Source organism: Nocardia sp. NPDC041819, assembly GCF_055590505.1.
Genome location: NZ_JBVJAP010000002.1, coordinates 726,188 through 782,938 on the forward strand (window position 1 = coordinate 726,188; position 56,751 = coordinate 782,938).

Consider the following 56,751-nt stretch of genomic DNA (forward strand, 5'->3'; position numbering starts at 1 on the left):
GTGCGGCAGGAAACGCGGGCGCGGGCTTGGAGAACGGTCTGTCCACCGGCCTCGGCGCGGCAGGAAACGTGGGCGGGGGCCTGTCGAGCGGTCTCGAGGGCGCGTCGAGTGCGGGTGCGCACGTCGGTTCGAGCCTGGACAGCGGTATAGGCTCGCACGCGTCCTCGGGCCTCGACGCCACGGCTGGTCTCGGCGGTACCGCGCAGTCGGCCGTCGGCGGCGCGGCAGACGCGGGCGCCGGAATGGCGGGTTCGGCGAGCGGGGCGGCGCACGGCGCGGTGGACACCGGCGCGGGTCTCGGCGGCAGTGTCGGCTCGACCGCGCACACCTGGTCCTCGCTGGATGTGTCGAGCGCCTTCGGGTCGGGCCTGGACAGCAGCGGCGACACCGACGCGGGCCTGTTCGGAGAGAGCCACGCGAGCACGGAGTTCAGTGGATCGGCGGGCGCCGACCTGGGTGGCGATACATTCCTGCACTGACAGTTGCCCGGTAATACGAAAAGAGGTCCATACCGCGATGGGGACGCCCGCGCCGAACGCCACTCCACCGGCGGTACCGCTGCTCTCGGTACTCGGTGAAACCATCGCGGCGGCCCGTGCCGCGGGCCGCAACGATCTGGTCGGCCGCCTGGAAGTGGCGGCCGACCGGGTTCGTGACCCGCGCAGGCGCATCGTCGTCGCCGGACAGCTGGACCAGGGCAAGAGCCGTTTCGTCAACGCGCTGCTGAACCTGGACCTCTGCCCGGTGGGCGACGACGCCACCACCACGGTGCCGATGCTGCTCGCGCACGGCGCTGAGCCGCGCGCGGAGCTGGTGCTCGCGGCGCACGGCGATTCCAGCGGCGCGGAGACCAGGGTGGCGGTGCCGATCGCGGAGATCGGCGCGATCGATCAGCGCTCACCGCTCGCGCAGGGGCGGCGGATCGTGCGCCTCGAGGTCCAGATACCCAACGCGCTGCTGGCCGACGGGATCGTGCTGATCGACACCCCGGGCGTCGGCGGACACGGCAACGCCCACGCGGCCGGCGTGCTCGGAATGGTGCCCGCCGCGGACGCGGTGCTGGTGCTGTCGGACGCGTCGACCGAACTCACCGAGCCCGAACTGGCATTCCTGCGGCAGGTGCGGGAGCTGTGCCCGACGGTCGCGCTGTTGCTCACCAAGACCGACCTGTACCCGCATTGGCGGCAGGTGCACGAAGCCGATCTGCACCATCTCGCACGGGCCCGCCTCGACGTGCCGATGATCCCGGTGTCGTCGCTGCTGCGCAGCCACGCGATGCGATTGCAGGACCAGCAGCTCGGCGTCGAATCCGGCTTCGGCGTGCTCTACACGTTTCTGCGCGACCAGGTCGTGGCGCGCGACCAGCTGGCTACCCGGGCCGCCGTGGCCCGCGATATCCGTTCCGCGGCGGAGCATCTCGCGCTGGCGCTGGGCAGCGAGCTGGTCGCGATCCGCGATCCGGCGCAGGGCGCGGCGGCGGTGCGCGAGCTGCAATCCGCCCGCGCCTCGGCCGAGGAACTGCACCGCAGGACCGCCGCATGGCAGCAGACGCTCGCGGATGGCATCACCGACCTGGCCGGGGACGTCGACCACGATCTGCGCGACCGTCTGCGCAACCTCGCCCGCACCACCGAGGAATGGATCGACGAGCACGACCCGGGCAGGCACTGGGACCGCATCGCCGAACACCTCACCGGCACCGTCGACACGGCTCTCGGTGACAACCTGCTGTGGACCCATTCCCGGGCTGTTCAACTCGCCGAGCGCGTCGCCGAACATTTCTCCGAACTCGGCGCCGTCGACCTGCCGGACGTGCGCCCCGGCGCCGGAGCCGACTCCGGCCGCGCCCTCTCCGGCACGCTCGCAGATCTGGAACCCGACATCGGTTTCGGCAGCAAGCTGCTCGTCGGCATGCGCGGCTCCTATGGCGGCGTGCTCATGGTCGGGCTGGCCAGCACCTTCGCCGGACTGGCCATGCTCAACCCGATCTCCATCGGCGCGGGACTGATCGTGGGCGGCAAGGCTTTCCGGGACGACAAGCAGGCCAGGCTGGCCAAGCGGCGCAACGAGGCGAAGGCGGCGGTGCGCCGCTTCGTGGACGACGTGGCGTTCCAGGCGGGCAAGGAGTCGAAGGACCGGCTGCACCGCATCCACCGCGCGTTGCGCGACCACTACGCCGGCGTCGCCGAACGCAGTCTGCGCTCGATCGACGAGTCGCTGCGGGCCGCGCAGGAGGCGGCGTCCATGGTCGCCACCAGCCGCGCCGAACGCGGTGCGCAACTGGAACAGCAGCTGCGCGTGGTCGCGGAACTGCGCCGATACGCCGATGCCATGCAGACCGCACTACCGATGGGACCCGCCGGTACGGTAGCCCCGTGAGACGTGATGGTGGCCCGGTGCCGGGAATCGTCGCCGAGGCCCATCGGCTGGTCGGCGCGGCGCAGGCGGCGCTGGCGGGCGAGCCGCGCCCGCGTGCCCTGCTGGCCGATTGTGCCCGCCGATTGGACCAGCCGTTGCGCGTCGCGCTGGCCGGTTCGATCAAGGCGGGCAAATCCACCTTGCTGAATTCGCTTGTCGGACAGGATATCGCGCCCACCGACGCGACCGAGTGCACCAGGGTGGTCACCTGGTATCGGTACGGATCGACGCCCAGCGTGACGGCCTACGCCCCCGATGGCGCCCGCGCGCACGTCGTGGTCCGGCGCGGCAGCGGAACGCACGGGCTGACCTTCGACCTGGACCGGCTCAACTGGAACGCACCGGCCCCGCGCGAGGTCGACCATCTCGAGGTCGAGTGGCCCGCCGCGGCGCTCACGCAGACCACGATCATCGACACCCCCGGCACGTCCTCGCTGTCGCGCGAGGTGTCGCGGCGCACCGCGCGTCTGCTGACGCCGGGCGCGGACGACGAGCGGACCGAGCAGGGCATCGCCATCCCGGGCGCCGACGCGGTCGTATACCTGCTGCGCAGGCTGGACGCGACGGACGTGCAGTTCCTCGAGCGCGTGGGCGCGGGAACCGCCGTGGCCAACGGCGGGCCGGGGGCGCCCGGTCCGCTCGGCATCGTCGGCGTGGTGTCGCGGGCCGACGAGATCGGGGCGGGCCGGATCGACGCGCTGCACTCGGCACGGGATGTGGCAACGCGTTTCGCCGGGGAGCTGGAACGGACGGGCCTGTGCCAGGCCGTGATCCCGGTCGCCGGGCTGCTCGCGTTCGCCGCGGCGACGCTGCGTCAGCAGGAGTTCGCGGCGTTCGAGACGCTGGCGCGGGTGCCGGTCGACGAACTGAGCGCCGCGTTGCTCTCCGCCGATCGTTTCGCGCGCGCCGACATGCCGCTCCCGGTGCCGCCGGAGCTGCGTGCGCAGCTTGCCGAGCGGTTCGGGTTGTTCGGCATTCGCATGGCGGTCACGCTGATCCGGCTCGGCGTGCGCGATTCGGCCACGCTGGCCGAGGAATTGACCAGCCGCAGCGGAGTGGACGAACTGCGCTCGGTGCTCGACGTGCAGTTCGGTCAGCGCGCCGACCAGCTCAAAGCGCATTCCGCGCTCACCGCGCTGGCCCGGGTGCTGACCGCCTACCGTGGCACCTCGGCCGATCGCCTGCTGCCCAGGGTGCGCACCTTGCTCGCGGACGTGCACGGTTTCGCCGAGCTGCGTCTGCTCGGCCGCCTGCGCACCGACGAATTGGCGCTGCCCGCCGACGATCTCGCCGAACTGCATCGCCTCATCGGCGGCTCGGGAATCGCACCCCACCTGCGTCTGGGCCTCCCGTCCGACGCGCCGTTCCCCGCCCAGCGCGCACAAGCGGTGGCCGCGGTCCGGAAATGGCGCGCCCGGGCGCGCCACCCCCTGGCCGACCAGTTCACCGCCACGGCCTGCCTGACCGCCGCCCGCAGTGCGGAAGGCACCTTGAGCGTGCTGCCGGAATGAGCCGCTGACCGCCGCCCTCCGAAGCGCCGTGACCTGCGGGGACGGGCGCATTCCGCCGCCGGTGAGCGGTGTAGTCGCCGCGGGTCCGGGTATGCGCCTTGGTAGCGAGAGGAGGTAACGATGAGCCAAGAGGACGTCGTACACGAATTGCTCGTCCGCGCGGGCACGGGATATGCCGAGGAAGCGGGTATCACGCTCGATGACAAACCGGCCGCGCTCTTCCAGTTGCTCATGCTTTCCCAACTGCTCAGCACCCGCATTTCCGCCGATATCGCCATCGGGGCCACGCGAGAGCTGATCAGCAGCGGCTACCGGACGCCGCACCGGGTGGCCGACGCGGAGTGGCAGGAACTGGTCGACGCCCTGGGGCGGGCGAACTATCGCCGCTACGACGAGAGCACCGCCACCAGGCTGCACCACAACGCCACGCGCTTGCTCGACCGCTACCAAGGTGACCTGCGGGAACTGGCGAAGAAGGCGGACAACGACCCCGAGCGAGCCGCGGATCTGCTCCAAGAGTTCGACGGCATCGGCCCGACCGGGGCGCATATCTTCCTGCGCGAGATCCAGGACATCTGGACCTGGGTCCGGCCGCATTTCGACGAACGGGCCTTGCGCGGCGCCAAGCGCGTGCAGTTGCCGGAGGATCCCGACCGGCTGGCGCGGCTGGCGCCGGATCATCACACGGCGGAACTCGCCGCCGCCTTGGTGCGGGTGACGCTGGACGAGAAGATCGCCGACGAAGTTCTCGCCGCCGCGCCCTGAGCGCGTCCTCAGATCAGGGCGGCGCCGGAAGCGCGCGGATCGATCAGGATCTTCGCGTGCCGCTCCGGGTTGCCGAGGGCGGTGAAAGCATCGGCCACGCCTTCCAGCCCGACGGTCCCGGTGATCAGCGGGCCGGGGTCGACCTTGCCCTCGGCGAGCATGTGCAAGGTGTCGCGGAACTCGCCGGGGTCGTAGCCGAGCACGAAGCGCAGCTCGATCTCCTTGTTGATCGCCATCGCGGGATGGAAGCGGTCGGTTTCCATGCACACCCCGACCACCACCACGCGTGACAGCGGCGGTGCGGCCGCCAGGATCTGGTCGATGATGCCGGGCACGCCGACGCACTCGAAGATCACCGGCCCGGTCGGCCCTTTGTTCAGCGTGTGGGCCAGCCGGAAGACGTACCACCACGGCAGGTTGGGGACCCGCCGCAAGCGGTCCATGGCGTCGAAGCCGAGAGCGAGTATGTCGGTGACGCCGTTGATCCGGCCCTTCTTCGGAGCGGCCGTCCAGGGCGATTCCGTCGCCGGGTCCACCACCACATCGGCGCCGCAGGCTGTGGCGAGTTCTCGCCGGCGTGGCGAGAAGTCGCTGGCGACCACGGTGCGCACGCCCGCGGCCTTCAGCATGCTGATCACCGCGAGGCCGATCGGCCCGCAGCCGATCACGAAGGCCGTCTGCCCCTTCCCGACGCGGCCTCTGCGCACCGCGTGCCAGGCCACCGCCATGGGTTCGGTCAGCGCGGCGTGTTCCGCGGACAAGCCGTTGGGCACGGGCATGGTCATCGATTCCTGGACCACCACCTGCTCGGCGTAGCCGCCCGGCGCCGCGGTCGACAGCCCTACCAGGTGAGGCTGCCCGCCGTGCCGGACGATCGGAAGCGCCACCACCGGTGTCCCCGTCCGCCATCTCCTGCGGCAGTCCGGGCCGTAATCGACAACCGTCCCGCTGAATTCGTGGCCGAGCACCACGCTCTGATCCGAACGCATGAAGTGCTCGTATCCCGTGGCCACGGCCAAGTCGGACAGTTCGTCGGCGTGGGTGCGGGCATGCAGGTCCGAGCCGCAGATGCCGCAGCGCGACACGTCGATCAGCAGTTGACCGGCGCCCGGTCGGGGCGTGGGCAGCTCCGCGACCTCGAACTCGGCGGCGGTGACGACGGCGGCCCTCATGGCGGCTCCTCGGATCGACGGCGCACGGCGGCCGACCCGGCCACCCGCCGTCACCCTACTGCGCGCGGGCGCGCCGTGACTGTGCTCGGTGCACGGCGGTGGAGGGCCTCGCGGACCGAAGACAGCGAATGCCTCGATGACCCCTGCTGTGCGGCAGGTCACACACTGCGGTGGTCGTCCGGGAATTAATTCCCGGAGCCGCCCGTTGAGCTTTTCGACAAGATTGAGTGTGCATGGCTCAAGTTTCGGTTGACTCCGGAACTCCGGCGAGGCAGGATTGAGCCGACCACGCTCAGTGTTGCTGGGGCCGTGCTCCGTGAGGTGCTAGGGGCGAGGTCTCGCGGCGTCCTTCATCGGACGTCGCAGGGCGGTTTTCGCCCGGCACCGACACACATTGGTACGTCAACTAGGAGGAACCACAATGGCTCGTGCGGTCGGAATCGACCTCGGGACCACGAACTCGGTCGTCGCCGTTCTCGAAGGCGGCGAACCGGTCGTCGTCGCCAACTCGGAAGGATCGCGCACCACCCCGTCGATCGTCGCGTTCGCGAAGAACGGCGAGGTGCTGGTCGGCCAGCCGGCCAAGAACCAGGCCGTCACCAACGTCGACCGCACCATTCGCTCCGTCAAGCGGCACATCGGCACCGACTGGACCGTCGAGATCGATGGCAAGAAGTACACGCCGCAGGAGATCAGCGCGCGCACGCTGATGAAGCTGAAGCGCGACGCGGAGTCCTACCTCGGTGAGGAGATCACCGACGCGGTCATCACCGTGCCCGCCTACTTCGAGGACGCCCAGCGGCAGGCCACGAAGGAAGCGGGCCAGATCGCGGGCCTGAACGTCCTGCGCATCGTCAACGAGCCCACCGCGGCGGCGCTGGCCTACGGCCTGGACAAGGGCGACAAGGAGCAGACCATCCTGGTCTTCGACCTCGGTGGCGGCACCTTCGACGTCTCGCTGCTGGAAATCGGCGAGGGCGTCGTCGAGGTCCGCGCCACCTCCGGCGACAACCACCTCGGTGGTGACGACTGGGACGAGCGGGTCGTGCAGTGGCTGGTCGACAAGTTCAAGGCCAGCTCGGGCATCGACCTGACCAAGGACAAGATGGCCATGCAGCGGCTGCGTGAGGCCGCCGAGAAGGCCAAGATCGAACTGAGCTCCTCGCAGAGCACCTCGATCAACCTGCCCTACATCACCGTCGACGCGGACAAGAACCCGCTGTTCCTCGACGAGCAGCTGACCCGCGCCGAGTTCCAGAAGATCACCTCGGACCTGCTCGACCGCACCCGCGCGCCGTTCCAGTCCGTGATCAAGGACGCGGGCATCAAGGTGTCCGACATCGACCACGTGGTGCTCGTCGGCGGCTCCACCCGTATGCCCGCCGTCTCCGATCTGGTCAAGGAACTGACCGGCGGCAAGGAGCCCAACAAGGGCGTGAACCCGGACGAGGTCGTCGCCGTCGGCGCCGCCCTGCAGGCCGGTGTGCTCAAGGGTGAGGTCAAGGACGTCCTGCTGCTCGACGTGACCCCGCTGTCGCTGGGCATCGAGACCAAGGGCGGCGTGATGACGAAGCTCATCGAGCGCAACACCACCATCCCCACCAAGCGCTCGGAGACCTTCACCACCGCCGACGACAACCAGCCGTCGGTGCAGATCCAGGTGTTCCAGGGTGAGCGCGAGATCGCCTCGCACAACAAGCTGCTCGGCTCCTTCGAGCTGACCGGCATCCCGCCGGCCCCGCGCGGCGTGCCGCAGATCGAGGTCACCTTCGATATCGACGCCAACGGCATCGTGCACGTCACCGCGAAGGACAAGGGCACCGGCAAGGAGAACACGATCAAGATCCAGGACGGCTCCGGCTTGTCCAAGGAGGAGATCGACCGGATGGTCAAGGACGCCGAGGCGCACGCTGCCGAGGACAAGGCCCGCCGCGAGGAGGCCGAGACCCGCAACCAGGCCGAGTCGCTGGTGCACCAGACCGAGAAGTTCATCAAGGAGAACGAGGACAAGGTCCCCGCGGACGTCAAGTCCAAGGTCGAGGCGGCCATCGCCGAGGCGAACGAGGCCCTCAAGGGCACCGACATCGCGGCGGTCAAGGCGGCCGTCGAGAAGCTGGCGACCGAGTCGCAGGCCCTCGGCCAGGCCATCTACGAGGCCTCCGCCGCGGACGCCGCGGCGCAGGGCAACGGCGCGTCGAGCAGCGCGCAGGACGATGACCAGGTCGTGGATGCCGAGGTCGTGGACGAGCCGGTCGACACGGAGAAGAAGTGACCGAGGGCAACTCTGAGAAGGAGCCGATCACCTTCGTCGACAACCGGAAGATCGATCCGGAGACCGGTGAGATCAGGCAGCCGGCCGCGGACAACGGCGCCGCGGCCGCGCAGGCCCCGGAGGCGGGCAACGGTGCGGAGAACGGCAACGGCGGCGACGCGCTGGCCGACGCCATCAGCGGTGAGCTCGCCGAGCGCACCGCCGACCTGCAGCGGCTGACCGCGGAGTACGCCAACTATCGGCGCCGGGTCGAGCGCGACCGCAAGGCCACGATCGATTCCGCCAAGGCGTCGGTGGTGACCGAACTGCTCGGCGTGCTCGACGATCTCGATCGCGCGCGGGCGCACGGCGACCTCGATTCCGGTCCGCTGAAGTCGGTGGCCGACAAGCTGTCGACCGCGCTGCACAAGCAGGGTCTCGAGGAGTTCGGTTCGGAGGGTGAGCCCTTCGATCCGACCCTGCACGAGGCCGTGCAGCACGAGGGCTCCGGCCACGATCCGGTGATCGGCATTGTGATGCGCAAAGGCTATCGCTTCGGCGATAGGGTGCTTCGGCACGCACTCGTCGGGGTAACCGACGGCGTGGCCGATCTGACGGAAAACGCCGAACAGCCGACCGAAGAGGCATCGGATGATGATGCCGGCGCGAACGACCAATGATGCGAGAGGAGGAGATGCTCGGTGAGCCAACGGGAGTGGATCGAAAAGGACTTCTACAAGGAGCTGGGTGTTTCCTCCAGCGCCTCGCAGGACGAGATCAAGAAGGCCTATCGCAAGCTCGCGCGTGACTTGCATCCGGACGCCAACCCCGGTGACAACAAAGCCGAGGAGCGGTTCAAGGCCGTCAGCGAGGCGCACGCGGTGCTGTCGGATCCGGCCAAGCGCAAGGAGTACGACGACACTCGCAAGCTCTTCGCGGGTGGCGGCTACGGTCGCGGTGGGTTCGGATCCGCTGCGGGGGGCGGCTTCTCGCAGGAGTTCAACATCGGGGACATCTTCGGCGGCGGCGGCGCCGGCGACGGTGGCCTCGGTGACCTGCTCGGCGGTCTGTTCAACCGAGGCGGCGGCACGCGGACGTCATCGAGCCGCCCCCGGCGCGGCTCCGACGTGGAGACCGAGACGACGCTCGGTTTCCGGGAGGCGGCCCAGGGTGTCACGGTTCCACTGCGGATGACCAGCCCGTCGCCGTGCACCACGTGTCACGGCAGCGGCGCGAAACCGGGCACGAGCCCGCGGGTCTGCCCGATCTGCAACGGAACCGGCATCGTCAGCCGCAACCAGGGCGCGTTCGGCTTCAGCGAGCCGTGCGACGAGTGCCGGGGCAGCGGATCAATCATCGACGATCCATGCGTCGACTGCCACGGCAGCGGCATCCAGAACCGCACGCGCACGATCACGGTGCGGATTCCCCCTGGAGTCGGTGACGGGCAACGGATCCGGCTGGCCGGTCAAGGCGAGGCGGGACTGCGCGGGGCGCCCTCGGGCGACCTCTATGTCACCGTCCACGTCAACCAGGACAAGGTCTTCGGCCGCAACGGCGACGACCTGACCCTGGTGCTTCCGGTCAGTTACAGTGAATTGGTGCTCGGCACCACGGTTTCGGTGCCCACCCTGGACGGCCGGGTCGGCGTCAAGGTGCCTCCGGGTACCGCCGACGGCCGCACCCTGCGGGTACGCGGCCGCGGTGTGCCCAAGCGCGGCGGCGGCGCGGGTGACCTGCTGGTGACGGTGAAGGTCGCGGTCCCGCAAAAGCTGGACCGCGAAGCCGTCGAGGCGCTCGAGCGCTACCAGGAGGCGGAGCGGGCCGGTGGCTTCGATCCACGTGCGGGATGGGCAGGTGCGTGATGTCCTCGGAACCGAAGAACGCGTCCGGCGGGTCGCGGGCCGAGTTCTTCATGATCTCGGTGGCGGCCCAGCTGGCCGGCATGCACGCGCAGACACTGCGCACGTATGACCGTCTGGGACTGGTCACGCCGCAACGTACTTCGGGCGGCGGTCGGCGCTACTCGGCCCGGGACGTGGAGCTGCTGCGCGAGGTGCAGCGGTTGTCCCAGGACGAGGGCGTCAACCTCGCGGGCATCAAGCGCATCATCGAGCTGACCAATCAGGTGGAGGAGCTGCGGCAGCAGGTCGCGGAACTGTCGGCCGAGCTGGAGCGAACGCGGGCCGGATACCGTCCCGACCTCGCCCCGCAACGCAGTACCGCGCTGGTCGTCTGGCAGCCACGGCACCGTCGCGAGGACGGTCAGCGCAGACGATAACCGGCACGACGACGGCCCCGGCCTCGATCGCACATCGCGATCGGAGTCCGGGGCCGTCGTCGTTTCACCGCCGCTGCCGCCAATAATTTGCTGAGGGTAAACCAGGGCATGTTCGACGGAAGTCGTGCGGCGGAGTTCATTTCGTTGTCGAATCAACTGGGCGTTTCTACCATAGATATGTGTACGGAAACGGTGCGGTTTGCCCGGTTTGGTACTCGGCCGAGGGTCTTCATGTTGCCCCGATGTCGCTAGAACAGACCAATCGGGACGAAATCGACTAAGTGCCCCTTAACTTTTCAGTGTGCATATGACTGATTTCGCGTCAGATCTACGGTCTTGCAGTCGGTTTCTGTGGCGTGTCTCGCTGAATATCCTCGTTTCGACGAAATTACACGCGTGGTGTTCCTTCGAAAGATTCCGTTGCTGGCAAACCTCGCCTACACTCCTTTCCGTCGGCTGCTGTCGAGTGGCCCCGCAGCACCTCACTCGCCGGCAAGGTTCGTGAACGAGTGCGAAATGGGGTTGTGACATCAATGGATTCACGCGCTGTCGCTTTGATCAGAACAACTTTCAAGGCGGTTGCTGCGGAGGATGGGGGGCCGGAGAAACTGGCGAGATCGTTCTACGCGATCTTGTTCACCGACTACCCGCACGTCCGCGATTTCTTTCCCGCCGCGATGGACTCCCAGCGCGATCGCCTGGTCAAGGCGATCTCCTACGCGCTGGACCGATTGGAAGAGCCCGACAAGCTACTGCCCTTCCTGGCCCAACTCGGTAGGGATCACCGCAAATACGGCGTGCAGCCCGCGCACTACGCCGCCGTGTCCACCGCGCTGAAGACCGCCGTCAAGGTGTTCGCAGGGACCGAGATGTGGACCGACGAGGTCGACCGGGCCTGGGACGAGGGCCTGAAGATCATCGCCGACACCATGATCGGCGCGGCGGAGAAGGAGACCACGCCGTCGGCGTGGACCGGCACGGTGATCGAGCGCCGCGAGGTGCTGCGCAACCTCGTCGTCGTCCGGCTGCAACTGGACCAGCCGATGCGCTACGCCGCGGGTCAGTACCTGAGCGTGCAGATCCCCTCGCGGCCGCGCATGTGGCGCTATCTCTCGCCCGCCGTGCCCGCGAACACCAACGGTGAGATCGAGTTCCACGTCCGCAGTGTGCTGGGTGGCTGGGTCAGCTCGGCCATCGTCGGCCAGACCGTCGTCGGCGACCAGTGGCTGCTGGGCTCACCGCTCGGCGGCCTCGGCGTTCCGCGCAACACCAAACGCAAGATGCTGATGGTCGGCTGCGGCACCGGGATCGCGCCGCTGCGCGCCCAGCTGATGTCGATGGCGATGCGGCGGACCAATCCGAAGGTGCATCTGTTCGTCGGCGGGCACCACCCGTGCGACCTCTACGACCTGGAGACGTTGAGCAAGCTGGCGATGGCCAACCGCTGGCTCACCGTCACGCCGGTGAGCGAACACGACGAAAACCCGTGGTGGTACGCGGAACCCGACGAGCCGCGCACCACATGGCCCGGCCTGGAACCCCGCGTGACCGGCCAGATCGGCAAGGTCGTCGCGAGCTTCGGCGCCTGGTCCGACCGCGATGTTCAGATCGTCGGTTCACCGTCGATGGTGCAGACCACCAAGTTCCGCCTCATGGCAGCGGGAACCCTGGCGAAAAACATCCGCCACGACCCGCTGTACTGAGTTGATTGCCAGCGCCTGCGGCGCTGGGTGTTCGCGGCCCTGTGTTGGTTTTTCCAGCATGCTCGATCTCGCCTCGCTCGAAACCGGGAGTCGAGGTGCGCCGGGCGCGTGCGATGGTGATGGCACGACTTGGAGTTCTGTCGTTGCGGTGCCGCTTGGACTACTCGCGGTGTGCCCTGCGAATGGCCCAGCGACCGGTCAGAGGCCCTCGAATTGGATGCGCTCCGGGGGTGTTCCGGTTTCCAGGAGGCGGTCGACCGTGGTCTGGACCATGGCGGGGGAGCCGCAGACCAGCACTTGGTGCTCGCGGAAGGCGCCGTGCGAGCCGAGGACTTCGGCGAGCGTGCCGTAGAGCAGGTCGTCGGGTGAGAAGCCGATGTCGACCCGGGACTGCTCGTACCACTCGTCGACCCAGTGCGGGTCCTCCAGGCTTTCCACCACGGGGATGACGGTGAGCCAGGGCAATTCGGCGGCCAGCAGGAAGAGCATGTCCGAGGCGTACAGGTCGCGGGGGGAGCGCCCGCCGACGAAGAGGTAGGTCGGCGGCGGGGAAGGCTTGCGCGCCAGTTCCAGGATCTGGGCGCGCATCGGCGCCAATCCCGTGCCGCCGGCGATCATGACTACCTCGTCGCCGTCCGGGTCGACCCAGAACCCGCCTGCCGGAGCGCCGATTCGCCACTCGTCGCCCGGCTGCGTGTCGGCGACGATGGCGGCGCTGCACCAGCCGCCCGGCACCGTGCGCACGTGGAACTCCAGCTTGCCGTCCAGCGAGGGCGGCAGCGCGGGGGAGAACCTGCGGCGCACGCCGGGGTGCTGCGGAACTCGCACCTCGACCGATTGCCCGGCGGCGAACGGCACGAACTCGCCGATCAGGCGGATCACCGCGAGATCGTGCCGGAGCCGATGATGGCCGACCACGGTCGAGGTCCACTCCGGCGCTTCATGACCGTTACCGAGCATGCTCGGATCCCCCAACGGGGCCTCCTTCGTTACACAGGGTCGCAGCTGATGTTCTGCTCCGGCGTGCCGACCGCGATGAGCGCGCGCTGGGTATCCGCGATCATCCGGGCCGATCCGGCGATCTGGATCTGGCGGTCCGCCCACGCGCCGAAGCTCGCGACGACGGCGCCTAGATTACCGATCAGGCGCCGGTGCATGCCGTACGGTGCGTCCTGCGGCGGATGCGGGTACCACCACGGATTGGTCTTCTGTTCACACACCGGCACGATGGTCAGCCACGGGTTGCTCTGCGAGAGCTGCCACATGTTCTCCACGTCGTACAGATCGCAGGGATAGCGGCCCCCGATGAAGAAGTGCACGCGCGGATTGATGCCGCGCTGGCCCATCTCGATCAGCTGGGCGCGCAGCGGCGCGATGCCGGTGCCCGCGCCGATCATGAGCACGTCGCGGCCGCTGTCCCGGTCGACGCGCAATCCGCCGAGCGGGCCCGCGATCCGCCAGCGGTCGCCGACCCTGGTCTCGTTGACGATCGCGGGGCTCACCCAGCCGCCGCGGATCTTGCGCACGTGGAACTCGATCTCGCCGTACGGATTGGACGGGATGGCCGGGGAGAAATAGCGCCACATCTTGGGCCGCTGCGGGATCGTGACCGGCACGTACTGTCCGGCCTGGTAGGGCACCGGCCCGTCGGATTGCAGCCGCACGATGGCCAGGTCCTCCAGCACGCGGCGATGGCCGACCACGGTCGCCTCCCACACCGGCTGCGACTTGTCGGAGTTGGCGCCGATGGCCATGGACGCGGAGATCAGGATGGTGATGTCGCGCCAGCCCTCCTCCAGGCTCCGGTTCCAGGCCGCGCCGTTGTAGGCACGGAACGCCGCGAGCAGCGCACGGCCCGCCACGTCGTAGTGCGCGGCCTCGACGCCGTACTTGCGATGGTCGCGGGCGAGTTGCTCCAGGAATTTCTGTGCCCGGTCCCAGTCCTCCAGGTGATCGAGCACGTACTGGATGGCCGTGGCGATGCGCTTGGCCTGCATCTCCATGGCGGGCGGGAACAATTCGCGCAGCCGGGGATTCTCGGCGAACAAATGTCCGTAGAACGCACTGACCAACCGCTCGGGTCCATTCGGTGACTCGATCACCGAACGAAAATTGGCGCGGACCAGCGCAGCCGAACGCGCATCCACGACGTGGAGCTTCCTTTCCCTCAGTTCTGCCCGGGGACATACCCGTTACCGGCGGTCTCCCGCCGACAAGTATCCCCGAAAATGCCGTGGTCGTGTGGGTATAGGCATACCTTCGCCTTCGCTCCGGCCGGGCACGGGCTGGAGACGAACTACCTCCGGCCGCGACCGTCGGTGCCGTAGGACCCGGCCAAACGGTAATCGGTGGGCAAACGGTAGATGTTGCTGACCCTTCGGTAACCGGAGCCACGGACGGACGGCACCGCGGCTTCGCGGCCCGTCCCCGCCGAGCAGACGCCGGTCACGACCCGGCGCCGGCCCGAACCGCGGGCACGACCTGCTCGGTATAACGACGGATCTGCTCGACCGGTTCCCCCTCGGTCGGCCAGAAGACGAATCCGTCGATCCGCTGGTCACGGTGCAGAACCAGGAGATCGTCGACCCATCGCGCGGCAGGACCCTCCAGGAAGCCGCGGTCGGTTCCGTCCGCGGTGATGGTCCCGGACACGTTCAACACCCGCCGCACCGCCAGTGGGTCCCGGTCCGCCGCGGCGGCGGCGTCATCGATCCGCTTGCCCGCGTCGGCGAGGAACTCCGGCGGCGCCCACGCGGCCGACGGCACCCAGCCGTCGGCGGCGCGTCCGGTGAGCTCGAGCATGCGCGGGCCCCGCGCGCCGAGCCAGATGCCGGGATCGTGCCGCGGACGGGGACCGGGATGCGCGCCCGCGAGGGAGTAGAAGGATCCGGACACCCGGACCGATCGCGCGTCGCTCCACAGGGCGCGGATGACCGCGATCGCCTCGCCGAGGGCGCGCACCGCTTCGCCACCGGTTCTGCGCGGTCCGCCCATCCCGGCCACAGCGTCCCAGAACGCGCCCGCGCCGAGGCCGAGCTGGATCCGGCCGTCGCTGATGATGTCGAGCGAGGCCACCGATTTCGCGAGCAGCGCGGGGTGGCGCAGCGGCAGGTTCGCCACGTCCGGGAAGAAGGTGATCCGCTCGGTCCGCGCGACCAGAGTGGTGATCAGGGTCCAGGTGTCCAGGAAACGGCGCTGGTAGGGGTGGTCCTGGATGCCGATCAGGTCGAGCCCGGATACTTCGGCGTACACACTCAGCTCGGCGAGCCTGCGGAAGTCCTCGGCCTCCGGGATCAGGAACAGGCCGAATTGGGGCACTCGGGTGATCAGCGCACACCTCCGGGGGTCTCGCGGGCGGCCGGCCCAGCGGGCCGGTACGGCTCAGATGGCCAGCACGGTCTTGCCGCGTGCGCCGGGCGCTCCGATGACCGCGGGTCCCTCCGCGAGCGGGACGGTGGCGTCGATCGGCACGACCACGTCACCCGCGGCGACGCGCTGGATCAGCCTGGCCAGCTCCGGCGCTTTGCCCTGGGATTCGATATTGCCGCCGTTGATCGACCGCGCGCGCAACGCGTCCTCGTCGGCGGCGAAGGTGGTGGAGTAGACCGTGCCGCCGTCGCGGACCAGGGTGGTCAGTTCTGCGAGCGCCTCGGGCGGGCTCACCAGGTCGAACAGCACGTCGATGCCGTCCGGATGCGCGGCGGCGACCTGGTCGCGCACCGGGGCCGCGGTGTAGTCCACCGTCTCGGCCGCGCCCAGCCGGGTCATCTGATCGGCGGAACCGCCGCGCGCCGTCGCGATGACGTGCGCGCCCGCGATATTGGCCAGTTGCACCAGGAAGGAGCCGACGCCGCCGGTCGCGCCGACGATCAGCACGGTCTGGCCGGGCTTGATGTGCGTGGCGTCCACGAGATCCTGCGCGGTGACTCCGGCGGTCGGCAGCGCGGCGGCCGCGACGGTCGGCACGCCGGGCGGGATCGGCACCAGAGTGCCGCCCTCCGGGAGCACCGCGTACTCGGCGAAGCTGCCGTGGCCCACCGGCGGTGTGAGGAACTTGCCGACCACCCGGTCCCCGACGGCGAAGCGGCTGACGCCCGCGCCGATCGTGGCGACGGTGCCCGCCCCGTCCACCCCGAGGATCATCGGGAAGTCGTGGGGCAGTCTGCCGTCCAGGATCCCGGAGGCCACTTTTCGGTCGAAGGGGTTCACCCCGGCCGCCTGGAGTTGGACCCGCACGGCTCCGGGTCCGGGTTCGGGCATCGGCATCTCGGCCAGTTCCGGCGTCGCTCCGAACTTCCGTACCACGATCGCGCGCATCCATTCGCTCCTTGATTCGGGGTGAAGAGTGATGCAACAAGTGACGGCCGAGGTCATCGTAGGCATCCGAACCCCGCCGACGTGCGGAATCACCGCATCGGCGGTGTCGGCGGGGCGTCGCTTTCGCCGGTGTCGGGGCGTAGCGTTCGATCCGATCCCCGGTGACGGGCGGGCGCGCCGAAAAATTCGAACTTGAGCGGAACAGGCTCAACCTTTCCGACGTTGGACGGTAAGGAACGGCGGCGAGCCGGTAGACGAGCGGGCGAGACGAAGCGAGTGCTTCGGTCGCACCGGAATCGCGCTCGGCGTCGTGCGAATCGACTAGTAGGAAGGTGACTCGTGGACTCGTTCAATCCCACCACCAAGACTCAGGCGGCGCTCACCGCCGCCCTGCAGGCGGCCTCCGCCGCGGGCAACCCGGAGATCCGTCCGGCGCACTTGCTGGTGGCGTTGCTGGACCAGACCGACGGCATCGCCGCGCCCTTGCTGAAGGCCGTCGGAACGGATCCGGCGACCGTTCGACGCGAGGCACAGGACCTGGTGGACCGGCTGCCGCGGGCGACCGGCGCCACCACCACACCGCCGCTGGGCCGCGAGGCGCTCGCCGCGATCACCGCCGCGCAGCGCCTGGCCACCGAACTCGGCGACGAGTACGTCTCCACCGAGCACGTGATGGTCGGTCTCGCCGCGGGCGACTCCGACGTGACCATGCTGCTCACCAAGTACGGCGCCACCGCCGACGCGCTGCGTTCGGCGTTCACCGCGGTCCGCGGCAGCGCCCGGGTGACCAGCCCTGATCCGGAAGGCAGCTACCAAGCGCTGGAGAAGTACTCCACCGATCTCACCGAAGCCGCCCGCTCCGGCAAACTCGACCCGGTGATCGGCCGGGACACCGAGATCCGCCGGGTGGTGCAGGTCTTGAGCAGGCGCACCAAGAACAACCCGGTGCTGATCGGCGAGCCGGGCGTCGGCAAGACGGCGATCGTCGAGGGCCTTGCCCAGCGCATCGTGGCGGGCGATGTCCCGGAGTCGCTGCGCGGCAAGTCCGTGGTGGCGCTCGACCTCGGCGCGATGGTCGCGGGCGCGAAGTACCGCGGCGAATTCGAGGAGCGGCTCAAGGCCGTGCTGGAGGACATCAAGAACAGCGCGGGCCAGATCATCACGTTCATCGATGAGCTGCACACCATCGTCGGCGCGGGCGCGACCGGCGAATCGGCGATGGACGCGGGCAACATGATCAAGCCGATGCTGGCTCGCGGCGAGTTGCGGCTGGTCGGCGCGACGACGCTGGACGAATACCGCAAGCACATCGAGAAGGACGCGGCCCTGGAGCGGCGCTTCCAGCAGGTGCTGGTCGGGGAGCCGTCGGTGGAGGACACCATCGGCATCCTGCGCGGCATCAAGGATCGCTACGAAGTGCACCACGGCGTGCGCATCACCGACTCCGCCCTGGTCGCCGCCGCCACGCTGTCGGACCGCTACATCACCTCCCGGTTCCTGCCGGACAAGGCGATCGACCTGGTCGACGAGTCGGCCTCGCGGTTGCGCATGGAGATCGACTCCCGTCCGGTGGAGATCGATGAGGTGGAGCGCGCGGTGCGCAGGCTGGAGATCGAGGAGGTCGCCCTGGCCAAGGAGACCGACGAGGCATCCAAGCAGCGGCTGGAGAAACTGCGTGCCGAACTCGCCGACGACCGGGAGAAGCTCAACCAGCTGACCACCCGCTGGCAGAACGAGAAGAACGCGATCGACCAGGTGCGCACGCTCAAGGAGGAACTCGAAGCGCTGCGCGGCGAATCCGAGCGCGCCGAGCGCGACGGCGACCTGGGCAAGGCGGCCGAACTGCGCTACGGCCGCATCCCGGCGCTGGAGAAGCAACTCGACGAAGCCGAGAAGACCTCCGCCACAGCCGGAGACGGCGAGGTCATGCTCAAGGAGGAGGTCGGCCCGGACGACATCGCCGAGGTGGTGTCCTCGTGGACCGGCATCCCGGTGGGCCGGATGCTGGAAGGGGAGACGCAGAAGCTGCTGCGCATGGAGGAGGAGCTGGGCCGCCGCGTGGTCGGTCAGACCGAGGCGGTGCAGGCGGTGTCCGACGCGGTGCGCCGGGCCCGCGCGGGTGTCGCCGATCCGAACCGCCCGACCGGCTCGTTCATGTTCATCGGCCCGACCGGCGTCGGTAAGACCGAGCTGGCGAAGTCGTTGGCGGACTTCCTGTTCGACGACGAGCGCGCCATGGTCCGCATCGACATGAGCGAGTACAGCGAGAAGCACTCGGTGGCCCGGCTGGTCGGCGCCCCGCCCGGCTACGTCGGTTACGACCAGGGCGGTCAGCTCACCGAGGCGGTGCGGCGCAGGCCTTACACGGTGGTGCTGTTCGACGAGATCGAGAAGGCGCACCCGGACGTGTTCGACATCCTGCTTCAGGTGCTCGACGAGGGCAGGCTCACCGACGGCCAGGGCCGCACGGTGGACTTCCGCAACACCATCCTCATCCTGACCTCGAACCTGGGTTCGGGCGGTGATCGCGAGTTCGTCATGAACGCGGTGCGTTCGGCCTTCAAGCCGGAGTTCCTCAACCGCCTCGACGACGTCGTGATGTTCCACGCCCTCGACGAGGAGCAGCTCGAGCACATCGTCGACATCCAGCTCGAGCAGCTGCAGAAACGGCTGGCGCAGCGCAGGCTGAAGCTGGACGTCAGCGATTCGGCCCGGTTCTGGCTCGCCGTGCGCGGCTACGACCCCGCCTACGGCGCGCGTCCGCTGCGCAGGCTGATCCAGCAGGCCATCGGCGACTCCCTGGCCAAGGAACTGCTCGCGGGCGAGGTGGCCGACGGCGACAGCGTCAAGGTGAGCGTCAGCCCCGACGGGGACGGCCTGATCGTCGGACGGTGAGCGAGCGGCCTCGCTCCGGGCAGCGCTCGGGGCGAGGCCCGTTCGATGACCACTGCGCAACTCCGTTCGCGCACAGCATGTTTCATCGACCAGGCAGGGTCGCGACACCGGCCGGAGTAGATCGACGGCCGCCTCGCGGGCAAGGGATCGGGCTCCGGCGTGGGTCTTCCGGAGGGCACACCGGTTCAGCGGGTGCGGGCGCGAGTGCGCGAACAAAGCCTACGCTGGAACGCATGACCAACCCGAACGATCCCTGGGGACAGCGGCCGGAGGATGCGCCGACCGAACACCTGGGTCCGCCGGGCAAGTCCGGATACGGGGACCCCGCGCACACCACGGAGTACCTCGATGCGTACGGCACCGCCGCGCCGTCGGAATATCCCCCGACGGAGCATTACGGAGCGTGGGGGCCGCCGGGCACCAACGCGACGCGCGAGTTCCCCGCCTACGACGCCCAGTGGGCCGCCTATCCGGACAGCGGCGGCGATCGGTGGCCGGGCCCGGCGGGGCCGCCCGGTGGCGCGATGCCGCCCGGTGGCGGACCGCCGCCGGGGCCGCCGCAGCCGCCGCGGCGCAACACCGGCCTGTGGATCGCCCTCGGCCTCGGCGTGGTGTTGCTGATCGGAGCCATCGGGGTGGTCGCGGGCGTGCTGCTGGGCAGCGGCGATTCCGGTTCGGCCGACACAGCGGCGGCCACGACGGCGCGCGTCACGACGAAGCCGGCGCCGGGAACCAGGAGCGCGCAGCCGACCCCGCCGAGCGGGCTGCCCAGCGTGCCCGGCCTCGGCGACGTCGACGGACTCGGCGCGACGGTGGGCACCATCACCGCCAACGACGGGGGCACCCTGACGGTCAGTTCGGTGATGGGCAACACCATCACGGTGCGCACGGACGCGAGCACCCAGGTGATCGCGCTGTCGGGCACCGCGGTGTCCGATCTGGCCCCTGGTGAGCTCGTCATGATCCAGGGCGACAAGGGCCCGGACGGATCGATCCAGGCCAAGATCATCATCGGTACCTCGCTGCCCGGCGGCGGACGATGAACCGCCCCGGCCGCCTCCGGTGCGCGGCGCCGCGCGTGCACCCGCGGATCGGCGCCCGCTCCTCTTTCGCTCGGCCCGGCGCGGGGGTAATGACGGACCATGTCCGGCCGGGACTATTAGGCTAGGCGTCGATGACGGCAATGTGGTTCGGGTTGGCGGCGATCGCGCTCGTGGGCGCGATCGTGCTGCTGTATTTCGATCGGCTCCAGCGGCAGCGGACCGGTCACGCGCGACAGGTCTGGGCGAAGTCGCAGGGCTATACCTACGTGTCCGTGGAACCCGCGCTGCCATCCACGTGGCGCCGCGGCGCGCTGGCCAAATTGGGCTATCTCTCCGCGGTCGACGTGGTCTCCGGCATCCGCAAGGGCGAGAAGTTCGTGCTGTTCGATCTGGAGGATTCCGCGACGCTGGTCGCGGTGCGCCGCCAGATCGGCTCTGACATCGACGTGGACATGCGGTTGAAGACGGCCGCACCGCCCAAGGACCACGATCTGGAGCTGCTCGGCGCGATCGGCGACCGCGTGGTCTTCGCCACCAACCCCGAAATCGCCAGGCACGCCGTGGATCAGCGCATGGTCGCCTTCATCGAGAATCTGCCGGACACCGTGCAGATGCTCTGGAGCGAGGGCAACTGGACGCTGGGCATGCTGCTGGTGGGCACTACTCCGAAGGACTGGGAAAGCGCGATCGACGCGGTGCTGCGCCTGTCCGGCCTGCTGCACGTACTGCCGCCGGTCAGCGAGCCGCGCTTCGACGGCGGCGGACACGATCCGGGCCGTCCGCGCCCCCGTGAACGCCGGCGCGAGGACGACGCCGACGACCGGCCGCGCGCCGAGGCCGATGACGACGAGCTGTCGGACGACGACTCCTACGCCGACGAGCCCGCGGACGAGCCGGGGCAGGAACCGGCGCGCCGCCCCTCGCTCGCCGTCGTGCCGAATACCCGCGCCCGCGGGCGCGAGGACGAGAAGGCGCGGCCGCGCGAGGAGCGCGACGCCGAGGGCCGGACCGATCCCGAGTCGCGGCAGCGGCCCGCCGACCCGCCCGGCGGACCGTTCCATCCCGGATTCCGGCCCTACCAGGGACCTGTGCCGAAGTGACCGGCCACGCGCCCACATGACCGAGCATCCACACCCCAGGCTGCCCGGCGCCACCCGCCCGGTGGCCTTGATCACCGGACCGACCTCGGGTATCGGCCGCGGTTACGCGACCCGCCTGGCCTCGCTCGGTTACGACCTGGTGCTGGCAGCCCGGGACGAGGGGCGTCTCACGGCCCTCGCGACCGAGGTGGAGCACCGCTTCGGCACCCGATCGCAGCTCCTCGTCGTCGATCTGGCCAGGGCCGAGGACCGCGAACAGGTCGCGGCGCGGCTGACCGAGGGCGTCGAATTCCTGGTCAACAACGCCGGTTTCGCGCACTCCGGCGAGTTCTGGACGCTGCCGCCCGAGCAGTTGCAGGCGCAACTGGACGTCAACGTCACCGCCGTGGTGCTGCTCACCAGGGCCGCGCTGCCGTCGATGATCGCGGCGGCGAACGGTTGCGTCGTCAACGTGGCCAGCGTGGCGGGACTGATCCCCGGACGAGGGTCGACGTATTCGGCGTCGAAGGCCTACGTCGTATCCTTCACGGAAGGGTTGGCAGGGGGATTGGCCGGGACCGGAGTCCGGGTCCAAGCCCTGTGCCCGGGATTCGTCCGCACGGAATTCCATCAGCGAGCAGGCATCGAGATGTCCTCGCTGCCCGAAGCGTTGTGGCTGAGCGTCGAGCAGGTAGTCGCCGGCTCACTGCGTGATCTGGAGAAGGGCCGGGTGCTCAGCGTGCCCGGAATGCAGTACAAAGCGCTCACCACCCTCGCCGGAGCGATCCCGCGAACCCTGGGGGCCCGGCTCAATCGCGGGCTGTTCAACGCACGCGGAAGGACTTGAGATGATCGACGTGATTACCAACGACAGGGACAGGTTGGCCGCGCTGGTACGCGAACTCGCCGTGGTGCACGGCCGGGTGACCTTGTCCTCCGGCAAGGAGGCCGACTACTACGTCGACCTGCGCCGCGCGACCCTGCACCACGGCGCGGGCCCGCTGATCGGCAAGCTGCTACGCGAGCTCGTCGCGGACTGGGATTTCGACGCCGTCGGCGGCCTCACCATGGGCGCGGACCCGGTGGCGCTGGCCGTGATGCACGCGCCCGGTCGCCCGATCGATGCGTTCGTGGTGCGCAAGGCGGCGAAGTCGCACGGCATGCAGCGGCAGATCGAAGGCCCGGACATCGTGGGCAAGCGGGTGCTGGTCGTCGAGGACACCACCACGACCGGCAATTCGCCGCTGACCGCGGTGCGGGCGCTACGCGCGGCGGGCGCTACCGTGGTCGGAGTCGCCACCGTCGTCGACCGGGAAACCGGCGCTGACCAGGTGATCGCCGCGGAAGGACTGGAGTACCGGTCGATCCTCGGCCTCAAGGATCTCGCCCTGGGATAGCCTGGACGATGGTCTAAGTCTTCGAAGGTGAAGGGTCGTGTGAGTCCCCAGTGGTGAGCATTGCAGTCAACAAGAGTCGCGAAAACGTTGCGATGCTCGGAATCGGCGCTTACCGACCCAAGCGCCTGGTCAGCAACGCCGAAGTCTGCGAGGTCCTGGACTCCACCGCCGAGTGGATCTATGAGCGCACCGGTGTCCGCAACCGGCGCTGGATCAGCGGCGAGGAGACGCTCCGGTCGATCGCCGCGGCGGCGGGCGAGCGCGCGATCGTCAACAGCGGCGTCGATCGGTCGAAGATCGGCGCCGTGATCCTGGCCACCTCCAGCTGGCTGACCCTGACTCCGCACGGCGCGCCGCAGGTGGCCTACGACATCGGGATGAACGGTGTCGCCGCCTTCGACCTGACCTCCGGCTGCGGCGGCTTCGGCTACGGCCTCGGTGTGGCCGCCGACATGATCCGGTCCGGCTCCGCCGAGTACGTGCTGCTCATCGGCGCCGAGACGATGACCGTCGGGCTCGACCCCACCGACCGCGGCACCGCGATGATCTTCGGGGACGGCGCGGGCGCGGTGGTGGTCGGTCCGAGCGACGAGAACGGCATCTCGCCCACTGTCTGGGGCAGCGACGGCGAGAACGCGGCCGCGATCATGCAGGACATCGACTTCCTGGAGTACATGCACCGCGCCCAGGCCATGCAGGGTATGGACCCGGCCGTCGATCCGGTCGGCCGGATGTCGCTGCGGATGGAGGGACCGCGGGTCTTCCGCTGGGCGGCGGTCACCCTGCCGCGTGCTCTGTCCACCGCGCTCGAGATCTCCGGCGTGGCCAAGGAGGACATCGAGGTCTTCGTCCCGCATCAGGCCAACGCCCGGATCAACGAGCTGATGAAGAAGAACCTCGGACTGGCCGACGAGATCCCGATGGCCAACGACATCGAGAACACCGGCAATACCTCGGCCGCGTCCATTCCGCTCGCGATCGAGGAGATGCTGGTCACCGGCAAGGCGAAGGGCGGGCAGACGGCGTTGCTGCTCGGTTTCGGCGCCGGTCTGAGCTACGCGGGCCAGGTCGTCACGTTGCCGCCCGCGCCGGCCGAACCGAGCTTCTAGTCGTGCGCCCGTTCCGAGCCGGGTATCTCGTCGCGGCGGCGGTCACCGTCTACGGCGCCGTCAGCGGGCGCGAGAAGGCGCAGTGGATCGCGAAGCCGCTATTGATGCCGCTGCTCGCGGCCGATGTGGTGACCGAGGGCAGAGAGCTGCCGTCCACCGAGCGCACCATGCTGATCGGGGCGCTGGGGGCGGCGACCATCGGCGACATCCTGCTCATCGATCCGGATGACGACCGCAAGCTGATCGCGGGCGCGTCGTCGTTCGCGGTGATGCAGGCCGGATACGCCACCCTGTGGTGGCGGATGGGCGGAAGGCCCGCCGCCGGGGTTGCCGTGCCGCGGGTGGCCGCGTGGCTGGGCGCCGCCGGATTGCTGCGGAAGAAGGCGCCCTCGGTGGCCACACCACTGACGGCCTACGGCGTCACCCTGGGCGCCGCGGCCGTGCTGGCATCCGACCCGGCGCTCGCGCCCGCCGCGAAAAACGTTGCGGGCGTGAACGTTCCCGGCGCCGACCCGCGCAGCCGCCTCGGCCTCGGGGCACTGCTGTTCACCGTCTCCGATGGGCTCATCGTGCTGCGGCGATTGTTCGCCCGCGGTCAGCGAGCCCGCCGGGTGACCGAAGGCGTGATTCTGGCGACCTATACGGCCGCGCAGTATCTGCTCGCCGATCCGAAAGCACACGTCGAACCGGTGATCACAGCAGCAGAATGATGCGATCACGGTTCGCCGGGTCGACGCGGATGGACAGGATCTCGCCGACCGCGAGCCGCGGTTTGTCCGCCGGGGTGGCGTCGAAAACGACAGTGCCCCGGTAACTTTCCGAGCCCGGCACGGTCAGTTCGAGATCCAGCTCGGTGAGTTCGGTGTGATGATCGGTGCGTTCCAAGGGATGCACGCCCTCCACGGTCGCCCAGCCCTCCAAACCGTGCCGCCACAACTGGCGATCCGCCTTGGACGGCCGCGCGGCCAGCATCATCCCGATCCCGACGCACGAGCCGAACAGCCCGACCAGCGCCACGATCTGATAGGGCACGGTCCCCGGCGGCGTCCGATGCACCACCCATCCCAGCCACAGCGCCAGCAGGATCAGATACCCGGCGGTCACCCCGAGCACCGTGCGCAATATCCGCTCGTGATCCATACCAGCCTCCACCCCGAGTGCCAGACCTCCAGGATAGGCCCCGTACATCCGGTGGTGGAGGGCTATCAGGGTGCGCGACCGCTGGTCAGCGCGGCAAGATCGATCGTGATCGGGGTCCCGGCAACGTCGACCGTCACGGTGCCGGACTGTTCGGCGACGAGTTCGTAGTCACGGCCGATGAGGTGGTAAGCGGCAAGGCTTGTGGGCTTGTCGAGGTCGATCAGCCAGTAGTGCTCGATACCGGCGTCGGCGTACTCGAAGAATTTCGTCACCCGGTCGGTACGTCGTGAACCGGGCGAAAGAATTTCGACGGCGAGCAACACGTCGGCCGCTCGATAGCGGGGCAGGTTGGCCGCGATACCAGCTTCGGGCACCACGAGAATGTCCGGGACTCGGATGGTCGGCGGCGTGCCCGCGTCGATCACCACTTCAGTGTCGGTCAGCACGCCGTAGATGCCGGGCAGTTGCGGTTCCAACTGCGGCCCCAGCCGCAAAATAGCGCGCTGATGTTGCGACACCGGTTTCGGTGACACGACCAGAATCCCCTCGACGAGCTCGTAATTCCGGCTGCTGTCCTCCGGCAGCGCGATCCAGTCCGCCAGGGTCAGCAGATGATCAGGCCAGTTCACGTCGACGGTCATCGCTTCCTCCCCTCCCCACACGGATACCGCGTTGGGGCCAGTCTGGCACAGCAGGCCGGCAATACACAGCGTCGTCAGCCCTTGAGTCGCAATACCGCCAGCACGCGGCGGTGATGGGTCTCGGAGGGCGGTAGGTCGAGCTTGATGAAGATGTTGCCGATATGCTTTTCCACCGCGCGTTCGGTGACGGTCAGGGCGGCGGCGATGGCGTTGTTGGACAGGCCTTGGGCCATCAGCTCGAGCACCTCGCGTTCGCGCCGGGTGAGGCGGGCCAGCGAATCCTGTTGACGCGAGGCGCCCATCAGTTGGCTCACCACCTCCGGGTCGAGCGCGGTGCCGCCGGTGGCCACGCGGTACAGCGCGTCCACGAAGTCCCGTACGTCGGCGACCCGGTCCTTGAGCAGGTAGCCGACGCCGCTCGCGCCGCCGGCCAGCAACTCGGTGGCGTAGCGGGTCTCGACCCACTGGGAGAACACCAGGACGCCGGTCGTCGGGTATTTGCGGCGCAATTCGATGGCGGCGAGCAGCCCCTCGTCGGTGTAGCTCGGGGGCATCCGCACGTCCACCACCGCGACATCGGGACCGTGCGTGCCGACCACGTCGGCGAGGGCGGTCGCGTCGCCGACCATGGCGACCACCTCGTGGCCGCGTTCGGTGAGCAGTCCGGCCAGCCCGTCGCGCAGGATGGCGCTGTCCTCCGCGATGACGACGCGTAGTCCGTCGCTCATCGCGACCCCGCCAGCGGCAGCACGATCGTCACCACGGTCGGCCCACCGGCCGGGCTCCGCACGCTCAGCGTCCCGTCCACGGTGCGGGCCCGCGCCGCGAGGCCGGACAACCCGCTACCCGCACCGAGCGCGCCGTCCACCGGCGTCGACACGCCGCCGATTCCGTTGTCGCGCACCGTCACCACGATGGTCTGTCCCTCGCCCGGCAGTACCGAGACCCACGCTCCGGTGGCCCGAGCGTGCCGCACCACGTTCGTCAGCAGCTCGGCGACCGAGAAATACGCGATCGCCTCGATGGCCGGAGTCGGGCGTCCGGGCAGATGCACCCGCAGCTCCACCGGTACCGAGCAGCGCGCCGTCAGCGTCTCCAAAGCCGGTTTTAGCCCCAATTCCAAAGCGGGCGGGTGGATTCCGCGCACCAGTTCGCGCAGTTCGGTCAACGCCTCCTTGGAGCCGGCGCGCGCGTCCGCGATGAGATCGCTGGGATCCCCGCCCTCGGCGAGGCGTTCCTCGGCCCTGCCCAGCGCCATCGCGATGGTGACCAGTCTGGCCTGGGTGCCGTCGTGCAGGTCGCGTTCGAGTCTGCGCAGCGTCGCCGCGGAGTCCTCGACCGCGGTCAACCTGCTCTCCCGCAGTTCGGTAACCCTTCGGTCCCGCGCCGTCGCGCTGAGCAGGGCGATGGTCAGCAGCCCGTGCACCCAGCAGACGCCGCGCAGCAGCCAGGGCAACGCCAGGCAGCCGAGCAGGCCGATCAGCGCGAAACCGAGCACTTTCGGCCAGCTGTCGAGGTAGAAGTCGCCGAACTGGACCATCGACTGGTATTCGACGCCGTTCTCGTCGACATTGGTCGGGTGGATCAGCGCCCACGGGATCGGGGACAGCGCGATGAACATGGTCATCGCCACTGTGACCAGCACCAGATATCCCACCGCGACGCCGAGCACCGCTTGGGCGAGCAGGAACAGCGCCGCGCGCCAGCTCGCCCGATCGGTGAAGGCGCTCTTGAGGAATCCGAGCAGTCCGGACGCGGGCGCGAACGGAGGAGGCGGCGCGACGGCGACGCCGAGCAGGTCCTCGGCCAGCGCCCGGTAGATCCGGCCCCACACCCGTCCACCCAGCAGCACTACCGCGAGCACCGGCAGGCCGATGACGGTGATCGCGAGATACAGTCCGCCCCCGAAGCCGAGGAACAGATAGGCGACGGCCAGGCAGCCGATCACGAAAACGGTGAGAACGTAGACGAGTTCCTTCCAGAACCTGGCGCGCATCGGCGCGAGCAGCACCGTGCGCAGCACATGCTCATCCGGTTCTGGCGCTCGCGGGGCGAGCACGAGGGTCGGTTCGGCGTGTGTCTCGGTCATGGAATCCATGGTCGTCGCGGTGCTTTCGAGGTTCGATGGAGCTGCCCGCCGAAGATGTGGTGTAGCCCGCCACACCTACTACGATCCTGCTGATGAGCTATCCGCCGCAGCAGCCGTACGGCTACCCAGCCTATGGGGCCTACGGACCCCCGGACCATCCGAGAGCCACCACGATCCTGATCCTGGGCATTCTGAGCCTCGTGCTGTGCCAGTTCATCGGACCCTTCGCCTGGGTGATGGGCAAGCGGGCGCTCAACGAGATCGACGCCTCCGGCGGCACCATCGGTGGACGGGGGAACGTCAACGCGGGATACATCTGCGGCATCATCGCCACCGCACTGATGTGCCTGACCTTGCTGTTCCTGCTGTTGTTGCTGGTGCTCGGGCTGGTCGGCGCGTTCGCGGGCAGCTCATCCGGTTACTGAGCCGGTGCCCGGCCACCCGTCGCGGGCGCGGTGACCGGAATTAGCATCGTCGGGGTGAGTCACCCGGTGCCGGATGCGGCGGAGCAGGACCTACCAGGGCCGACGGAGTGGGGCGAGCACCCGAACGGCGTCGGCCCGTGGGCGAGCGAGCACGCCGAGCCGCCGCCGGACGATCCGCGCCTGGACCCTGAGCTGCTGGCCGCGGGCGACCGCCGCAACGTGGTCGACGCCTACCGGTACTGGAGCCGGGAGGCCATCGTCGCCGACATCGACCGCCGCAGGCACCCGTTCCACGTCGCGATCGAGAACTTCGGGCACGACGCGAACATCGGCACGGTGGTCCGCACGGCCAATGCCTTCGCCGCCGCGGCCGTGCACATCGTCGGCAGGCGGCGCTGGAATCGGCGCGGCGCCATGGTGACCGACCGCTACCAGCACATCCGGCACCACACCGACATCGGCGAGTTGCTCGCGTTCAGCGAGCGCGCCGGGCTGACGGTGGTCGCCGTGGACAACGTGCCGGGTTCGGTCCCGCTGGAGACGGTCACACTGCCGCGCGAGTGCCTGCTGCTGTTCGGCCAAGAGGGGCCCGGTGTCACCGACCACGCCAAGCAGGCCGCCGTGATGACGGTGTCGATCGCGCAGTTCGGTTCCACCCGCAGCATCAACGCCGGCGTGGCCGCGGGGATCGCCATGCACGCGTGGGTGCGGCAACACGCCGATCTGACGACCGCCTGGTGAGTGCCTTCCGCGTGTTCGGCCGTGTGAGCAGGAGATCTTCCGGTCCCGGAGCGCACCGGCACGATTGCACATCGCTTTCGTAACAAATCGGGCGCATAAATCCGTTCGGGCCTGGCACCATTGATCCATGACCTCGCGGAGCGACGACATCGAGGTGCCGCGCGTGGAGTACGCCGAAAAGGGCTCCGCGGTACCGCGTCCGCCGGCTGTCCGGGCACGGACGGGCCGGGAGGCCGTCGCGCCCGCGACGCTGTGGTCCGAACGGGCCGACATGGCCGAATCGGCGATCATCTCGCGGCACCTGCGCGCGCTGTGGGCGCTGCCGGGCACCGAACTCGGCGTGGTCGGCTGGCCCGCCACCAAGCGCGAGCGGGTCTTCGGCGGGTGGCACTACTGGTGGCAGGCGCATCTGATCGAATGCGCGATCGACGCCGCGAACCGGGCGCCGACTCCGCTGCGCCGCAGGCGGATCGCCGCTCTGGCGCGCTCGCATCGCATCCGCAACCTCACCGGCTGGACCAACCGGTACTACGACGACATGGCATGGCTGGCCATCGCACTGGAACGCGCCGAGCGCACCCAGGGCACCGACGTGCGCAGCGCGCTGGCCGCGCTGGAGAAGCAACTGCACGACGGCTGGCAGCCGCAGATCGGCGGCGGCCTGCCCTGGCGCACCGGTTCCGACTATTTCAACGCGCCCGCGAACGGCCCCGCCGCGATCGCGCTGTTACGGCTCGGGCGCATCCAGCGCGCTCAGGAGATGGCCGACTGGCTGGACGCGACGCTGCGCGATCCGGAGACCGGTTTGATCCTCGACGGAATCCATCTGCCCTCCGGCGAGATCGAGCGCCCCGTGTTCACCTACTGCCAGGGCGTTGCGCTCGGCTTGGAGACCGAACTGGCCGTGCAGACGGGCGATCCGAAGCACATCGAACGCGTGCACCGGCTGCTCGCGGCCGTCGAGGAACACATGACCACCGACGGTGTCGTCAACGGCGGCGGCGGGGGCGACGGCGGACTGTTCAACGGCATCCTGGCCCGATACCTGGCGCTGGTCGCGGTGATGTTGCCCGGTGAGGACTCCGAACAGGTCGCCGACCGCCGTGCGGCCGCCGCGATCGTCACCGCGTCCGCCGAGGCGGCGTGGGCGAACCGGCTGCAAGTGGAGGGCGAGCCACTGTTCGGGCACGACTGGAGCAAGCCCGCGCAACTGCCCGGCGGCAGCGCGGGAGCCGGTTACTTCACCGCAGGCGGCTCGGTGACCTCGTCGAAGGTGCCCGGACGCGACATGTCGGTGCAGTTGTCCGGCTGGCTGCTCATGGAGGCGGCATACCAGGTCGGCGCCGCGGGGCTGTGAGCGCGGATCAGCTCTCGGATTCCAGTACCGCGCTCGGGGCCGTCTCCAGCGCGAAGTCCTCTGCGGGCTGGGACATCTCCTGCCGGTAGTGCCGCACGCCGAGCACCGTCCCGATGATCAAGCCCACCACCAGCGTGCCGATCACGATCGGCATCAGCCACGGCACCCGCCCCAGGAAGTTGCCCGCGTAGTAGCCGATGAGCAACAGCACCGGCGCCCAGACGATCGCCCCGACGGTGCTGGCCACGGTGAATTTGCGGTGGTCCATTCGCGCCGCGCCCGCGACCGAGGGGCACAGGGTGCGTACCCAGGGGATCCACCGGGCGATCAGCACCGCGACGAATCCGTGCCGGTGCAGCAGTTCGGCGACGCGCTGCAGATTGCGGACGTTGATGTATCTGCCGTTCTTGCGGGCGACCAGATGCCGTCCGGTCCGATGCCCGATGACGTAGCCGACCTGGTTGCCCGCGATGGCCGCCACCATCGCGCCCAGCGACAGCGCCCATACGTGCGCCTCGCCCGAAGCGTGCGATGCCATCACGATGCCCGCGGTGATGAGCATCGAGTCACCGGGCAGGAACAGCCCGAGGATCACCGCGCACTCGAGGAAGACGAAGGTCAACACCACTGCCCAGACGAGCGCGGGGCCCGCGGAGAGTAGCGGATCGAAACTGCCCACGGCTAGGGGCGACGAGTCCGTCGTCACCGGCTTCAGCGGGTGCGCTCGCTGGTCGAAGCGGTCAGCTCGCTCTCGACCGCCTCGGACACGGGTGTACCGCGGCGAATCTTCTTCACCACGGCGGTGATGCCGGGCAGGATCGACACGAAGACGATGAGCAGGAAGATCGCCTCGACGTGGTCACGGATGAACGCGACGTTGCCCAGGAAGTAGCCGAGCACCGTGACGCCGCCGCCCCACAGCACCGCGCCGACGATGTCGAACGCGACGTACTTGCGATAGTCCATTTTGGAGACTCCGGCCAGGACCGGCATGAAGGTGCGCACGATCGGCACGAACCGGGCCAGGACGATCGTCTTGGGTCCGTGCTTCTCGAAGAATTCGTGGGTCTCCGTGACGTAATGCTTCTTGAAGAACCGGGTGTCCTCTTTCTGGAACAGCGCCGGCCCGATCGCTCGTCCGATCCAGTAGGCACACTGGTCGCCCGCGAAAGCGACCAGGACGACGGCGGGTACCAGAACCCAGATCGACACCGGCGGATTCGGCTGCGCGGACAGCAGGCCGCCGGTGAACAGCAGCGAATCGCCGGGCAGGATCGGGAACAGCAAGCCGGTCTCGATGAAGACGATGACCAGGATGGCCGGCAGCACCGCGTTCTTCAGCCACGTCTCCGTGAGCAGGTGCATCGGGTCGAGCAACTCGGTAAGCGCGAGGTTGCTCGTCACCGATTCTGTCGCTGCCTGCAGAATCACGTGGCCTCCTGTCCCGATACGGCTGGCGTGCATCGCTTGCCACCGCGTCGGAAGCTGCCAGCGCAAATTACCGGCCCCACAGTACCGGCTCCGCCTGAGAATGCTCGCGCGGTGCGCGAAATTACCGGTGGGTCACCTGTCCACTCCCTCCCTGCATACCAGGCGAAACACAGCTGCCTTAGGGTAAGGACTGACAAAATAGGTCTTTGCCGCACAACACGGAGGTCTTACTGTGCCCATCGCGACTCCGGAGGTCTACGCCGAGATGCTCGGTCGGGCCAAAGCCAATTCCTTCGCCTTCCCGGCCATCAACTGCACGTCGTCGGAGACGGTCAACGCGGCCATCAAGGGTTTCGCGGACGCGGGCAGCGACGGCATCATCCAGTTCTCCACCGGCGGCGCGGAATTCGGCTCCGGCCAGGGTGTGAAGGACATGGTCACCGGCGCGGTGGCGCTGGCCGAGTTCGCGCACGTGGTCGCGGCCAGGTACGACGTGACCATCGCGCTGCACACCGACCACTGTCCCAAGGACAAGCTGGACACCTTCGTCCGGCCGCTGCTGGCGATCTCCCAGGAGCGGGTCAACGCCGGTAAGAACCCGCTGTTCCAGTCGCACATGTGGGACGGCTCCGCGATTCCGATCGACGAGAACCTCGAGATCGCCAAGGAACTGCTGAAGGCCACACACGCCGCGAACATCATTCTCGAGGTCGAGATCGGTGTCGTCGGCGGTGAAGAGGACGGCGTCGAGGCGGAGATCAACGAGAAGCTCTACACCTCGCCGGAGGACTTCGAGAAGACCATCGACGCCCTCGGCTCGGGCGAGAACGGCAAATACCTGCTCGCGGCCACCTTCGGCAACGTGCACGGCGTGTACAAGCCGGGCAACGTCGTGCTCAAGCCCGAGGTGCTCGCCGAGGGCCAGCGCGTCGCGGCGGCCAAGCTCGGCCTCGGCGCCGACGCGCAGCCGTTCGACTTCGTCTTCCACGGCGGTTCCGGCTCGCTGAAGTCCGAGATCGAGGACTCGCTGCGCTTCGGCGTGGTGAAGATGAACGTCGACACCGACACCCAGTACGCGTTCACGCGGCCGGTGGCCGGGCACATGTTCGCCAACTACGACGGCGTGCTGAAGATCGACGGCGAAGTGGGCAACAAGAAGGCCTACGACCCGCGCAGCTACCTGAAGAAGGCCGAGGCGTCGATGGCGGCCCGCGTGGTCGAGGCGTGCAACGACCTGCACTCCGCCGGACGCTCGATCAGCGCCTGACCCTGATTCACCCGTCAGGGGCTTGGTGCACATGATTCTGGATGTGCGCGTGCTCGGGCCCGTGCGGCTGCTCGTCGGTGGTGAACCGGTGGCCGTCGGCGGGCCCAAACCGCGAGCTCTGCTCGCCGCGCTCACGGTGAATCGGCGGCGCGCGGTGTCCTCGGCCGCGCTCGCCGATATGGTGTGGAACGAGGAACCACCCGACTCCTATGCCGCGAGCCTGCAGGTCTTCGTCTCGAACATCCGCAAGGCGCTGCGGAACTCCGGGGTCGACCCGGCGACGGTGCTGCGCACCGAGTCGTCGGGCTATCGGCTGGAGATCGACGAGACCGCCTGCGATCTCGGACGTTTCGAGGCGGCGCGGGAGGCCGGCTCGCGCGCCGCGGAACTGGGCGATCATGCCGGGGCGGCGCAGTTGTTCGGCTCCGCCCTGCGCGAGTGGAGCGGCCGGGCGCTGGCCGATCTGGCCGGTTTGCAGTTCGCCGACGGCTTCGCCACCGCCATGGACGAGGAGCGGCTGCTGGCCGCCTCGGCCCGGATCGACGCCGAGATCGCCTGCGGGCGCGCGTCCTCGGTGATCGGCGAGCTGGTCGCGATGACCAACGAGCACCCGCTGCGCGAACCGCTGTGGGGTCAGCTGATCACCGCGCTGTATCTGTCCGGACGTCAGGCGGACGCGCTGGAGGCGTGCCGGAAGGTGCGCGGCGTGCTCGCCGACGAACTCGGCATCGACCCGGGACCGGCGCTGGTCGATCTGGAGCAGCGCGTCCTGCGGCAGGAGCCGCTCAGCACGGTCGAACTCCGGCAGGTCGAGCGTCTGGCCGCGGCCATGACCGAGACGGTCACCGAGATGCCGCGCGCGGTGCGCAGCGGCCAACTGCGGATGCCGGACGGTCGCGTGGTGGCGATCGCCCAGGGTGGTCTGCGCATCGGCCGGATGACCGACAACGACTTGGTGCTGGAGGACCCGCGGGCCAGCCGCTACCACGCGCACATCATGCCGAGCCGCGCCGGTCTGCTCATCAAGGACCTGCATTCGGCCAACGGCGTCTTCGTCAACGAGGATCCGATCGACAGCGGAGTGCTGCTCGCCGACGGCGACCAGATCCGTATCGGCGGGACGATCATCACCTTCCAGGCGCTGCGCTAGTCGCAGGCGATTCCGTTGCCGTCCCGGTCCAGATGCGCGTTGAAACCGGGCTGCCCGCGGTAGAGCGGTCCGGCGCCCTCCGCGCGCACTTGGTCGCAATCGGTGTAGATCTTCGGCGACCGCCCATCGGATTCCTCGGGGCGCTCGCTGTCGCCCTTCGGCCCGGACCGGTTGTGCGGTATCGGATGGTCGTCGTGCGGTCCGGCGATCGCGACGGCCGGAGGCGGGACGGCGGACGCCGCCGACGGCACGAGCACACTCGCTCCGGCCGCCAGCAGTACCGCCCCGATCGCGGGCGCGATGCGGAGAACTGACTCGGTCACGCCTTCCATCTTGCTCCCGCTTCGGCCGGTGCGCCGGTGCGATTCACTCGCAGGCGATTCCGTCGTTGTCCCGGTCCAGGTGCGGGGCGTAACCCGGCTGTCCGCGCAACAGCGGAGCCTTACCCGCGTTGCGAACCTCGGTGCAGTTCTTGTAGGACGGGCCACCCGGGGGCGCTTGTGGGGGTGGGTTCGAGTGCGGCGGGTTGTTCGGTTGAGGCGGGTTGTTCGGTGGTGGCGGGGTAGCTTGCGGCGGCGCCGCGGGCGGTGCGCAGAATTGTGCGGATCCTGAGCTGCAGAGCAGGTCGGTGAGTGGATCGGCCGCCGCGACGGGCGAGCCGATGGCGAGCGCGGCGGTGGTGAGCAGACAGGCGGAGCCGATGCCGAGCAGGGTGCGCAAGAGCGTGTTCTTCATGTGATCCGTTCTCGGTCAGCGCCGGGCGCGGCGGAACACGCTCGGCGGCAACAGGTTCGAACAATGACCCGGAGCGGTGCTCCGGACGGCCGCTCTCCCCGACAGGAGCCGTCGCGGAGTGGACGCTAGCAAAGTTCTGGCGTCGCGCCTTGCAAATGAAGCAATTTCATCCTTTTAAATGGGCGTGTCGGTCGGCCGGTTTTCGAAAGTCGAACGGGGTAGGGTCGTTCGCTGGTTCGTCTTCGCAAGGTTCGTGTCCGCAATGGATTTCGAGGGGTTTGCTATGGCGATGCGAATGCTGGCCGCCGTCGGTGCGATCGTGGTCGGTGCGGGGTTGCTCGTCTACGCCGATGGGTCGGCCGCCGCGGCGCCGGATGCGGCCGGAGGCCCGGCGGGGGTGGGGCCGTGCGCGACCGATCCGGCGGCGACCCACGAGCCGCTGGTGCCGAAAACGGTGGAGGTGCCGATTCCCTATCCGGTGGTCACCGTGCTCCCGCCGCAGGCGCCGGACCCCGCGCCGATACGAACGCGGATGGAGCTTCCGCCCGATCCGTGCGCCAATCCTTGCCCCGACCTCACCGATCTGCCCGGTGCGCCGCCGAGTCTCGCCGGACAGCTGGGAATTCCGGAGATCCTGCTGAATCCGAAGCCGTTCCACTTCGCGATTCCCGGGCCCGGTCCCGACCCCGGTCAGGTGCCGCCGCGGCCCGCGCCGGTGCGGCCGCCGGTCGAACCCGCGGCGCAGTCACCAGCCCGGCCCGCCCCTCGCGTCGGCCCCGCTCGCGAGGTGGCGAAGCTGACCGGCGCGAATTCGGTGAACCGCACCGACAAGCGGTGGCAGGTGGACGGTACCGACCTCGGCATCATGTGGGAGAGCGCACCGGGCGAGATCGCGACCGCGTTCGGCGACACCGTCGGACGCGGCTTCCATCCGCCGGGTGGCATGGGGCTGGATTGGCGCAGCAACGTGCTCGCCTTCAGCACCGACCGCGACCTCGCCGACGGGGTGACCTTCGACCGGATGGTCACCGACGACCGCTGCCACGCGGCCGAGGTTCTCTCCAGCCGCAAACTCGACAACGTCGAGGTCACCACCATTCCCACCTCGGGTTTCGCGCTCGGCGGGCGACAGTACCTGAGCTACATGTCGATTCGGACCTGGAACAGCCTGCCCGGCACGTTCTTCACGAACTACGGCGGCATCGCCTACTCCGACGATCACGGTGAGACCTGGACGAAGGATCCGCACGCCCGCTGGGACAACATCTTCGGGCTGGCGAATTTCCAAGTCAGCGCGATGGTTCCGCACGGCGGTTACGTCTACATGTTCGGCACGCCCAACACGCGCCTCGGCGCGGTCGGCCTGGCCCGGGTACCTGAGGACCAACTGCTCAACACCACCGCCTACCAGTATTGGCAGGACGGCGTCTGGACGCCCGTCGGCGGTTTCGCCTCGGCCACGCCGATCGTGGACGGCACCGTCGGTGAGCTGTCCGTCCGCTACGACGACGCCCGCGACGTCTGGCAGATGAGCTATCTGGACACGACCAAGGCCGCCATCGTCGTCCGGGAGGCGGACACGCCGCAGGGCGTGTGGTCGGAGAGCGCGCCGACGGTCTCGGCGCTGACCTATCCGGAGCTGTACGGCGGGTTCATCCACCCGTGGTCCTCGGGATCGGACCTCTACTTCACCATCTCGACCTGGAGTGACTACAACGTCTACCTGATGCACTCGGTCGTGAACGAGTGATCCGGGCTAGCGCAGCCGCACCTCGGCCACCGCGCGACCGAACAGCTTGCGCCCTTCGGAGGAGCCGCCGAGCAGGATGGTCGCGGTGCGCGCGGCCGGGTCGAGCGACTTGATCCGGCCGGTGAAATCGACCGTGCTCGCCGCGTCGGCGGCGACCGGAACGAAGCCGGAGAACCGCACGCTGAACTTCTGGATGGCGGTCGGATCGCCCAGCCACGCGGTGAGATAGCCACCGGCCAAGCCCATGGTCAGCATGCCGTGCGCGACCACGGTCGGCAGCCCGGCCAGCTGCGCGGCGTGGTCGCTGAAGTGGATCGGGTTGGCGTCGCCCGAAACGCCCGCGTAGTTCGCCAGGTCACCGCGGGTGAGCCGGAAGGCGCCTTCGGGAAGCTGATCGCCGGGGGCGAGTTCGTCGAACGCGGGCAGCGTGTGCACGGTCGTGCGCTCGTGTTCGGCCGGCTCGACCAGCGGGCCGACGCCCAGCGGCACCAGCACGTCGTTGTGGGCGAGATCCGCTCCGGAGTCGACCGGGCGCCCGTGCATCATGATGTTCTCGACCACGTCGTCCAGGGCGGCGTCGACCTCGGCCCCGCGGCGGGCGACGATCGTGGTCGAGCCGACGATGGCGACCTCGCCGTGCTGATTGCTCAGCGAGAAGCGCACCACGATGAAGTCGTTGTCCCCGAACCGGCGGATCGACTCGATGACGATCTCGCTGCGTATCCGGTCGCCGGCCAGGATCGGCCGGTAGATCTCGAAGACCTGGTCGGTCTGCAGGAACTGGGAGAGGTCGTACTGGGTGAGCACGGAGTCGAGCAGCGCCCTGGTCGCGGTCATCCCGATCACCGACGCGAAGGTCGGCGGCGCGATGATCCCGGGATACCCGAGCGCCCGTGCGTCGGCTTCGCGCTGGTGCGCCGCGTGGTGGTTCTGGACCCCGCGGGCGAACTCCCTGACCTTCTCCCGGCCGACCTCGTAATGGTCCAGCACCCGGAATCGCTGTCCGGTCGGCGTCACCGGAACGGCCTCGACATCCGGCCGCGCCATCGTCTGTTCCCTGCTCATGATCCGGGCCATGCTACTGCTGAACCGGACCATTGACCAGGTGTGTGTGACGTGCGCGACCGGCATCGATGCGTGGCGGCTATCACGCCGCCGGGTGGTTACTGGGTGCTGCCGGGCGGGTCGCAGACCTTCCATCCGTCGTCGGTGCGCTGCAGGTCGAAGGTGCGCGCGGACCGCTTCGCCGGGTCGGCTTCGGTGTACACCGTGGCCTGCGCGATGGCGGTGGCGTCGGTGATGCGGATGGCGTCGATGCTGTCCACCACCGGAATGTTCTTCCGCTCCATCGATAGCTTGTGCACACCGGCGAACTGGTCGCTAGGGATGCCCTGATAGAAGTCGTGCAGCGGACCGCACGTCGTGGAGCGGAGCGCCTCCAGGTCGCCGGTCTTCAGCGCCTCGGTGTAGCTGGTGATCGCGCTGCGCACCTGAGCCTCGGGGGAGTCGTCGCCGGACATCGTGACGAGCGACACGATCACCGCCACGAGCGCGACCACCAGCACGACCGCCCCGCCCGCGATGAGCAGCAAGCGGTTGTTCCGGGCGGGCTCTGTGGCGGACGCCCCGGCGCCTTGCGCGGCCGGGGGGATCCGCTGCGGCGGCGCGACGGGCCGGGTGTGCGGCGCGCGCGGGCCCGTCATCGACTGCGCGGGCACGGTCTGCTGGACGTCCGCGGGTGACGGGGCGGTCGCCACCTGTCGCGGCCTGCCCTGTGGGCGCTGCGGCGACGGCCGCGTCTCCTCCACTCCCGGGCCGTGCTGCGGCGGCGCGGACGGGCCGTGCGGGCCGGGCTGCTTCGGACCGGAGGCCGGGCGCGGCGTGCTCGGGGGCTTCGTGATCGGGACCGGCCCCGCCGGTGACGCGACCACACGATCGGTCCCCGGCCTGCCGCCGTCGGCGGGGCGCTGGATGGGGAGCGCGACGGTTTTCGCGTCGTCCCCGCCGATCACCGGCATCGCCATCGTGACGTCATCCGAACCGGGCGGGTTCTTCTGATCACCCGATGTGGACTCGTCGGCCGTCTGCGTGGCGGGAGTCGCCGGGCCGGCCGGAGGCTGCGGTTTGCGCATCACAACGGTCGCGCCTTCGGCGCCCTGCGGGATCGAGGCGGTCTTCGCCTCGGGGCCGGTGGAATCACTCGCCGCGGTCTCGGGCGACGCCCCCCGGGCGGGTTTCTCCGCGGCGGCCTGTCCGGATTCGGGCGCCGCTGTGCCCTGCTTCGATTGCGCCGCAGCGTCTTTGGAAGCCGACTCCCCGGCAGGAGCCACGCCCGGCGCGGAACCGCGCGTCGGACCGGACGGCGTCTGGTCCCGTTTGATCACTACGGTGCGCGCTTCGGCCGACTGGTTCGGTGCGGAACCGGACTTCGACGCGCCACCGGACTTCGGTTGCCTCGGTGCGGTCGTCCGATCGATCGCGGCCGTCTCCGCATCGGCGCCTTGCGCCGGGGCCGAGGCAGACGCGCCCGTGCCGGAGCGCGCAGGTTCGCCCCCGTCCTTCGCCGAGGCGTTCGCCCGGCCGGGGCCCGCCGGTCCGGAAGGTGCTGTGCCCTTGGTGCCGGGTGCGTTCGAAGTGGCCGACCCGGCGGAGGACGGCGCGTTGTGGCCGCTGGATTGCGCGGTAGGCGGTTGCGCGGGGCGTTGGCCCGCTGGGGTGTTCGCCCGGCCCGGTCCCGATGGGCCGGATGGCGCTGCGCCAGGGGTGTTGGAAGCGGGCGGTGTGTTCTTGTTGCCCTGGATGGTCGGTTGTGAAGGTCGTTGCGCCGCAGGGGTGTTCGCGCGGCCGGGACCTGCTGGGCCGGAAGGTGCTGCGCCCGGGGTGCCGGGTGCGTTCGAAGTGGCCGACCCGGCGGAGGACGGCGCGTTCTGGCCGCTGGATTGCGCGGTAGGCGGTTGCGCGGGGCGTTGGCCCGCTGGGGTGTTCGCCCGGCCGGGTCCCGATGGGCTGGATGGTGCTGTGCCGGGGGTGTTGGAAGCGGGCGGTGTGTTCTGGTTGCCCTGGACAGGCGGTTGCGCGGGGCGCTGGCCTGCTGGGGGATCAGCCCGGCCGGGACCTGCCGGTCCGGAAGGTGCGGTGCTCTTGGTTCCGGGTGCGCCGGAAGTCGTCGAGCCGGCGGCAGGCGGGGTGTGCTGGCCCGCGGACGGTGCGACAGATGCTTGCGCCGGTCGTTGGCCCGCCGGGGACGTCGCGGAAGCGGGTGCGTTCGGTTTACCGGTGCCGCCCGGTGCCGCGCCGGGTGTGCTGCCCGCGGGCCTCGGCGCTGAATTCGGCGGCTGAGCGTTCGTCTCGGCGGCGAGGCCAGAGGACGGCGCGCCCTTGGCGCTCGTGCCACCGGGCGCGGGTGCGTTTGATCCGGCTGCCGAGGAGTTCGAGGGAGCAGGTCGGGAGGCAGAACCAGTTCGGTTGTCCGGTGCCGGGGGCTTCGCGCCGCCGGACGGACCGGGCTGCTGCGTGGAGCCCGCGCCCCGCGCGGGGCCGCCCGCCGCTGCGGAGGTGCTCGAAGTCGTGGCGGAGGACGGTGCGTCAGCACCAGCCGTGGGACCATTCGCCGGTTTCCCACCCGGCGTGTTCGATGCGGGGGCCGGTGAGTTCGGACTGCCCGCGGGGCCGTTCGCCGGTTTCGCGCCCGCCGTGTTCGTCGTCGCGTCGGTGTTCCTCGACGAGGCCGGACCGCTGCCCGGGTTGGCAGGTGCTTGTCCGGGGTCTCCGGCGCGCGGCCCGCTGGGGGCTGGACCGCGGTTGCCCGCGTCCGCGCCGGACGCGGATCGGTCCGTACCCGACGGCGAGGCATTCGGCCGCTGTCCCTTGGCGATGCGCTCGGTGGGCGCAGCCGATGCGTCCGGGTTACGTTCCGCGGCGGCACCGGGGCGTGCGTCGGCTCCGGCGGCGTCGGCCGGTTCGGCGCTGTCCCGCGCCGGATTCTTCTCGTCGTTCGGGTCGGACACGCACACCCCTCGTCAAAGCGGAACTGTTTGAACTCGACGGCCAGCCTAATGGTCGCGGCCCGACGAGGTCCGGCATCAGCCCACGTCCAGCCGAACGAACGCCGAGCCGCCCGAGGTTCGTCCTCGGACCTGCGCCCGGCGGGCGAAGCCGCCTGTCGAGCAAACCGTCGTGCCGTGCACAATGAACCGCATGACCTCGTTCGGTGACCTGCTCGGACCGCAACCGGTACTGCTACCCGAAATCCCCGACGCCGAGGACGCGCTGCTCGACAACGCCGATCCGGTGCGGGTCGCGGCCGAGCACCCGGCCGCCTCGATCGCCTGGGCGTACCTCGCCGAGGCGGCGCTGACCCGTGGCGAAGCCGAGGACGAGGCGATCAATCACGACATCGTCGCCGCGTACGCGTTCGCCCGCACCGGCTACCACCGCGGCCTGGACCTGCTGCGCCGCAACGGCTGGAAGGGCTTCGGTCCCGTGCCGTGGAGCCACGAGCCCAATCGGGGCTTCCTGCGCAGCGTCGGCGCGCTGGCCCGGGCCGCCAAGCTGATCGGCGAGACCGACGAGTACGCCCGCTGCCTCGATCTGCTGGAAGACTGCGACCCTCGGGCGGCCGCGGAGCTCGGCCTCGACTGAGTCGTAGTGATCGGAGTACCGCGTAGCGATTCGAGCAGGGGTGGCGGCCGGGCGAGGGGTGCGTTCGACCCGATGTCCCGGGTCGGCGTGGCCCGCGCGAACAGTGTGGCGAGGCTGCGCACCTCCTGGTCGCGGCTGCGCCGATCGGTGCTGCCGATCATCCAGTGTTCGGTGGGCGCCGCGCTGGCCTGGTTCCTCGCCCATCACGTGATCGGTCACGCGCTGCCGTTCTTCGCGCCGACCGCCGCCGTGGTGTCGATGGGCATCTCCTTCGGCGCGCGGCTGCGTCGCTCGGTGGAACTGGTGGTCGGCGTCGCGGTCGGCATCGGCATCGGCGATCTGTTCATCTCCCGCGTCGGCACCGGCGTGTGGCAGATCGCGCTGGTGGTCGCGGTCGCCATGGCCGCGGCGGTGTTCCTGGACGGCGGTTCGGTCATCACCGTGCAGGCGGCCGGTTCCGCCGTGCTCGTCGCGACATTGCTCCCGCCCTCGGCGGGCGGCGGCCTCTCCCGCATGATCGATGCCTTGGTGGGCGGTCTGGTCGGGGTGTTGGTGGTCGCGGCGATCCCGCTGCACCCGGTGCGCAGAGCGCGGACGCTCGCCGCGGACATCCTCGCCGTAATGGGCAGATCGATCAGCAGCTGCGCCGACGGACTGCTGGAACAGGATCCGGAGAAGCTGCACCACGCGCTGTCCGCGATGCGCGCCACGCAGCCGCAGATCGACTCCTTGCGTGCCACCTTGGAAGGCGGCAGGGAGATCAGCCGGATCTCGCCGCTGTACTGGAACTCCCGTGACCGTCTCGAACGCATCAGGGCCACCGCGGACCCACTGGACAACGCCATCCGCAACACCCGAGTTCTGTTGCGGCGCTCGCTGACCCTGGTGCGCGACGACGAAATCCTCGATCCCGGATTGATCGACGAGGTGGAGCGCCTCGGCCAAGCCGTCGACGTGGTGCGCCGGATGATGCTGGCCGACCCCGGTGAGCAGCCCGACCGCGCCGAAGCGGCCCGGGTACTGCGCTCGGTCGCGAAGGGCGCGCGCCCGGAACTGGTAGCGGGTGCGGGGCTTTCGGCGCACGTCGTCTTCGCGCAGGTGCGTTCCACGCTGGTAGATCTGATGCAGGTGTGCGGCGTGCAACGTATCTCGGCGATTGCCCTGCTGCCGCCGACGGTCAAGAATCCCTACGTGCGGCCCGAGGTGTGAACCCGTACTACTCAGCGGTATTCGGACATTAGTGCCGGGCACCGTGCTCCGCGTCCGGCGCGGCGCGGCGAAAGTTCGATCTTCGAGTAGTCCGCTACTCGCGTTTCGTGCGTTGTCCCGCAGTAGCTTTGCGATGTGACCGCGAGTCGAGGGGTATCGCGGTCGACCGCTTCGCACGTGGACGAAAGGACCTCTCGGCCAAGGGGTGTGATGGCCGAGAGGCGGGGCGGATCGGAAGCGGGCGAAGAAGCGGGGCCGTCCGGCCGACCCGACCGGGCGGCCCTGCGCCGCACCGGCGTCGCTGAGCGGGCGCGCCGGCGATCAGGTCCAGAATCGCGTCAGGTAGCCGCCGTAGCGCGACCAATTAGACGGGACGCCGGACAGTTCGAACAGTCCGTACACCGCGTCGAAGAACACCTGGTTGATGGCGGGGGTGAACAGAAGCGCGAACAGGATCAGCATGCCGAACGGCTTGAACTGATCGAGCGAGCGTCTGGTCTGGTAGCTCAGCGACGGCTCGACGATGCCGTAGCCGTCCAGTCCGGGCAGCGGGATCAGGTTCAGCAGCGCCGCCGTTATCTGCAGGAACGCAAGGAAACTCACGCCGAACCAGAACGCGGGATGGCTGCTGGAGCTGCCCCAGATCCGCACGGTCACCAGGAGCAGCACCGCGCACAGCGCGTTCACGGCGGGCCCGGCGCCGCTGATGATCCGCTGCGTGCGCGGCGCGACATTGTGCGTGTGCACGTAGACCGCGCCGCCCGGCAAGCCGATCCCGCCGAGCGCGATGAACACGATCGGCAGCACGATCGACAGCAGGGGATGGCTGTACTTCAGCGGATTGAGCGTCAGATAGCCGCGCAACTCGGCCTCGCGGTCGCCCGCGCGCCAAGCGGTGTAGGCGTGCGCGAACTCGTGCAGGCACAGCGATACCACCCAGCCGGACACCACGAAGACGAAGACACCGGCCTTGGCTCGGGTCGAGTCGAGTGCGGCGTCCCAGGCCAGCGCGCCGCCCACCGCGGTCATGGCGATCACGAGCAGGAACACCGGGCTCGGCCGGACCGCGCGCGACCTGCGGCCGATCGGGAACGGGGCGTTCATCGCACCAGCAGCCAGGATTCGTGGTGGCGGTAGAACGTCGAGCGCGGCACCGGGCGATCGGCGCGGACGCCGTCCCTGGTCACGATCGCGCCGGGCGTGCCGAGCTGCGCGGCCCGCCCCTCCACCCAGCGCCGCTTGCGGAAGCGTTTGCGCACGGTGGCCCGCACACCGGGCGGTTCGAGGCACGGCGAGACGAGCATGGCGGTCACCTGTCCGGAGAACAGCAGCGTGTCGTCGACATAGGCTTCGCCCTCCAGCTTCTCGCCGCCGATGCCCGCGATCACCGCCCGGCCCACGAGCACCTTGCCGGTGTCGTCGCGAACCAGCGGCGTCTCGGCCGCGCGGCCGTCGATGGCGCGTTTGGCGGCGGCGTTGCCGGTGCCGGTCTGGTAGGCGCGGGAACCGTAGGTCTTCTCGACCGGCACGTATCCGATCTCCACGTGCAAGCGCTCGGTGCGCATCAGATGGGTGAGCACCGCGGCCAGCGCGGGGTCCTCACCCAGCACGATCAGGCGCGGGAGGCTGTCGGCGGCCAGTACGGGAAGCAGCTCATCGATCACCGCGGGATCGGGGACGGCGGCCGTCTGGGTGGTCGGCAGCGCCGCGAGGGCGATGGGTACGGGGGCGCCGTCGCAGCGGAGAACATGGGTACTCAAGCTGCCGTACACCCTCCTCGGTTCGAGCCGACACCGTCGGGCCCCTCGCATTGCGGCCGAACCAAGCTGCGGCTCGCCCGTGCGCGCCGCGCTTCCGCTCGGCGTGCCGTGCAACCATAGCCCTGCCCGGCCGTGACCACACGGGTGTCGAGCCTACGACGAGATCCGCTTCGATGCCGCCGCGGACGGGTCGGCTAGACTGTCCTTCCGGCCACCGCCTCAGTACGGCAGGTAGCTGCAACACACCAGTGTTGCCTGTCGAACCGTAGGAGACACGACCATGCCGGCAATCGTCCTGATCGGCGCCCAGTGGGGCGACGAGGGGAAGGGCAAAGCAACCGATCTGCTCGGTGGTCGGGTGGACTGGGTGGTCCGGTACCAAGGTGGCAACAACGCCGGTCACACCGTGGTGTTGCCCAATGGTGACAACTTCGCGCTGCACCTCATCCCCTCCGGCATCCTGACCCCCGGCGTGACAAATGTCATCGGCAACGGCGTCGTCGTGGACCCGGGCGTGTTGCTGGACGAGCTGGCCGGGCTGGAAGAGCGCGGCGTGGACACCTCCGGCCTGCTGCTCTCGGCCGACGCGCACCTGATCATGCCGTATCACGTGGCCATCGATAAGGTCACCGAGCGTTTCCTCGGCAACAAGAAGATCGGCACCACCGGCCGCGGTATCGGCCCGTGCTACCAGGACAAGGTCGCCCGCGTCGGCGTGCGCGTCGCCGACGTGCTGGACGAGAAGATCCTCACCCAGAAGGTCGAGGCGGCGCTGGAGTTCAAGAATCAGGTGCTGGTCAAGATCTACAACCGCCGCGCGCTGGACCCGCAGCAGGTGGTCGACGAGGTGCTCACGCAGGCCGAGAGCTTCTCCCACCGGATCGCCGACACGCGCCTCGAGCTGAACCTGGCGCTCGAGCGCGGTGAGACGGTGCTGCTGGAGGGCTCGCAGGGCACCTTGCTGGACGTCGATCACGGCACCTACCCGTACGTCACGTCGTCGAATCCGACCTCGGGCGGCGCGGCGGTCGGCGCGGGCATCGGCCCCAACAAGATCAACACGGTGCTCGGCATCCTGAAGTGCTACACCACCCGGGTCGGTTCCGGCCCGTTCCCGACCGAGCTGTTCGACGAGTTCGGCGCCTACCTGGCCAAGACCGGCGGCGAGGTCGGCGTCACCACCGGACGCGCCCGCCGCTGCGGTTGGTTCGACGCCGTGATCGCGCGCTACGCCACCCGGGTCAACGGGATCACCGACTACTTCCTCACCAAACTGGACGTTCTATCCAGCCTGGAGACGGTGCCGATCTGCGTCGCCTACGAGGTCGACGGCGAGCGGGTCGAGCAGATGCCGACCACGCAGACCGAATTCCATCACGCGAAGCCCATTTTCGAGCAAATGCCCGGTTGGTGGGAGGATATCTCCGACGCGCGCACCTTCGAGGAGTTGCCCGCCAACGCCCAGGCGTACGTGTTGCGTTTGGAGGAGCTGTCCGGCGCCAGGATTTCCTGCATCGGCGTGGGTCCCGGGCGTGATCAAACCATCGTCCGGCACGACGTGCTCGGCTAGAACCTGTTCGAATTCCGCGTGGTCCAGCGAAAATTCGGCGAGGTCACCAGAAATTCACCCCGGCTATCGTGGTCGCCCGGCTTCGATCATGATCGGTGAAGAACTACAGTTAGAGCATGGCTCGGAACTGGCCGATGATCGAGCGCGAAAGCGAATTCGAGGCGATCCGCGCGGCGCTGACCGGTTCGGAGCACGTCGGTGTGGTGCTGACCGGCGACGCGGGGGTGGGTAAGACCACCCTGGCCAGGCATGCCACGTCCGCGATGGGCGGCAATGTCCGCTGGGTGGCGGGCACCGAATCGGCGCGCAGCATTCCCCTGGGGGTCTTCGCGCACATGGTCGGCGTCTACACGGCGCACGATCCGGTCACCTTCATGTCGGCGGCACGCGAGGCGTTGCTCGCCGACGGGGACACCGTGATCGGCGTGGACGACGCGCATCTGCTCGATCAGCTCTCCGCCACCCTGCTGCTCCAGCTGGCCATCGACAAAGCCGCGCACATCGTGGTGACCGTGCGCAGCGGCGTTCCGGTGCCGGACGCGGTCACCTCGCTGTGGAAAGACGGCCACCTGACGCGCATCGACCTGCGCCCGTTCACCCAGCGCCAGAGCGTCGAGCTGGTGGAGTCGATGCTCGGCGGGCAGCTCGAGGGGTTCACCGCCAATCTGATGTGGGAGTCCTCCGCCGGAAACGCTTTGTTCCTGCGGCATTGGTCGAGGGCGCTTTGGAGGCGGGCACGCTGCGTCAGGTCAACGGGGTGTGGCAGTTGCGCGGCCGCGCCGCGGTGACCTCGGAGCTGGCCGCGCTGCTGGAGGATCGGGTGGAGCAACTGCCCGAGCCGGTGCTGCGGGTGCTGGAACTGCTGACCTTCTGTGAGCCGATCGATCTCGACGTCCTCGCGGAACTGGCGGGCGAGGACGCGGTGGAAGCCGCCGAAACGCGCGGGGTGATCCGGGTCGTGGAGAATTCCCGGGATCTGATCGTCCGCTACAACCATCCGCTGTTCGGCGAGGTGATCCGGCGCAGGCTGGGCATCGCCTCGGCGCGGCGGCTGCGCGGCAGGTTGTATTCGTCGCTGAAGGAGCGCCGGATCAATTCCGCCGCCGACCGTATCCGGCTGGCCGAATTGGCGCTGGACAGTGACAAATCCGCGGATCTGGAATTGTTCGAGGCGGCCGCGGCCGACGCGATCGGATTGGCGAATCTGCCGCTGGGCGAGCGCTTCGCCCGCGCCGCGGTGGAGCGGCGCGGCGGCGTGGAGGCCGCCGACCTGCTGGCGCGGGCCCTGCTCTGGCAGGGCCACCGGATCGAGGCCGAGCGCACCCTGGCCAGCTTCGACCCCGACCAGCTCGACGAGGTGCAGCTGGCCCGCTGGGGCAGCACCCGGGTGGCGAACCTGTTGTGGGCCATGGGCGATGCCGACCGCGCCGACGAGGTGCTGAAGCTGGTGCGCGGGAAGGTGCGGCATCCGAAGATCGCGGCCATCTTCACCGGGCTGGCCTCCGCGAGCCTGGTCAACGAGAACCGGGTCGACGACGCGATCGCCGAGGCGGAAACGGTGATGTCCGCCGATGACGCACCGCCGTGGGCGGTGTGGTGGGCGGCCTTCGGCGGCGGCCTGGCGCTGGCGTTGATGGGCAGGGGGGAAGCGGCCAGGCAGTACGCGGCCCGCGGGCACGAGGTGGAAGAGCACATCGACGGGCTCAACCGCTTCATGTCCACGCACGCCGAGGTGCTCGCCCTGACCTTCACCGGCGATCTGGACGCCGCGCGACGCCGTGCCGGGTCGTTCGTCGGCTACTCCTCGCCGGGGCAGTATCTGGCCTGGGGCATGTCGAAGATCCTGCAGGGCACCGTCGATGTGGCGCAGGGGCGGTTCCTGGACGGCATCGACAATCTGGAACAGGCGCTGGCCGCACTGGCCGCGGAGGGCGCCGCCGCGTGGATGTTCCCCGCGCGAATCCGTCTGGCGGAGGCGTATTCGGCGCTCGGGCGCGCCGCCGAGGCCGCCGAGTCGATCGCGCATGCCACCGCCAGGGGCGGAAGGCACAGCGCGGTGTACGAACCGCAGCTGGAAGTGGCCCGCGCGTGGCTGGCCGCCGCCGAAGGAACCGTGACCCCGGCCATCCGGATCGCGGTGGGCGCCGCCGACGCGGCCGCACACTCGCATCAGCACGCGATCGAGGCCATGGCACTGCACGCCGCGGCCCGCTTCGGCGACCATTCGGTGTCCGGACGACTGGCGGAGCTGGCCGTCCGGGTGGAAGGGCGGCTGGTGCAGACGCAGGCGCGGCACGCGGTGGCGCTCGCCGCCCACGACGGACCCGGGCTGGATGCGGCGGCAGCCGAATTCGAGCGTCTCGGCGTGCTGCTGTCGGCCGCCGACGCCGCGGCGCAGGCCGCGTCGGCCCATGAGCGTTCCGGGGATCGGCGCAGGTTGCTGGAGTCCGCCGCCATGGCCAACCGCCTGGCCGCCGCCTGCGGCGGAGCGAGCACCCCGGCTCTGCGGCAGGCGGCGCAGCCCTTGCCCTTGACCGCGCGGGAACGCGAGATCGCGAATCTCGTCGCGGCGGGTCTGTCCAACCGGCAGATCGCCGACCGGCTCACGGTGTCGGTGCGCACCGTGGAGGGCCACCTCTACCGGGCCTGCATCAAGATGGACGTCACCGATCGCGAGTCGCTCGGAGCGTTGATGCGCGGGGAGTCAGGGAGCGGAGGATGACCTGGCGATCGGTCGCGGTGATCTGCGCGCTGGCAGCCGGAATCGTCCTGGCCGCCGGGTGTTCGGACGGGCAACCGCAACCGGTCACCAGTTCGGTGCGCTCCTCGGCGACGGTGGCGCCGAAGACCGAGACGCCTCAGGAGCGCAACGCCAGGATCCGGCAGAAGCTGATCGAACTCGGTTGCTCGACAAACGCCTGTATTCAAACCTATTTCGGCTGCGCGGACGGCTACATCACCGGGGAGGCCTGCGACTTCTTCCGTGCGCACCCCATCGACTGAGCCGCCCGCTACTCGGCGTGCTGATCGACGCCGGTGAGGAACGAACCGGCGACGGGGGCGAGCAGCCTGATGTCCGGGTTGTGGCTGAGCCGGGGAATCTCCTGGAATACGGCGTCGGGAAGTACCGCGGCGATGGCGCGGGCTCCTTTGCGGAGCAACGCGTTGCTCTTGCCGCCCGCGATGACCAGGGTGGGAACGCCGACCCGGGACCAGTCCTCGGTCCGCAGCGGCTCACCGCGCATGAACTCGCGCATCACCGCCCAGTCGTGCGCGGTGGACGGTGCGGTGGCGCGCAGGCCCTTCCAGAAGGGGGTGAGGCGCATGGCCGCCACCATGACACGCGGCATCCCCATAGCCTTGGTCATGTAGAACCGCACGGTGTCCCCGCGTCGGTCTGCGGCGATCAGTTCGCGCAGGCGCATTTCCAGGTCGGCCTGCGGCACGAACCCCTCGCGGTCGACCACGAAAGGCGGCTCGAATGCGACAACCTTCGTGATGCCCTTCACCCGACCGGACTCGGCGGCTCGTAGCGCGAGCGTGGCGCCCGAGGACCAGCCGAACAACGCCGCCGCACCACCCGCCGCCTCGACCAACGCGGCGATGTCATCGATCTCCCGGTCGACCTCGTAGACGCCGGGCGAGTCCGTGCTGTCGCCGCGGCCACGTCGGTCATAGTTGATCACGGTCAGACGGTGCTGCTCGGCGAGTGCCGCGGCCAACTGGACCATCTTGGGGAATCCGCGGAAACCGAAGGCGCCACCGATCAGGATCACGACGCCGTTCTCGCCGCCGACGTGCCGGTCGAACGCGATCACGGTGCCGTCGGCCGAGGTCACAGTCTCCATGGTTTGCTCACTTTCATTCCCTGCGGGGCGAGTTCCGCCGATGCTTCGCTCATACGGACGAAGCGAGCACCACGAATTCATCGGAGCGTGGGGTCCCCGGGACTTCGAGCGGCTGGAACAGCGGCCGCTGGGTTGCTCAGAACAACGTGGGTTCGCCGAATCCCGGTGTGCGCTCGATGGTCAGCAGGCGCTGCTTGGTGTCGATGCCGCCGGGGGCGGAGAAGCCGTGCAGGGCGTGGTCGGCGGCGAGTACGCGGTGGCACGGGATGATCAGAGGAATCGGGTTGCGGCCCAATGCCTGTCCGACCGCCTGTGCGGCGCCGGGCGCGCCGACGCGGTCGGCGACCTGGCCGTAGCTGAGGGTGCGACCGGGGTCGATGGCGCGCGTGACGGCGTAGACGGCGCGGTGGAACTCCGGGATCCCGCTGGCGTCCACGGCGATCCAACGCAGGTCGCCGAGTTCGCCCGAGAGGTGGGCGCGGATACCCGCGATGGCCTCGGCGATCGCGCCGCTGGGTGGCTCTTCGTGGAGCTTCTCGCCCGCGTGCGCGCGGGTGATGCGCGCCCGGGTGGCCGCCGGGCTCGCCTCCGGGAGCTGGAATCGGATCACACCCGCATCGCTCCACGCGATCGCGCAGCAGCCGATCGCGGTGTCGAACAGCGCCGCCACGGCTCGGTGGGCCGGCGCGGGACGGACCGGGATCCGGGGCTCCGTGGCCGAACCGATGGCCTCGGCCGCCGCACGATCGGCGGCGAGGCTCGTGGCGTCACTCATGAGCCAAGTCTGCACCGTGGGACCGACAAATAGGCAATTAGCAGTCCAGTTATTCAGAACTGGCCTTTGCAGTGTCGCAGCCGAGCCGGGTGCGGGCGGTGAAGCGATCTCGCCAGGACGCTGGCGGCAGCCGCACTGGCCTGGTGCAGGCGCCATGGCTTTTCGTAGCGCTCTTCCGTACCTCGGAGCAGGCGGCCCCGAGTGGGTTCGCGAGGATTACGCGCCGCTGGACAAGCCCGGATCCGGCACATCCCCTCGGCCGTGTATCGCGGCGAGATCAGAGTATCGCCGCTGGTGATCGTAGTGTGAAGGGGTGTGGTCGGACATCGGCGTGCCCGGGTGGAAGCGCTCGAGACGGAAGGCGCGCTCGTCGCGTCTCGGCGCGAAGCGGTGGATCAGGTAGCCGGACAGGGCGACCAGGAACAGGGTGGCGAGGGCGGTCATGTCCGCCAGCGTGCGCGCTACTGGCCTTGCCAAGGAATATCCAATCGGCCGATACTGGACCGCATGGCGACGAGAGTGATCGGCGCGGGCAGCCTGGCCCGCGATCTGGGCCGTTGGCGGCACGCGCACGACGGTGATCCGGATCCGGCCGGGCGGCGCTCCACCCGTCCGGCCTACCTGGCCCTCGCCGAAGGCATCCGGCTGCTGATCCACGACGGTCGCGCACCGCTGGGTGTCGCCTTGCCCAGCGAACGTGATCTCGCTGCCACCCTCGGGGTCAGCCGCACCACCATCACCTCCACCTACGCGCTGCTGCGCGAGCACGGCTACCTGATCAGCCGCCAGGGCTCGCGCAGCACGGTTGCCCTGCCCCGGGACGTGCAGCACGACGGCGTCAAACCGGCCAGGAGCATCCTGGCGATGATGGCCTCGCCCGAACTGCCGACCATCGACATGACCTATGCCGCGATGGCCGCCCCGCTGGAGATGCAGGACGCGTATTCCGCTGCCCTGGAAGGGATTCCGGCCTACCTCGGCACGCACGGCATGGACCCGGTCGGCGTGCTTGCGCTGCGGGAGGCGATCGCCCGCCGCTACACCGCGCGCGGGCTGCCGACCGAACCCGACCAGATCCTGGTCACCCTCGGCGCCCAGCACGGCCTGCGCCTGCTGCTGAACGTGCTGACCGCGCCCGCCGCCCGCGTGCTCATCGATCACCCGACCTATCCGAACGCCATCGAGGCGATCCGCGACGTCGGCGCCCGGCCGGTGCCGGTGCCGCTACGGCCGGAGGATCCGGCGGGCGGCTGGGATCTCGACGGAATTCGCAGTGCCGCCCGGCAGACCGCGGCGAGCCTGGCCTACCTGGTGCCGGACTACAACAACCCGACCGGCTTGCTGCTGGGCGCCGACGGCCGCGCCGAACTGGCCGCCATCGCCAGGGATACCAGGATGACCGTCGTGATCGACGAATCCATGGCCGATCTCGGCCTCGGCGCGGACATCGCACCGCCGCCGGTCGCCGCCTTCGCCAAAGGCTCCGAGATCATCACCATCGGCTCGGCCTCGAAATCGTTCTGGGGCGGTCTGCGGGTCGGCTGGATACGGACCAATCAGACGCTGATCACCAAGCTCCTCGGCATCCGCTCCACCGTCGACCTCGGTACCCCCGTCATGGACCAGCTGGCCACCGTGCACCTGCTCGAGCACGCGGACGTGATTCTCGACCGCCGCCGCGACCAGTTGCGTTCGCAGCGTGCCGCTCTGCTCGACACGCTCGCCGAGGAACTGCCGGACTGGCGCGTCACCGTCGGCGCGGGCGGCATGTCGGTGTGGGCGCAGCTGCCGACCTCGGTCTCCACCGCGCTCGCCGCCACGGCGCCCAACCACGGCGTATTGCTCGCGGCCGGGCCTCGATTCGGCGTACAGGGCGCGTTCGAGCGGTTCCTGCGGCTGCCGTTCACCCACCGGGAGCCCGAATTGCGCTTGGCGGTCAAGGCGATCGCGTCCGCCTATGCCGCGCTGACGCCTCGCGCCGTGGACCCACTGACGCCGTTGACCTGCTACTGAGGGGTTTTCGCTGTTCTGGCCCGGGGAGGGGGCCGCCGCCGGCACTCCCCTCCGAGCGCCGCCGGGCACGAGTGGCCGGTCACCCCTCGGGACTGGCCGTGGTCGTGCTCGGGCGGCGCGCGGAAGCTCGCGCGGTGCCTCGGCCTCCAACTCGAGCGGTGGTCAAGGAGCGGACCGGATGATGCCGGGGAAAGTTCGCTGTCCTCGAAAGCCACCTGCTCGCGGACAGTATGGCAGGCCCGGTGCCAAACTGTCGAACCGGTTGGTATGTTGAAATTTTCAATTACCCGCAGCAGGACGGAGTGCCGGGCGACACGCCACGGCACCCCGCCGGGTGCTCAGTCTGCCCAGACCGACTCGATCGGCGTCGCGGTGGTGGGCGGCGGGGTCGGAATCCCGTTGGGAGTGCGGGAGAATCGCGGGGCGGGGGCGTGCTGGGTGATGGCGTCCAGCTCCAGCAACGAGCCGCGGGCCGCGATGTGCTCGTTGCGCGTCGCCTCCTCGAAGGTGAGCACGGGCGAGACGCACGCGTCGGTGCCGGTGAAGATCTCGGACCACTCGTCCCGGGTCTTGGTCCGGAAACGTTCGGTGAACAGCTTTTTCAGCGTGTCCTGCCCGGCGGGGTCGAGCTGGAAGGGCAAGCCGTCCGCGTCGATCTCCAGGCCGGCGAGCAACTGGGCGTAGAACTGCGGTTCGATCGCCCCGACCGCCATGTACTTGCCGTCGGAGGTCTCGTAGGTGTCGTAGAACGACATTCCGGTGTCGAGCAGGTTCACGCCGCGCTCGTCGGACCAGGCGCCCGCGCCGCGCATCCCCCAGATCATGTGCGAAAGGGCAAGGGCGCCATCGACCATGGCCGCGTCGATCACCTGGCCCTTACCGGACTGCTGCCGCTCGACCAGCGCGGCGAGGATGCCGAACACCAGGAACATCGAGCCGCCGCCGAAATCGCCCACCATGTTCAGCGGCGGGACCGGGCGTTCGCCCTTGCGGCCGATGGCGTGCAGCACGCCGGTGATGGAGATGTAGTTGATGTCGTGTCCCGCGCGGTCGGCCAGCGGGCCCTCCTGGCCCCAGCCGGTCATCCGTCCGTAGACCAAGCGCGGGTTGCGGGCCAGCGCGTCGTCCGGACCCAGGCCCATCCGCTCGGTGACGCCGGGGCGGAAGCCCTCGATCAGCACATCCGCCTTCTCGACGAGGCCGAGCACCTTCTCGATGTCGGCGGGATCCTTGAGGTTGGCCTCGACGATGGTCCGGCCGCGCAGCTGCGGACGGTCGAATCCGCCCGGCAGCTGACCCGCGCGCTGCACCCGCACCACGTCGGCGCCCAGATCGGCGAGCAGCAGCGCGGCGTGCGGACCGGGGCCGATGCCGGCCAGCTCGATGACCTTGATGCCCGCGAGCGGGCCCTGCTTGGCGGTGGATGGAGTGCTCACGCCCTACCTCGGTTCGTCGTTGATCCAGCACACCGGTGACCGGTGCGTCCTCCCGGACGCGACCGGGAGGGGTGTATTGACAGTATGACAATAACGCCGCGCTGCTACGGCTCGCCCGCGGCTGTGCGCCGCTCTAGGCTGCATGTGTGGAAGCGCTGTCTGATCAGGGGTGGTACAACCTTCTCGCCGGCCTCGCGATTCTGGTCGGCCTCGTCGGGGTCGTCGTGCCGATCCTGCCGGGCGTCATCCTGATCTTCGCGGCCATCGCCGTCTGGGCCTTCCTCACCGGTGGCGCGACGGCGTGGACGATTTTCGCGATCAGCGCGTTGTTGCTGGTGCTTTCCGGCGTCGTCAAATACACCTGGCCCGGACGCAAGATGAAGGACGCGGGCGTGGCGGGCCGGGCGGTCTTCCTCGGCGCGGTCCTCGGCATCATCGGTTTCTTCGTGATCCCGGTGATCGGCCTGTTCGTGGGTTTCGTTCTCGGCGTGTATCTTTCGGAACTCCAGCGGCTGCGGGTCAACCGGGAGGCGTGGCAGGCGACGGTGCACGCGTTGAAGGGCGTCGGCCTGTCCATTCTGATCGAGCTCTTCGGCGCCTTGCTGGCCACCGGGGTCTGGCTCGTCGGTGTCTTCGCCGTCTGAGCGCTACCGATCGATGGCGGGAAACGGAATCGTGTCGCCCGCTCGGTTTTCCGGGAGTTCGTCGCGGCGCAGCCGGAGGGTCGGCGGTTCCGGGCGGTACAGCGGCAGCGTGGGGGCCGGATCGTCGCTGACCACGCGCTCGCGGGCCGGCAGCCGGTAGAACGCGCGCGCGTTGTCCTCCAGCACCGCGTACATGTCGGTGCCCACCACGTCGCAGAGCAGATCCACGTCCGAGTCACGGAACGGGCGTCCGGCCCTGGTGCCGGGCAGGTCGGTGCCGAACATGAGGGCTTCGGGATTCACCGCGTGGACGCGGCGCAGCGTGTCGGCCACGTTCATCGCGACCCGGCCGAAACCGGTCGCCTTGACCTTGGCTCCGCGGTCGACGAGATCCAGCAGGAAGGGCAGCCCCTCCGCGGACATGCCCAGATGGTCGACCGACAGCGCGGGCAGCTTGGAGATGACCGGTTGCAGTGACGCCAGCATCGTGCCGTCGATGTAGACCTCGACGTGCCAGCCGGCCAGTTCGTGCGCGCGCAACGCCTGCAACGTCATTCCGGTGATGTCGGCCGCCGCCCGCTTGAGATTGAACCGCAGCGCGCGCACGCCGATGCGGTCCAGTTCGAGGATTTCCTCGTCGGTGGCGTCCAAGTCGAGCCGGGTGACGCCGACCCAGCCCTCGCCGAGTTCGGCGAGGGCGGCCTTCAGATAGGTCTGGTCCGTGCCCTGGAACGACCCGCTGACCACCGCGCCGCCCGCGACGTCGAAGCGCGACATGCGCTTGCGGTAATCGGCGATGGTGAACGGGTCGGGCAGGTAGCCCTCGTTCTCGGCCAGCGGAAATCGCGGGTCGAAGATGTGCAGGTGGGCATCGAACACTTGTACAGAATGCCTCAGGGTCGAGTTTTCCGCTGCCACAGCTGGGGTGTCGTTGTGGCAGCGGAGTCGGTCGCAGCCCGGGTGATCAGACCTTGTGCGGTTCGCTGGCGCGCAGCATGTCCTCGCGCTCGACGACCTTGACGCGCTCGCGGCCTTCGGGCTCGCCGAGGGAGCGTTCGTGTGCGTCGAGGCGGTACCAGCCGGCCCAGGTGGTGAACGGGATGCCCTTGCTTTCGAGGAATTCGGTGACGGCCTCGGGTTCGGGGCGCTGCGCCGGGGTGAAGCCGGGAGCGTCGTCCAGCAGGCAGGCGATGGTCTCGTTGGCGTCGCCCTTGGTGTGGCCGATCAGGCCGACCGGGCCGCGCTTGATCCAGCCGGTGACGTAGGTCGCGGGCATGTAGCGCGCGGCGCCGTCGGCGTTCTCGTCGGCGATCACGCGACCCGCTTCGTTCGGCACGGTGCCCGCTTGGTCGTCGAACGGCAGCTGGGTCAGGTTCTGCGACAGGTAGCCGACGGCGCGATAGATCGCCTGCACGTCCCAGTCCTTGAACACGCCGGTGCCCTTGACGTTGCCGGTGCCGTCGAGCTGGGTGCGCTCGGTGCGCAGGCCGACGACCTTGCCGTTCTCGCCGAGCACCTCGGCGGGGGATTCGAAGAAGTGCAGGAACAGCTTGTGCGGCCGGTCACCGGCGTCGCGGATGGCCCACTGCTCGAGCGTGTTGGCGACCATGTCGACCTGCTTGGAATGCCTGCGCGCGGCTTCGGAGCCTTCGTCGTAGTCGATGTCCTCGGGGTCGACGATCACCTCGATGGTGGGGGAGTGGTCGAGCTCGCGCAGTTCCAGCGGGGTGAATTTGGCCTGGGCGGGCCCGCGGCGGCCGAAGACGTGCACCTCGACGGCCTTGTTGGCCTTGAGGCCCTTGTAGACGTTCGGCGGGATCTCGGTGGGCAGCAGCTCGTCGCCGGTCTTGGCCAGCACGCGGGCCACGTCGAGAGCGACGTTGCCGACGCCGAGGACGGCGACCTTCTCCGCGTCCAGCGGCCAGGTGCGGGGGACGTCGGGGTGGCCGTCGTACCAGGAGACGAAGTCGGCGGCGCCGAAAGATCCGTCGAGATCGATGCCCGGGATGGGCAGGGCGCGGTCGGCATTGGCGCCGGTGGAGAAGATCACCGCGTCGTAGAAGGCCCGCAGGTCGTCCAGCGTGATGTCGGTGCCGTAGTCGATATTGCCCAGCAGGCGCACCTGCGGCTTGTCCAGCACCTTGTGCAGGGCGGTGATGATGCCCTTGATTCGCGGGTGGTCCGGCGC

General features: G+C 69.3%; 51 protein-coding genes and 2 pseudogenes (1 of these 53 running past the window's edge). 30 read left to right on the plus strand and 23 right to left on the minus strand.

Annotated features, from left to right (window positions below; all coding sequences use genetic code 11):
- From ACZ6DL_RS10055 to ACZ6DL_RS10070, 4 genes and pseudogenes are all read left to right on the plus strand, one after another.
- Nucleotides 1–479, plus strand: a pseudogene (locus ACZ6DL_RS10055) (hypothetical protein); the annotation flags it as partial.
- Nucleotides 480–516: 37 nt separating this feature from the next.
- Nucleotides 517–2,379 (plus strand): dynamin family protein, encoded by a 1,863-nt coding sequence (locus ACZ6DL_RS10060; protein ID WP_466050193.1) that lies wholly within the window; start codon nt 517–519, stop codon nt 2,377–2,379.
- Nucleotides 2,376–3,929 carry a dynamin family protein gene (locus ACZ6DL_RS10065; RefSeq protein ID WP_466050194.1) on the plus strand — a complete coding sequence of 518 codons (1,554 nt, stop codon included), beginning with the start codon at nt 2,376–2,378 and terminating at the stop codon, nt 3,927–3,929. Before ACZ6DL_RS10060 ends, ACZ6DL_RS10065 begins: the two co-directional genes overlap by 4 nt.
- Before the next feature lie 120 nt (nt 3,930–4,049).
- The gene (locus tag ACZ6DL_RS10070) at nt 4,050–4,694 is read left to right on the plus strand and encodes an HhH-GDP family DNA glycosylase (RefSeq protein WP_062977595.1); all 645 of its coding nucleotides are present in this window, start codon (nt 4,050–4,052) and stop codon (nt 4,692–4,694) included.
- Between the two features lie 8 nt (nt 4,695–4,702).
- Here the strand turns inward: ACZ6DL_RS10070 and ACZ6DL_RS10075 are convergent, their stop codons facing one another.
- Complete coding sequence (locus ACZ6DL_RS10075) at nt 4,703–5,866, minus strand: zinc-binding dehydrogenase (protein ID WP_466050195.1); 1,164 nt, start codon at nt 5,864–5,866, stop codon at nt 4,703–4,705.
- A gap of 421 nt (nt 5,867–6,287) precedes the next feature.
- On the opposite strand from ACZ6DL_RS10075, the gene dnaK reads away from it, so the two are divergent.
- The 5 genes from dnaK to ACZ6DL_RS10100 all read left to right on the plus strand — a co-directional run bounded on the left by dnaK (nt 6,288) and on the right by ACZ6DL_RS10100 (nt 12,101).
- On the plus strand, nt 6,288–8,138 hold the full coding sequence (gene dnaK, locus ACZ6DL_RS10080; RefSeq protein ID WP_040870766.1) for a molecular chaperone DnaK: 1,851 nt from the start codon (nt 6,288–6,290) through the stop codon (nt 8,136–8,138).
- On the plus strand, nt 8,135–8,797 hold the full coding sequence (gene grpE, locus ACZ6DL_RS10085; RefSeq protein ID WP_396983059.1) for a nucleotide exchange factor GrpE: 663 nt from the start codon (nt 8,135–8,137) through the stop codon (nt 8,795–8,797). The genes dnaK and grpE overlap by 4 nt, the downstream gene beginning before the upstream one ends.
- A 21-nt stretch (nt 8,798–8,818) precedes the next feature.
- Complete coding sequence (gene dnaJ, locus ACZ6DL_RS10090) at nt 8,819–9,982, plus strand: molecular chaperone DnaJ (protein ID WP_466050196.1); 1,164 nt, start codon at nt 8,819–8,821, stop codon at nt 9,980–9,982.
- Nucleotides 9,982–10,398 (plus strand): heat shock protein transcriptional repressor HspR, encoded by a 417-nt coding sequence (locus tag ACZ6DL_RS10095; protein WP_040870761.1) that lies wholly within the window; start codon nt 9,982–9,984, stop codon nt 10,396–10,398. Before dnaJ ends, ACZ6DL_RS10095 begins: the two co-directional genes overlap by 1 nt.
- 533 nt (nt 10,399–10,931) lie before the next feature.
- Nucleotides 10,932–12,101, plus strand: a complete 1,170-nt coding sequence (locus ACZ6DL_RS10100; RefSeq protein WP_357034949.1) for a globin domain-containing protein — start codon at nt 10,932–10,934, stop codon at nt 12,099–12,101.
- 198 nt (nt 12,102–12,299) lie between these two features.
- Here ACZ6DL_RS10100 and ACZ6DL_RS10105 read toward each other — a convergent pair whose 3' ends face one another.
- The 4 genes from ACZ6DL_RS10105 to ACZ6DL_RS10120 form a co-directional block, all read right to left on the minus strand.
- On the minus strand, nt 12,300–13,061 hold the full coding sequence (locus ACZ6DL_RS10105) for an FAD-binding oxidoreductase (protein WP_040870758.1): 762 nt from the start codon (nt 13,059–13,061) through the stop codon (nt 12,300–12,302).
- Between the two features lie 29 nt (nt 13,062–13,090).
- Nucleotides 13,091–14,248, minus strand: coding sequence for a globin domain-containing protein (locus ACZ6DL_RS10110; RefSeq protein ID WP_466050197.1), 1,158 nt, complete (start codon nt 14,246–14,248; stop codon nt 13,091–13,093).
- Nucleotides 14,249–14,546: 298 nt separating this feature from the next.
- A complete protein-coding gene (locus ACZ6DL_RS10115) occupies nt 14,547–15,419 on the minus strand; it encodes an LLM class flavin-dependent oxidoreductase (RefSeq protein ID WP_466050198.1) in 873 nt (290 codons plus the stop codon).
- Nucleotides 15,420–15,482: 63 nt separating this feature from the next.
- Nucleotides 15,483–16,418 carry an NADP-dependent oxidoreductase gene (locus tag ACZ6DL_RS10120; RefSeq protein ID WP_466050199.1) on the minus strand — a complete coding sequence of 312 codons (936 nt, stop codon included), beginning with the start codon at nt 16,416–16,418 and terminating at the stop codon, nt 15,483–15,485.
- A 339-nt stretch (nt 16,419–16,757) separates the two neighbouring features.
- On the opposite strand from ACZ6DL_RS10120, the gene clpB reads away from it, so the two are divergent.
- The 7 genes from clpB to ACZ6DL_RS10155 all read left to right on the plus strand — a co-directional run bounded on the left by clpB (nt 16,758) and on the right by ACZ6DL_RS10155 (nt 24,651).
- A complete protein-coding gene (clpB, locus tag ACZ6DL_RS10125; RefSeq protein ID WP_466050200.1) occupies nt 16,758–19,313 on the plus strand; it encodes an ATP-dependent chaperone ClpB in 2,556 nt (851 codons plus the stop codon).
- A 233-nt stretch (nt 19,314–19,546) separates the two neighbouring features.
- On the plus strand, nt 19,547–20,356 hold the full coding sequence (locus tag ACZ6DL_RS10130) for a DUF5666 domain-containing protein (protein WP_466050201.1): 810 nt from the start codon (nt 19,547–19,549) through the stop codon (nt 20,354–20,356).
- Between the two features lie 131 nt (nt 20,357–20,487).
- Nucleotides 20,488–21,456 (plus strand): hypothetical protein, encoded by a 969-nt coding sequence (locus tag ACZ6DL_RS10135; RefSeq protein ID WP_466050202.1) that lies wholly within the window; start codon nt 20,488–20,490, stop codon nt 21,454–21,456.
- Between the two features lie 16 nt (nt 21,457–21,472).
- Entirely contained in the window at nt 21,473–22,282 is an 810-nt protein-coding gene (locus tag ACZ6DL_RS10140) for an SDR family NAD(P)-dependent oxidoreductase (RefSeq protein WP_466050203.1), read from the plus strand.
- A 1-nt stretch (nt 22,283) separates the two neighbouring features.
- Entirely contained in the window at nt 22,284–22,832 is a 549-nt protein-coding gene (gene pyrE, locus ACZ6DL_RS10145) for an orotate phosphoribosyltransferase (RefSeq protein WP_040870748.1), read from the plus strand.
- Between the two features lie 50 nt (nt 22,833–22,882).
- Nucleotides 22,883–23,941 carry a beta-ketoacyl-ACP synthase 3 gene (locus ACZ6DL_RS10150; protein WP_466050204.1) on the plus strand — a complete coding sequence of 353 codons (1,059 nt, stop codon included), beginning with the start codon at nt 22,883–22,885 and terminating at the stop codon, nt 23,939–23,941.
- A 2-nt stretch (nt 23,942–23,943) separates the two neighbouring features.
- Nucleotides 23,944–24,651, plus strand: a complete 708-nt coding sequence (locus ACZ6DL_RS10155; protein ID WP_466050205.1) for a lysoplasmalogenase family protein — start codon at nt 23,944–23,946, stop codon at nt 24,649–24,651.
- Here the strand turns inward: ACZ6DL_RS10155 and ACZ6DL_RS10160 are convergent.
- The 4 genes from ACZ6DL_RS10160 to ACZ6DL_RS10175 all read right to left on the minus strand — a co-directional run bounded on the left by ACZ6DL_RS10160 (nt 24,635) and on the right by ACZ6DL_RS10175 (nt 27,811).
- Entirely contained in the window at nt 24,635–25,081 is a 447-nt protein-coding gene (locus tag ACZ6DL_RS10160; protein WP_040870742.1) for a DUF3592 domain-containing protein, read from the minus strand. The two genes, ACZ6DL_RS10155 and ACZ6DL_RS10160, sit on opposite strands and share 17 nt — an antisense overlap.
- Nucleotides 25,082–25,146: 65 nt before the next feature.
- Nucleotides 25,147–25,722 (minus strand): Uma2 family endonuclease, encoded by a 576-nt coding sequence (locus tag ACZ6DL_RS10165; RefSeq protein ID WP_466050206.1) that lies wholly within the window; start codon nt 25,720–25,722, stop codon nt 25,147–25,149.
- Between the two features lie 74 nt (nt 25,723–25,796).
- The gene (locus ACZ6DL_RS10170; RefSeq protein WP_466050207.1) at nt 25,797–26,450 is read right to left on the minus strand and encodes a LuxR C-terminal-related transcriptional regulator; all 654 of its coding nucleotides are present in this window, start codon (nt 26,448–26,450) and stop codon (nt 25,797–25,799) included.
- Nucleotides 26,447–27,811, minus strand: coding sequence for a sensor histidine kinase (locus tag ACZ6DL_RS10175; RefSeq protein ID WP_466050208.1), 1,365 nt, complete (start codon nt 27,809–27,811; stop codon nt 26,447–26,449). Before ACZ6DL_RS10175 ends, ACZ6DL_RS10170 begins: the two co-directional genes overlap by 4 nt.
- Before the next feature lie 92 nt (nt 27,812–27,903).
- Between ACZ6DL_RS10175 and ACZ6DL_RS10180 the strand changes: the two genes are divergently transcribed.
- The 3 genes from ACZ6DL_RS10180 (at nt 27,904) to ACZ6DL_RS10190 (ending at nt 30,334) form a co-directional block, all read left to right on the plus strand.
- Complete coding sequence (locus tag ACZ6DL_RS10180; protein WP_466050209.1) at nt 27,904–28,236, plus strand: DUF4190 domain-containing protein; 333 nt, start codon at nt 27,904–27,906, stop codon at nt 28,234–28,236.
- A gap of 54 nt (nt 28,237–28,290) precedes the next feature.
- A complete protein-coding gene (locus ACZ6DL_RS10185; RefSeq protein WP_466050210.1) occupies nt 28,291–28,977 on the plus strand; it encodes a TrmH family RNA methyltransferase in 687 nt (228 codons plus the stop codon).
- A 271-nt stretch (nt 28,978–29,248) separates the two neighbouring features.
- Nucleotides 29,249–30,334, plus strand: a complete 1,086-nt coding sequence (locus ACZ6DL_RS10190) for a glycoside hydrolase family 76 protein (RefSeq protein WP_466050498.1) — start codon at nt 29,249–29,251, stop codon at nt 30,332–30,334.
- Between the two features lie 7 nt (nt 30,335–30,341).
- Here ACZ6DL_RS10190 and ACZ6DL_RS10195 read toward each other — a convergent pair whose 3' ends face one another.
- On the minus strand, nt 30,342–31,040 hold the full coding sequence (locus ACZ6DL_RS10195; RefSeq protein ID WP_357034907.1) for a DedA family protein: 699 nt from the start codon (nt 31,038–31,040) through the stop codon (nt 30,342–30,344).
- Nucleotides 31,041–31,045: 5 nt separating this feature from the next.
- Nucleotides 31,046–31,798 carry a DedA family protein gene (locus ACZ6DL_RS10200; protein ID WP_083864094.1) on the minus strand — a complete coding sequence of 251 codons (753 nt, stop codon included), beginning with the start codon at nt 31,796–31,798 and terminating at the stop codon, nt 31,046–31,048.
- Between the two features lie 199 nt (nt 31,799–31,997).
- Between ACZ6DL_RS10200 and fbaA the strand changes: the two genes are divergently transcribed.
- Both fbaA and ACZ6DL_RS10210 read left to right on the plus strand, forming a co-directional pair.
- Nucleotides 31,998–33,032 carry a class II fructose-bisphosphate aldolase gene (gene fbaA / locus ACZ6DL_RS10205; RefSeq protein ID WP_357034904.1) on the plus strand — a complete coding sequence of 345 codons (1,035 nt, stop codon included), beginning with the start codon at nt 31,998–32,000 and terminating at the stop codon, nt 33,030–33,032.
- Nucleotides 33,033–33,063: 31 nt separating this feature from the next.
- Nucleotides 33,064–34,182: a BTAD domain-containing putative transcriptional regulator gene (locus ACZ6DL_RS10210; protein ID WP_466050211.1), complete on the plus strand. Its 1,119-nt coding sequence runs from the start codon at nt 33,064–33,066 to the stop codon at nt 34,180–34,182.
- Here ACZ6DL_RS10210 and ACZ6DL_RS10215 read toward each other — a convergent pair.
- Nucleotides 34,179–34,505, minus strand: coding sequence for an excalibur calcium-binding domain-containing protein (locus ACZ6DL_RS10215; RefSeq protein ID WP_466050212.1), 327 nt, complete (start codon nt 34,503–34,505; stop codon nt 34,179–34,181). The two genes, ACZ6DL_RS10210 and ACZ6DL_RS10215, sit on opposite strands and share 4 nt — an antisense overlap.
- Nucleotides 34,506–34,548: 43 nt before the next feature.
- The gene (locus ACZ6DL_RS10220) at nt 34,549–34,917 is read right to left on the minus strand and encodes an excalibur calcium-binding domain-containing protein (protein WP_396983034.1); all 369 of its coding nucleotides are present in this window, start codon (nt 34,915–34,917) and stop codon (nt 34,549–34,551) included.
- 283 nt (nt 34,918–35,200) lie between these two features.
- Between ACZ6DL_RS10220 and ACZ6DL_RS10225 the strand changes: the two genes are divergently transcribed.
- On the plus strand, nt 35,201–36,667 hold the full coding sequence (locus ACZ6DL_RS10225) for a DUF4185 domain-containing protein (RefSeq protein WP_466050213.1): 1,467 nt from the start codon (nt 35,201–35,203) through the stop codon (nt 36,665–36,667).
- Between the two features lie 6 nt (nt 36,668–36,673).
- Here the strand turns inward: ACZ6DL_RS10225 and ACZ6DL_RS10230 are convergent, their stop codons facing one another.
- On the minus strand, nt 36,674–37,732 hold the full coding sequence (locus tag ACZ6DL_RS10230) for a fused (3R)-hydroxyacyl-ACP dehydratase subunits HadA/HadB (RefSeq protein ID WP_466050214.1): 1,059 nt from the start codon (nt 37,730–37,732) through the stop codon (nt 36,674–36,676).
- Between the two features lie 98 nt (nt 37,733–37,830).
- Nucleotides 37,831–38,997 (minus strand): Rv0361 family membrane protein, encoded by a 1,167-nt coding sequence (locus tag ACZ6DL_RS10235; protein WP_466050215.1) that lies wholly within the window; start codon nt 38,995–38,997, stop codon nt 37,831–37,833.
- A 1,135-nt stretch (nt 38,998–40,132) separates the two neighbouring features.
- Between ACZ6DL_RS10235 and ACZ6DL_RS10240 the strand changes: the two genes are divergently transcribed.
- The 3 genes from ACZ6DL_RS10240 (at nt 40,133) to ACZ6DL_RS10250 (ending at nt 42,517) form a co-directional block, all read left to right on the plus strand.
- Complete coding sequence (locus tag ACZ6DL_RS10240) at nt 40,133–40,705, plus strand: hypothetical protein (protein ID WP_466050216.1); 573 nt, start codon at nt 40,133–40,135, stop codon at nt 40,703–40,705.
- Nucleotides 40,706–40,864: 159 nt separating this feature from the next.
- A complete protein-coding gene (locus ACZ6DL_RS10245) occupies nt 40,865–41,308 on the plus strand; it encodes a DUF3151 domain-containing protein (protein ID WP_466050217.1) in 444 nt (147 codons plus the stop codon).
- Between the two features lie 72 nt (nt 41,309–41,380).
- Entirely contained in the window at nt 41,381–42,517 is a 1,137-nt protein-coding gene (locus tag ACZ6DL_RS10250; protein ID WP_466050218.1) for an FUSC family protein, read from the plus strand.
- Nucleotides 42,518–42,838: 321 nt separating this feature from the next.
- Here the strand turns inward: ACZ6DL_RS10250 and ACZ6DL_RS10255 are convergent, their stop codons facing one another.
- Together ACZ6DL_RS10255 and ACZ6DL_RS10260 are read right to left on the minus strand one after the other, a co-directional pair.
- On the minus strand, nt 42,839–43,621 hold the full coding sequence (locus tag ACZ6DL_RS10255) for a site-2 protease family protein (protein WP_466050219.1): 783 nt from the start codon (nt 43,619–43,621) through the stop codon (nt 42,839–42,841).
- Nucleotides 43,618–44,277, minus strand: coding sequence for a hypothetical protein (locus tag ACZ6DL_RS10260; RefSeq protein ID WP_393232384.1), 660 nt, complete (start codon nt 44,275–44,277; stop codon nt 43,618–43,620). Before ACZ6DL_RS10260 ends, ACZ6DL_RS10255 begins: the two co-directional genes overlap by 4 nt.
- 280 nt (nt 44,278–44,557) lie before the next feature.
- Here ACZ6DL_RS10260 and ACZ6DL_RS10265 point away from each other — a divergent pair, with 280 nt between their 5' ends.
- The 3 genes and pseudogenes from ACZ6DL_RS10265 to ACZ6DL_RS10275 all read left to right on the plus strand — a co-directional run bounded on the left by ACZ6DL_RS10265 (nt 44,558) and on the right by ACZ6DL_RS10275 (nt 48,850).
- A complete protein-coding gene (locus tag ACZ6DL_RS10265; RefSeq protein WP_466050220.1) occupies nt 44,558–45,847 on the plus strand; it encodes an adenylosuccinate synthase in 1,290 nt (429 codons plus the stop codon).
- Between the two features lie 116 nt (nt 45,848–45,963).
- Nucleotides 45,964–48,569, plus strand: a pseudogene (locus ACZ6DL_RS10270) (helix-turn-helix transcriptional regulator).
- Nucleotides 48,566–48,850 (plus strand): hypothetical protein, encoded by a 285-nt coding sequence (locus tag ACZ6DL_RS10275; RefSeq protein WP_466050221.1) that lies wholly within the window; start codon nt 48,566–48,568, stop codon nt 48,848–48,850. The pseudogene ACZ6DL_RS10270 and the gene ACZ6DL_RS10275 overlap by 4 nt, the downstream one beginning before the upstream one ends.
- Nucleotides 48,851–48,858: 8 nt before the next feature.
- Here ACZ6DL_RS10275 and ACZ6DL_RS10280 read toward each other — a convergent pair whose 3' ends face one another.
- The 3 genes from ACZ6DL_RS10280 to ACZ6DL_RS10290 form a co-directional block, all read right to left on the minus strand.
- Nucleotides 48,859–49,695 (minus strand): alpha/beta fold hydrolase, encoded by an 837-nt coding sequence (locus ACZ6DL_RS10280; protein ID WP_466050222.1) that lies wholly within the window; start codon nt 49,693–49,695, stop codon nt 48,859–48,861.
- Between the two features lie 136 nt (nt 49,696–49,831).
- Nucleotides 49,832–50,470 (minus strand): methylated-DNA--[protein]-cysteine S-methyltransferase, encoded by a 639-nt coding sequence (locus ACZ6DL_RS10285; protein ID WP_466050223.1) that lies wholly within the window; start codon nt 50,468–50,470, stop codon nt 49,832–49,834.
- A gap of 216 nt (nt 50,471–50,686) precedes the next feature.
- Complete coding sequence (locus ACZ6DL_RS10290) at nt 50,687–50,947, minus strand: hypothetical protein (protein ID WP_466050224.1); 261 nt, start codon at nt 50,945–50,947, stop codon at nt 50,687–50,689.
- 30 nt (nt 50,948–50,977) lie between these two features.
- Between ACZ6DL_RS10290 and yczR the strand changes: the two genes are divergently transcribed.
- On the plus strand, nt 50,978–52,483 hold the full coding sequence (yczR, locus tag ACZ6DL_RS10295; protein ID WP_466050225.1) for a MocR-like transcription factor YczR: 1,506 nt from the start codon (nt 50,978–50,980) through the stop codon (nt 52,481–52,483).
- A 338-nt stretch (nt 52,484–52,821) separates the two neighbouring features.
- Here yczR and ACZ6DL_RS10300 read toward each other — a convergent pair whose 3' ends face one another.
- Nucleotides 52,822–53,919, minus strand: coding sequence for a CaiB/BaiF CoA transferase family protein (locus ACZ6DL_RS10300; protein ID WP_357034857.1), 1,098 nt, complete (start codon nt 53,917–53,919; stop codon nt 52,822–52,824).
- 146 nt (nt 53,920–54,065) lie between these two features.
- Between ACZ6DL_RS10300 and ACZ6DL_RS10305 the strand changes: the two genes are divergently transcribed.
- The gene (locus ACZ6DL_RS10305; RefSeq protein WP_466050226.1) at nt 54,066–54,563 is read left to right on the plus strand and encodes a DUF456 domain-containing protein; all 498 of its coding nucleotides are present in this window, start codon (nt 54,066–54,068) and stop codon (nt 54,561–54,563) included.
- Between the two features lie 3 nt (nt 54,564–54,566).
- Here ACZ6DL_RS10305 and ACZ6DL_RS10310 read toward each other — a convergent pair whose 3' ends face one another.
- Nucleotides 54,567–55,442 carry an amidohydrolase family protein gene (locus tag ACZ6DL_RS10310; protein WP_466050227.1) on the minus strand — a complete coding sequence of 292 codons (876 nt, stop codon included), beginning with the start codon at nt 55,440–55,442 and terminating at the stop codon, nt 54,567–54,569.
- Nucleotides 55,443–55,527: 85 nt separating this feature from the next.
- Nucleotides 55,528–56,751 carry the 3' portion of an FAD-dependent oxidoreductase gene (locus tag ACZ6DL_RS10315; protein ID WP_466050228.1) on the minus strand. Its footprint extends 240 nt past the window's final position, so 1,224 of the gene's 1,464 nt are visible here — the last part of the coding sequence; its start codon lies beyond the right edge, outside the window — the gene reads right to left on this strand; it ends in the stop codon at nt 55,528–55,530.

Bases quoted from the DNA above. Each gene is read 5' to 3' on its own strand.
- ACZ6DL_RS10060 (WP_466050193.1), top strand. From the start codon at position 517: ATGGGGACGCCCGCGCCGAACGCCACTCCACCGGCGGTACCGCTGCTC.
- ACZ6DL_RS10070 (WP_062977595.1), top strand. From the start codon at position 4,050: ATGAGCCAAGAGGACGTCGTACACGAATTGCTCGTCCGCGCGGGCACG.
- ACZ6DL_RS10075 (WP_466050195.1), bottom strand. From the start codon at position 5,866: ATGAGGGCCGCCGTCGTCACCGCCGCCGAGTTCGAGGTCGCGGAGCTG.
- dnaK (WP_040870766.1), top strand. From the start codon at position 6,288: ATGGCTCGTGCGGTCGGAATCGACCTCGGGACCACGAACTCGGTCGTC.
- ACZ6DL_RS10095 (WP_040870761.1), top strand. From the start codon at position 9,982: ATGTCCTCGGAACCGAAGAACGCGTCCGGCGGGTCGCGGGCCGAGTTC.
- ACZ6DL_RS10100 (WP_357034949.1), top strand. From the start codon at position 10,932: ATGGATTCACGCGCTGTCGCTTTGATCAGAACAACTTTCAAGGCGGTT.
- ACZ6DL_RS10105 (WP_040870758.1), bottom strand. From the start codon at position 13,061: ATGCTCGGTAACGGTCATGAAGCGCCGGAGTGGACCTCGACCGTGGTC.
- ACZ6DL_RS10120 (WP_466050199.1), bottom strand. From the start codon at position 16,418: ATGCGCGCGATCGTGGTACGGAAGTTCGGAGCGACGCCGGAACTGGCC.
- ACZ6DL_RS10130 (WP_466050201.1), top strand. From the start codon at position 19,547: ATGACCAACCCGAACGATCCCTGGGGACAGCGGCCGGAGGATGCGCCG.
- ACZ6DL_RS10135 (WP_466050202.1), top strand. From the start codon at position 20,488: ATGACGGCAATGTGGTTCGGGTTGGCGGCGATCGCGCTCGTGGGCGCG.
- ACZ6DL_RS10140 (WP_466050203.1), top strand. From the start codon at position 21,473: ATGACCGAGCATCCACACCCCAGGCTGCCCGGCGCCACCCGCCCGGTG.
- pyrE (WP_040870748.1), top strand. From the start codon at position 22,284: ATGATCGACGTGATTACCAACGACAGGGACAGGTTGGCCGCGCTGGTA.
- ACZ6DL_RS10160 (WP_040870742.1), bottom strand. From the start codon at position 25,081: ATGGATCACGAGCGGATATTGCGCACGGTGCTCGGGGTGACCGCCGGG.
- ACZ6DL_RS10165 (WP_466050206.1), bottom strand. From the start codon at position 25,722: ATGACCGTCGACGTGAACTGGCCTGATCATCTGCTGACCCTGGCGGAC.
- ACZ6DL_RS10170 (WP_466050207.1), bottom strand. From the start codon at position 26,450: ATGAGCGACGGACTACGCGTCGTCATCGCGGAGGACAGCGCCATCCTG.
- ACZ6DL_RS10175 (WP_466050208.1), bottom strand. From the start codon at position 27,811: ATGACCGAGACACACGCCGAACCGACCCTCGTGCTCGCCCCGCGAGCG.
- ACZ6DL_RS10180 (WP_466050209.1), top strand. From the start codon at position 27,904: ATGAGCTATCCGCCGCAGCAGCCGTACGGCTACCCAGCCTATGGGGCC.
- ACZ6DL_RS10190 (WP_466050498.1), top strand. From the start codon at position 29,249: ATGGCCGAATCGGCGATCATCTCGCGGCACCTGCGCGCGCTGTGGGCG.
- ACZ6DL_RS10200 (WP_083864094.1), bottom strand. From the start codon at position 31,798: ATGCACGCCAGCCGTATCGGGACAGGAGGCCACGTGATTCTGCAGGCA.
- ACZ6DL_RS10210 (WP_466050211.1), top strand. From the start codon at position 33,064: ATGATTCTGGATGTGCGCGTGCTCGGGCCCGTGCGGCTGCTCGTCGGT.
- ACZ6DL_RS10220 (WP_396983034.1), bottom strand. From the start codon at position 34,917: ATGAAGAACACGCTCTTGCGCACCCTGCTCGGCATCGGCTCCGCCTGT.
- ACZ6DL_RS10225 (WP_466050213.1), top strand. From the start codon at position 35,201: ATGGCGATGCGAATGCTGGCCGCCGTCGGTGCGATCGTGGTCGGTGCG.
- ACZ6DL_RS10230 (WP_466050214.1), bottom strand. From the start codon at position 37,732: ATGAGCAGGGAACAGACGATGGCGCGGCCGGATGTCGAGGCCGTTCCG.
- ACZ6DL_RS10245 (WP_466050217.1), top strand. From the start codon at position 40,865: ATGACCTCGTTCGGTGACCTGCTCGGACCGCAACCGGTACTGCTACCC.
- ACZ6DL_RS10250 (WP_466050218.1), top strand. From the start codon at position 41,381: ATGTCCCGGGTCGGCGTGGCCCGCGCGAACAGTGTGGCGAGGCTGCGC.
- ACZ6DL_RS10255 (WP_466050219.1), bottom strand. From the start codon at position 43,621: ATGAACGCCCCGTTCCCGATCGGCCGCAGGTCGCGCGCGGTCCGGCCG.
- ACZ6DL_RS10265 (WP_466050220.1), top strand. From the start codon at position 44,558: ATGCCGGCAATCGTCCTGATCGGCGCCCAGTGGGGCGACGAGGGGAAG.
- ACZ6DL_RS10275 (WP_466050221.1), top strand. From the start codon at position 48,566: ATGACCTGGCGATCGGTCGCGGTGATCTGCGCGCTGGCAGCCGGAATC.
- ACZ6DL_RS10280 (WP_466050222.1), bottom strand. From the start codon at position 49,695: ATGGAGACTGTGACCTCGGCCGACGGCACCGTGATCGCGTTCGACCGG.
- ACZ6DL_RS10285 (WP_466050223.1), bottom strand. From the start codon at position 50,470: ATGAGTGACGCCACGAGCCTCGCCGCCGATCGTGCGGCGGCCGAGGCC.
- yczR (WP_466050225.1), top strand. From the start codon at position 50,978: ATGGCGACGAGAGTGATCGGCGCGGGCAGCCTGGCCCGCGATCTGGGC.